Origin of the sequence: Clostridium cuniculi (assembly GCF_004353185.1) — a bacterium.
In the GTDB taxonomy this organism is placed as follows: Bacteria; Bacillota; Clostridia; order Clostridiales; family Clostridiaceae; genus Clostridium; species Clostridium cuniculi.
This window is the reverse complement of the sequence record NZ_SMUS01000013.1, coordinates 57,672-98,344: the sequence shown is the minus strand read 5'-3', so window position 1 is coordinate 98,344 and position 40,673 is coordinate 57,672. Positions and strand designations below refer to the sequence as shown.

Sequence of the window (40,673 nt, the reverse complement as noted above, 5' to 3'; positions counted from 1 at the left end):
ATATCATTTCTTTATAATCTTCTGTATATTTTTTACCTCTACCCATAGTAGAAACACTTCCTTTCTCTAACTAAATATTATTTTATCTAGTTCGATAAAATGTGTCCACTATTTTATACTAACACCATAACCACTTTTCATATCGTAACGGAAAGGGGGTGAGATTGATGAAACCATCTGACTTCCAGAAAACAGTTCAATGCCGTTTTGAAAGTTGTTTGAAGAAAGTTGTCCGACATGTTGTTAAGGACTATCAGAAGAAATTAAAGCGACGACAAAAGGGAGAAACGCTTTTTTGTGAACTTCCAGAAATCGTTGTAGAAAATCTGGCTGTCTGGGACGACTATGATACGGACTATACGATTTTCAATGTATGTGGTAGTGATATTCGTATTTGTGATGATGAACTGGCAGAAGCCTTGAAACATTTGTCTGAGCGTAATCGAGAAAATTTGTTGATGTATTATTTCTTGGAAATGAGCGATACCGAGATTGCAAAAAGACAAAATATTTCAAGAAGTGGTGTTTTTCAAAACCGACACAATTCACTAGAGCTTATGAAAAAAATACTAAAGGAGAAATGATAGCAAATGAAACACACAATGAAGAAGCCGTCCTACTACTTGCTTTCGCAGGCAATGGACGGGGACGAAAAAGCGATTGAAAAGATACTGGCATTTTATGACCCTTACATATCAAAGTGCTGTCTACGACCACTCTATGATGAATACGGCAATGTCTATATTGTTGTAGATATGGAATTAAAGGGACTTATCAGAGAAGCACTTATTAAAATGATTTTAGGGTTTGATATTGCCTTAGAAATCGAAGAAGAATAACAAGCAGTAACCGCAGAGCATGATTTGTTCAATCCCCTCTTTCCTGCTCTGCCCCTGCTTTTATATGAAAGCAACACGCTTTCGCCACAGCTCTTTGACAACTGAATAAAGCAGACAGATACGTTTGTGAGATAGCGAGCCACGGGAACTGTACGCCACGACCTTTTCAAAAGAAAGCGAGCGACCCACGCAGTGATCCGAGAGCGACTGTTGGAAAAGTCGTTTTGCCATGACCTATCCTCACAGAATAATGATACGTCCGCATGGTGCGGTTCTGCCCACAAGAATGGGAATAGTTGAGATACTAACGGAGCTTTCCAAAGCCGTCTGCCTGCTTATAATTGATAGTTTCAGCAACAAAATCTATCTACTCTTTTTATTTAGGTGTGTTATAATGACCTTATTAGACGAGTGTATTTTGTTGCTGTCACAAATGAAAGGGGTCTTAATAGTGATAAGTGATACACAAAATGCACAATCTCCTACAAAGGAAAAAAAGACTTATACAGTAGAGGAAATTGCTGAACAACTGGACATTAGCAAAAAGGTAGCTTATTCATTAGTAAAAAGCGGTCAATTCAGTTATGTTCGTGCTGGTAAAGCCATACGGGTATCAAAGGTTTCTTTCGATAAATGGTTAAATGAAATTTAACTATAAGGAGAGAAAATTATGGCTTCAATCAAACAAAGAAAATCAAGTTTTTCAGTTATTTATTGGTACTTAGATAGTGCAGGAGAAAGAAAACAAAAATGGGACACGCTGGAAACAAGAAAAGAAGCAAAACAGCGAAAAGCCTTTATAGAATACTATCAAGAGAAATTTGGATATGTGATAGTTCCATTAGAGGAACAATTTGCACATCAGATTGAAAATTCTAAAAAGGAGTTAGATGTTGTAGACAAAGATATTACATTGCGTGATTTCCTAGAAATTTTTGTTAATTTATATGGCACATCTAAATGGTCGCCGAGTACATTTAGTAGTAAGGTAGGCAGTATTGAAAATTATATCAATCCGATTATTGGAGATTGGAAACTGAATGAAATAACTACAAAAAGTCTATCAAAATACTACAATGATTTATTGAGCGTTCCAGAAGTACCACGGGCAAACAGAAAAGCAACTGGTCGTTGTGTTCAACCAGCGAACATCAAAAAAATACATGATATTATCCGCTGTGCCTTAAATCAAGCTATCCGCTGGGAGTATATTGATACAAACAAAAGAAACCCTGCGTCTTTGGCTACGTTACCAAAAATTCCAAAGACTAGGCGAAAAGTGTGGAGTGTTCAAACATTTCGAGAAGCGGTAAAAGCCACGGAAGATGATTTGCTTTCAATTTGTATGCACTTAGCTTTTTCCTGCTCTATGCGAATTGGAGAAATTACAGGACTTACATGGGAAGATGTTATTATTGATGAAGAGTCCATTGCTACAAATAATGCAAAGGTAATCATCAATAAAGAACTTTCAAGAGTAAATGCAGAAGCTATGCAGAAATTAAAGGAAAAGGATATTTTAAAGATTTTCCCAACGCAAAAACCGCATTGTACCACAAGGCTTGTCTTGAAAACGCCAAAAACAGAAACAAGTAATCGTGTTGTCTGGTTACCTAAAACAGTTGCGGAACTATTGGTGCAATATAAAAAAGACCAGCAGGAATTAAAGGAATTTTTAGGAAGTGCCTACAATGATTACAACCTTGTTATTGCGTTGGATAATGGCAATCCCGTGGAAAGCCGTATTGTTAGAGATAGGTTTCAAAAGCTCTGTGAAGAAAACGATTATGAAGTTGTGGTATTTCACAGCCTACGCCATTTAAGTACGGGTTATAAACTCAAAATGACAAACGGAGATGTTAAGTCCGTACAAGGCGATACTGGTCACGCAGAAGCAGAAATGGTTACAGATGTATATTCAGAAATCATTGACGAGGACAGACGTTTCAATGCACAAAAAATGGATAAAGAATTTTATTCTACGCTTAATGATGATACAGACAATCCAAAGCAAGATACCGACTTAACCGATAGTGATATGGCGTTATTGGAACTGATTAAATCTTTATCGCCAGAAATGAAAGAGCAATTTTTAAAGCAGGCACTTCAAAGATAGAATTTCAAAAGTGTTAGCAAATTCCAAAAAAACCAGCGATTTTTCTTCAAAAATAAAAAAGTGTTAGCAAGCCTATTTCCTTAAAAGTCTTAAAAAAATATCGAATAAAAAATGACAGATTGAAAACAATTCGTATTCAGCGTAAATAGAAAGCCATAAATAAAGAAACGCTGAAAACCTTGTAAAATAAGGCTTTCAGCGGAGTTTGTGGCGTCCCAGACAGGAGTCGAACCTGCGACGTTTCGCTTAGGAGGCGAACCCTCTATCCTGCTGAGGTACTGGGACATTCTTAAAAATCTATTCAATTTTATCTAGTTATCATATCAAAAGGCGTTTGTTCCACCTAGCCCTTAGGAGGGGACTATTCTATCCATTAAACTATGAGAGCACGCATATTAAGTTAGATTATAAAATAACTTATCTTTATTAAAATAAGTTATTTTATATATATTTTATTACAACATTTAGTATATGTCAATTTTTTCTACTTATCCCTGGGATTTTTAACGTTCTTTACTTTTGCTCCATTTTCATCAATTAAGAATGTTATTATCATATTATTATAAAAAGGTGGCCTCTTCCCAACTTTAAGTCCAATTACTATTTCATATTCTTCACTACAAGGTCCATAAGTATTTACAGCCTTTGCATCCATTACTTCCGCCTGCTTTATGCAATAAGGAGTATCCTTTCCAAACAAAGTATATACCTCACTACTTATATATGGTTCTAATATAGCTATTAATGCCCTTTCTATAGCACTATCTCTTTGCTTTTTTTTCTCTTTAACAGCTTTCATATATCCCGGAGACTGTACTGGTGGTAATGTTGGAAATGGATTAAACTTATAATTAGGAAATTCATTTTTGCATCTTTCAAAATTATATTTATAATCCTTTACCTTCCCCCATTCTTCTAATGTATCATACTCACTAAATTTTGAGTTAAATTTTACTCTAATAGGTGATTCATATAATTCTTTATTATTTTCAAGGAATAAATTATCTCCATATATTATCGCTACTAGCGCTAAGGTGAGCTCTTGCCTAAATATCTTATCTCTATTAATTGTATTACCAATATCATCACCATTATCAATCTCTAATGTAATAAGCAAATACACTTTATCATTCTCATCGTTCTTTTCCCAACTTCCTAAAACTTCATCTCTAACATTATAATTAATCTGATCTAAATCATATCTCTTCCCTATTGATAAAAATAACTTACCATCTTCATCAGAATGTGTTAATGTATATTTTCTTGGAAAGAAAAAGTCCTTTGTTCCTATTTCATCTTTATAACTTACATTTAATTTATTTGGTTGAAATTTAGTCACTATATATACCTCATAAAAAAATTCTCTCATCTTTAATTAATATATGACTTTGAACATATTTAGTTTATTAATATTTTCTACTTCAAATATCTTACTTTCAACGTATATTTTATAGTATACTTTATTTATATTTAAAATTTTGAGGAGTGACAAAATAATGATAAGAACTATAATTTGGTTTATATGGTTTGTATTAAGCTTGATAATTAGCACACCATTCATATTTAGAGTGAAATACTTAATTAAGAAAAATAGAATTGAGGAAAGTGAAGCTTTAATATATAAGTGTACTAATATATGGGCAAATTCACTACTAAAATTAGCTGGAGTCAAAGTTAATGTTCACGGAATAGAAAACATTCCCAAAGATAAAACAGTATTATTTGTAGGTAATCATCAAGGTAACTTTGATATCCCAATATATATTACTCAAGTTCCAAAGGTAATAGGATTTATTTCAAAAATAGAAGTTGAAAAAATACCACTAGTAAGAACTTGGATGAATTTTTTACACTGTGTTTTTATGGACAGAAGTAATCTTAGAAAATCAGGTGAAGCAATAATAAAAGGTGTTAAAAATCTAAAAAATGGACATTCAATTGTAATATTTCCTGAAGGAACTAGAAGTAAGGGTGGCCCAATAAAAGAATTTAAAGCTGGTAGTTTTAAGCTAGCTACTAAGTCAAAATGTCCTATAGTACCAGTAACTATGGATGGATCTTTTAAAATAATGGAACATGGTAATGGACCTTGGATTAAACCAGCTACTGTTAATCTTTATTTCCATCCAGCAATTGAAACTTCAAATTTAACTAAAGAGGAACAAGATATTTTACCTAAAACTGTTCAAAATATAATTGCTTCAAAAATTTCTTAGTATATTTTAAAAGGTGAGTTAAAAACTAACTCACCTTTTTTATCTTATAATCATATAGACATATATATTCCTTTGAAGGAGTCCTTTCATTACAAAAAAATAGAGTACATAGGTAGACCTAACTTCCCACATACTCCATGACACAATAACACAATATTTAAAATTTAAGTAATGACTATTTCCATTGCATATTTTGAACTATTTTTCGCTAATTGTCAATTATATTTTTCTGGTATTTTTAATTTTTTTTTAAAATCATCTCATGAAAACATTTCCATTTTGTCTTATTTTGAAAATAAACAAGTATTTCATATTTTACAATAAATACTTAGTGCATTAATTATATTTTTGCTATATACTTAATAAAGTCGATTAATTAGAATAATTATTTAAATAATTTGAAATAAATAAAAAATATATGAAAAAAAGAGGATACTATATGACGAAATTAACATTTAATGATTTAGGCTTAAAGGAGAGTTTAGTAAAAGCTATAGATGATTTAGGCTTTACTACTCCATCTCCAATTCAAGCTGAAGCAATTCCAGTTGCCCTTTCAGGTAACGATATTATAGGTCAAGCTCAAACTGGTACAGGAAAAACAGCAGCATTTGGTCTACCTATGATAAACAATTTAAAAATAAAAAATGCCATAGGCTCAATAATCTTAGCTCCAACAAGAGAATTAGCAATACAGGTTCACGATGAATTAGTAAAATTAACTAAGTACGAAAAATTAAACATCGTTGCTGTATATGGTGGAGCACCTATTCATCTTCAAGCTAGAGATTTAAAAAGAGCTAATATAGTAGTTGGTACTCCAGGTAGAGTTTTAGACCACATAAGAAGAGGAAATTTACCTTTATCATCAGTAGAATTCTTAGTGTTAGACGAAGCTGATGAAATGCTAAACATGGGGTTCATTGATGATATGGAAGAAATAATGAAGAGTATTCCTGATGAAAGACAAACTTTATTATTCTCTGCAACAATGCCACCTCAAATCAAGAAATTATCAAAAAAATATTTAAAAGAAGATGCACAACATATAGTTATTGCTAGAAAAGAAATGACTGGCTCTACAATAAAGCAAAACTTCTTTGAAGTTAATGGTACTCAAAGATTAGAAGCTCTTTGTAGATTAATAGATTTTGATAATCCATCAGCAGGTATTATCTTCTGCAGAACTAAAAAAGGCGTTGATGATTTAGTTGCTGCAATGCAAGCTAGAGGATACATGGTTGAAGGTATGCATGGAGATATGTCTCAAATTCAAAGAATGAAAACTCTTGCTAAGTTCAAGAACGGTTCATTAAAATTTTTAGTTGCTACAGATGTTGCTGCTAGAGGAATTGATGTTGATGGTGTAACTCACGTATTTAACTATGAGTTACCTCAAGATATTGAATCTTATGTTCACAGAATCGGTAGAACTGGTAGAGCAGGTAGAGAAGGTACTGCTTACAGTATAATTACTCCGAAAGAATTCGGATTCCTTAAACAAATAAAAAATGTAACTAAAGGTAATATTGAAAAAGGAAATGTACCTACAGTTCAAGAAATATATAACGCTAAATTTAAATTAATGGCTAATGAAGTTGCATCAATAATAGAAGCTGAAGATTATTCAAAATTTGTAGATGTTGCTACTCAATTAACTGAAAATCATGATTCTGTTAAAGTAATTGCTTCATTACTTCAAAGCCAATTTAAAAATCAATTATCTTTTGATTATTCAAGTGATAAACTTGAAGCTCCTAAATCAAGCAAAGAAAATGATGTTAGATTATTCTTCTCTGCAGGTAGAAGAGATGGCTTAACTATTAAGACATTAATAAACTATATAAAGAATAATGCTAAGGTTGGAGCATCTCAAATAAGAGATATTGATATAATGGAAAACTTCGCATTTGTTAATGTAGATAATGCAATTCACAAACAAGTTCTTGAAAAATGTACTGGTGGAAAGATTAACAAGAGAAGAGTTAACGTTGAAGTTTCAACTAACAACAAAAAAAGAAGAAGTAATAGCAGAAAAAAAGCTCAATAATAAAAAAAAGATAAGGAAGTAATTACTTCCTTATCTTTTTTTTAACACCTTCAATTAAATATTCTAAATGACTTACATCAAAATTTGCTCTCTTTATCATTTTTAATCGTTCTTCTGCTCTTTGTATAGTTTCTAAAGCCTCTGAAAAATCTTTTCCCTTAATAGCACTATTTGCATATTCTATTAAATAGTCTATCTTTAATGCCATTTCTGCTAAATCTTCTCTATCTTCATTAACTAAATCAATTAAAATATCATAAACCTTTGGTGATACCTTATTTCTAGAATCTCTTAATAAATTATTATTTTTACTTGTTATTTTAGCCATTACTTTACCTCCGAAAGTATCCTATTTATTAGTTCATTTTATTATATTATAACTTATATCTAATAAATATACTCAGAAAATATTGAAGAAAAGCTTTCTATACTCATTGGATATATTCTAACTCTTTTTAATTGATATAAACCATCACCTATGGAACTTATTCCGCCTTGAGTAGTAGTTGCAGCTTTAATACCTAATTCTTTTTGGATCTCAATAGTTTCATCATTATATTTTCCAACAGGATAACATAAATAATTTCCATCTGATCCTATATTATTTCTTAAGAAATCCTGCCCTCTCTTAATTGCATCATAAGCATCTTCTCTAGATAACTTATCTAACTCTAAATGATTAGCTGTATGATTTTCTATTGACATTCCAGCCGCCTGCATCTCTTTTAACATGTCTGAAGACATATAATATCCATTATCTACTCCATCAGTTATAACAAAAAACGTGGCCTTTAACCCATGGTTTTTTAATGATGGAAAAGCACTAGTATAGTTATCAGAATAACCATCATCAAAGGTTATTACTACAGGTCTTTTAGGTACTTTTCCTGTTTCCATAGCCTCTAATGCTTCATCTAAGCTCATTGCAGTAAATTCATTTGCTTCTAACCATGCCATTTGCTCTTCAAACATATTTGGAGGTACCAATAAATTATTATTAGGATCATCATCACTTATAGAATGATACATAAGGATGGGAATTCTAACTTCTTCTGGTGAAATATTTATGTATTCAACTTCTTTTTCTTCTACTTTACTTTCTTCTTCCTCATTTTCTTCTTGATTATCTTGCTCCACATTTTCATTATTATCATCAATTTGTTGTTCTTCATTTTTAGTTGCATCTATTGGCTTATTATTTTCTTCATTTTTTCCACAAGAAACTATTCCAAAAACCATTAGCAACATAAATGATATTATCAGTAAAAATTTTTTCATAATTCTCCTCCCTATAATTTTTATTTGCTGAAATAATTTTAACTTAAATGATTAATTTTGTAAATTAATTACTTTTACCTTATTTGAAATATCTATTTTTAAAACTTTCATAAAATATTTCTTTTTATAAATTTATAAACTACTTCTTAAAGTCTCTATTTTTATTTGTAATTCTTTTAATTTTTCTAAAAATAATAGTACAATATATAATCACTTATTTTTTTATTGTTTTTAAAATTAATCATTATTATAATTATTATTTTATTAAAATTTATTCTTTGATTTATTTTTTCTATTTCCCTAAAAATCTTTTTTTGAATTTTTTAAATATTTTTAATTTTAAAACAAAAGAATTATTTATTTAAAAATATTTCTTTTTACTTTTTATGGATTTTATTTTTATAAATATTTTATTTAAAACAGATGGAGCAAATATTTTTACAATTACTTACATGTATAAATTATACTTTTATTCCAATAAAAAGATTTAGTATTTTTTTGTAATTTAATCTGTTTTTCTTATATATTTTGTATATTTTTTTCATTTATTAATACTTTTTTATACCCTCCAAATTTTATTAGATATATAATTTAAAGGTAATAAAAAAAATATCTAGTTTTTATACTAGATATTTTTTAAGTATTTATATTTTATTTATTTTCTTGTAGCAATTTATTTAATTTATTTTGAACTAACCATAATTTTTTTTGTTTTCTATTAAATGCAACCATTTTATTTTTATTATTTTTGCTTTCATCAAGAAGTTTAATATATTTTTCATCTGCTATTTTTAATGCATCTTCAATTACTAAAAGTTCCTCTTTAGTAAACATAAATTATCGCCTCCAACTAATTAATTTTCACTAACTTATTATATCATAGATTACATTCAACTAATTTAAAAGTATTTCAAAGGTAGCAATAGTTAATAAAAATATTTTTATCTTCAAATAAAAGGAGCTATTAATCCCTACTAATAGCTCCTTTGTATTGAATTATTATATCTTCTTTACTACTGATGATTTTAACTTCATAGCTCCGAATCCATCAATTTTACAGTCTATATCATGACCATCTGTAACATCATATAATAAACGTATATTTTTAACTTTTGTTCCTTGTTTTAATGCTGATGAAGCACCTTTTACTTTAAGATCCTTAATTATTGTAACTGTATCTCCATCATTTAAAACATTTCCATTTGCATCTTTTATAATATTTGCTTCTTCTTCTGCTGCTTGGCTTGCTGCAGTCCATTCATGACCACATTCTGGGCATATTAAAAGGCTTCCATCTTCATAAGTATATTCTGAATTACATTTTGGACAATTTGGTAACATAAATTCATTTCCTCCATTCGTTTTTTAAGTACTCTTTTTTAATAAAGAGTACTTTTTACGTTCTTGCATCATTTATACTATCATAGTCTAATAATATTTACAAACTTAGCAATAATGGCTCTATCAGTAACTTGTCCTTACAAAAATATAATTTCATTTTAAATAATATACTACTTTATTATATTTATAATCTCATCAATCTTTTTTGCACCAAAATATATTTGCTCATCATTTACTATTATAGCTGGTACACTCATTACTTTAAATTTATCTTTTATTTCCTTAAAGTTTGAAATATCTATCATTTCTGCTTCTACCTTTTCATTCTCTATAGCTATTCTTTGAGATGAAACTACTACATCAGGGCATAAATGACAAGATAATGATACACACACTTTAATATTTATATCTTTGTCTATCTTCTTAATATTATTTAAAGTATCTTCTGATATCTGTTGTCCTGCACTCCCAAGATTATATATAGCCAATATAAATGAATTTAGTTCATGTCCTCCCGGAACTCCATGGAACTTAACACCACTATATTTTTTATTATTATCTAATAATGCTACTACTGGATACTTATCTGCATTTATCTTATTTTCAACTTCTATATTTTCACCTTTATTATATATTTCAGCACTAACTCTTTCATCTAAATCTGCAATATCTAAAATTAAATCTCTTAACTCTATTGATTTACTATTGCTTTCATCTACTATAGATACAAGTGTAACGTTCTTTTCTAATCTAGCTAATACTCCTTTTAATTGAGCTCTTAATCCATCATTTAAAAGCTTACTTCTTTTTGATACATTATCTAAATCAACATTCTTAAATTCTTTTTTCTCTACTTTTTTAGGCTCATATTCATCTTTAATTCCAAGTTTTTCTTTTAATTCAATAACATATCTCTCTGCTGATGTTGCTGCAATAGCACCATCTGAAACTGCAGTTACTATTTGTCTTAATGCTTTTGGTCTTAAATCCCCTGCAACATATACACCTTCAATATTAGTCTCCATATTTTCATTTGTTACTATATATCCAAACTTATCAAGCTCTAAAATTCCATTAAATAATTGACTTTGTGGCGCATATCCTACAAATACAAATATACCGAAAGAACCATCTTCCTCTTTAGCATGATACTCAAATGTTTCACCTGTTTTATTATTAATAAACTTAGCATAGTTTATCATTTCATTTCCATTTGCTTCTAATATTTCAGTATTAAATTTAACTTCAACCTTTGGATGTGCTAAAACTTTATCTGCTATCGATTTTGCACATGTAAACTCTGGTTCTCTAGCTATAACAGTAACCTTAGTTGCAAATTTAGTTAAGAACATTGCTTCTTCAGCTGCTGCAAATCCTGCTCCAATAACAAAGACTTCTAACCCTTCGAAGAATTGTCCATCACAAGTTGAACAATAAGCTACTCCTCTACCTGTAAACTCATCTTCACCTTTAAATCCTAACTTTCTTGGTGATGCTCCTGTAGCTATTACTACACTTCTACCTCTTATTTCTCCTCTATCAGTCTTTAAAGTCTTTACATCACCTTCTAAGCTAACTTCTAAAACTTCTGCAGACATAAAATTTACTCCAAAATCTTCTGCCTGTTGTCTCATTTCTTCCATTAACTTTGGTCCATTACTATTTCTAGCTCCTGGATAATTTGAAATATCATAAGTTTTGTTTACTTGTCCACCAAATTCCGCCTTCTCTATGATTAACGTATTTAATTTTGCTCTACCTGCATATATTCCAGTTGAAAGTCCTGCTGGACCTGCACCAATTACTAATAAATCATATATTTTTTCCATTTTCTCTACCTCCTATTACTTTTTTAAAATATTAATAAAGTTTTATACATATAAAATTTTATTAATACTTTAAAAATAAATTTTTATTCTGATAAGTGGTAAATAAACACACATAAAAATTACCACTTATCATCATATAACTCTTAGTTATCTATAAATATTAAAGGCTACATCTAAACTTTTCAGTTTAGATAAAGCCTTAATATCAAATATTATAGCTTACCAACTAAATCTAAGCTTGGCACTAATGTTTCTTCACCTGGTTGCCATTTAGCTGGGCAAACTTGATCCCCATGTTCAGCTACGAATTGAGCTGCTTGAACTTTTCTTAATAATTCTGCTGCAGTTCTTCCAATTCCTGGTTCGTTAACTTCGTAAGCCTTTATTTCACCTTCCGGACTTATTACGAATGATCCTCTTAAAGCTAAACCATCTTCTTCAACCATAACTTCAAAATCTCTAGCTAACTTACCTGTTGGATCACCTAACATTGGGAATTGAATTTTTGCAATTGTTTCTGAAGCATCTGCCCATGCTTTATGAACAAAGTGAGTATCTGTAGATACTGAATATACTTCACAACCTGCTTCTTTAAACTTAGCATAGTTATCTGCTAAATCTCCTAATTCTGTTGGGCAAACAAATGTAAAATCTGCTGGATAGAATACAAATACTGACCATTGTCCTTTGATTGATTCTAATGTTACTTCCTTAAATTCTCCATTGTGATAAGCTTGAACTGTAAAATCTGAAACTTTCTTATTGATTAATGACATATTAATCCCCTCCTGAAATTTATTTTCAATTGATATTTTTTATCAATTATCTCTTGTAATTAATAATAATTATTACCTAATAATTTGTCAATAGATATTTTTAAAAAATTTTTCCTTTTTTTAAATAAACTTATTTATTTTATAATATTTATAAATAATAAAAATAGCCTTAAACGTCATTTTTTAACGCTTAAGGCTATTATTTAATTTAATATTGTATTTTTTTACATATATTATTAAAGTACTATAAATAAAAAACTGTAAACCTGTGTTCTAAATGATTTCATCATTATCTTGAGAGAATTAAATGATTATATTCTCTTTTTTTATAATATAATCCTTATTGAACATTTTCTGTATATATGCTAAATTAATATTTAATTAGTAATAATTGTATACTATTATTTACCTTTTTGTAGAATATCGCCTATATTAATATAAATATTAATATTTATACTGAAGCAAGTCTAATTATGCCCCAAATAATCTGCTAAGCTAATATTATTCATATAATAATGTAATTCTACAAATAATATCTCTATGTAATTTCCTATATAAAATTAAAATTTCACATTACTAATTATAAATTAAAAATACTTTTATAACTTTTAGGAGGACTTTTAATGACAATTCAATTTAATATGATTCAATCTATCGGATTAGCTGTAATTTTCCTTTTAGTTGGAAAAGCAGTTAAAAACAATATTCCGTTATTTTCAAAATATGCTATCCCCTCTCCCGTAATTGGTGGACTTATATTTTCAATTGTACATATGATTCTTAGACAAAGTAATATTGCTGTATTTGAATTTGATACAACATTGCAAACATTTTTTCAAACAATGTTTTTCTGTACCGTTGGATTTAATGCAAGCTTAAAGATGCTTAAAGTCGGCGGTAAACAAATATTAATATTTTTACTTATAGCTACAGTCTTAGCTGCCCTTCAAAATGTATTAGCTGTTGGTCTTGCAGAATTTGTAGGAATTAATCCACTTCTAGCACTACTTACAGCCTCACCTGCGTTAACAGGTGGCCATGGAACATCGGCAGCTGTAGCACCTAGTATTGAAGCACTTGGATATCCTGAAGCCCTAACAGTAGCCCTAACAGCTGCAACATTTGGACTTATTGCTGGTTCTTTTCTTGGTAGTCCCATGGCTAATCGTTTGATTGTTAAAAATAATTTAATAAATAAGAAAAAATCTCAATTATCTAATGAAGATGATTTTGATTTATCTATTATAGATACTAAAAAAACTACGCTAGATACTAATAAAATCAGTATGGCTTTCTTTCAAATACTAATAGCCATGGCTCTTGGAACTTATCTAACTGATGCTTTAAACTCATTTGTTGGAAAATGGTTTGCTGGAGTAACTTTCCCAGCATATATAGGTTCAATGCTTGTGGCTGCTGTTATAAGAAATATTTCTGATAACTCAACTATTTTAAAATCCCCTTTAGAGGAAATTGAGGTAGTTGGAGAAGTATCATTAAATCTATTCCTTGGTATGGCACTTATAACATTAAAGCTTTGGCATTTAGTGGACTTAGCACTTCCAATGTTAATTTTACTTTTAGCTCAATGTGCACTAATGTATTTTTATGGTATGTTTGTATCATATAGATTAATGGGTAAAAATTATGACTCTGCCGTAATGGTAGCAGGTTTAACTGGATTTGCAATGGGATCTACATCAAATGCAATGGCTAATATGAATTCAGTTACTGAGAAATATTTATATTCTAAAACTGCATTCTTTATAGTTCCAATAGTAGGAGCATTATTTATAGATTTTATAAATATAGGAATTATATATGGATTTATTGCTTTTCTTTCTTAAAAATGTACAAAAATTAATATAAATCGTTATATAAAAATAATATGAGCCCTGTAATTTAAAGTATTACAGGGCTCATATTATTTTTATATAATTTTATAATAAACCATGAAAAAAGGTTGTAGTTTAAACTACAACCTATAACAATCTAAAATTATCTTCTATTTTGTTCTTTCTTAGCTCTTCTACAAGATACACATCTTGTTGGCTCATTATCGAATCCTTTTTCCTTATAGAATTCTTGTTCTCCTACTGAAAATATGAATTCACTTCCGCAATCTCTACATGTTATTGTCTTATCTGTCATAAATATTCCTCCTAAAATTAAAGATTCTAAATCGATATAATAATCTCTAATTTTCGAGAAACTATTTACCTAAATGAAACTTTTTTGTTAGCAACTTTGCTACTCTCTTATAATAACATAGTATTTTCTTAATTACAACCTTTTTTTGATTATTTTTTATAAATTCTTAAAATTAATCCAGTATTTTGAATTCAGTTTCATTTATAAATCTCAAAACTTAAAAGGATAGCTCCTATTTCAAAGAACTATCCAATAACATTTTATAATATATTAATACGCTTCTACAAATACTTCAAAGTATCCTTGAGGATGTGCACAAGCTGGGCAACTAATAGGTGCTTCTGCCCCCTCATATATGTATCCACAATTTAGACATTTCCATAATACAGGCTCTTCTTTTTTAAATACTGAACCTTCTTCAATATTTTTAGCTAATTTTGAATATCTAGCTTCATGTCTTTTTTCAACCTCAGATATTTTTTCAAAAGCAGTAGCAATAACTTCAAATCCCTCTTCTCTTGCTGTTTTAGCAAACTCAGGATATAACTCTGTCCACTCTTCATTTTCACCAGCTGCTGCAGCCTTTAAATTTAATAATGTATCTTCATGGAATGATACAGGATATGATGCTGTTATTTCAATAGCCTCATCTTTAAAATCTTCCTTTAAAAATTTATAAAACTTCTTAGCATGTTCTTTTTCTTGCTCAGCAGTTTCCATGAATATGTTTGAAATTTGAACATAACCTTGTTTTTTAGCTATACTTGAATAATATGTATATCTTGTTCTAGCTTGGCTTTCTCCAGCAAATGATTTCATTAAATTTTCTGCAGTTTTTGTTCCTTTTAAACTTTTCATAATTCCCTCCATCGCATAAAATTTCACTATCAAAGAAAATATTACAATATTTATACTTTTTTGTAAACATGTGATCGTATAATTTACCATTAATACAAATATATACTTTTAATTTTTTCTTTTTAATTTGTCTGTCAGAAAATTTTTAACTTTTTTATTTTAATTTTTATTAAATAATTCTATATTGCCAAATAAAAATATTCTATGATACATATTAGATACATTAATTAATATTAATCTTGTTCGTAAGATAATATTTCTCCAGTATTAGCATTTATTTCATAACTATATTCTCTATTATTATAGTAAAACTCTACTTCATATATTTGTATTCCGTTATCTACATCAACTCCAAATTTAATAAATGAAACTTGATCACTTGTTATCCCTGCATGTTTTAGGGCTATTTCTTTTGCTTGTTCTTCAGAAATATTAACTACACTATTTACATTATTTTGATTTTGATTATATTCTGCATCATAATCATATTTTATTATTTCTCCATTATTTGAATTTATCTCATAATCATATTCTTTATTATCACAGTAAAATTCTATATTATATTTTTCTACTCCATTATCTATATCACTTTCTGCTTCAACAAATGATACTTGATCACTTGTTAATCCTGCATGTTTTAATGCTATTTCCTTAGCTTCATCAATAGTTACTGTTTTATTATTTAATACTTTTGAATTGCTACATCCCATTAAGCTAATGCTAATTATTGTTGTAATTATTACTAACTTTAATTTTTTCATTTTATCCTCCAATCATTTTAAATAGACTCTTATTATTGTATATTTGTCTAATTCACTCTCTATATAAATTTTAGTATTATAATTATTTACTATTCTATTTGCAATAGATAGTCCAATTCCAAAGGAATTATTATTTACTCTAGATTTATCAATTTTATAAAACCTTTTCATAACATTATTGATTTCATTCTTTGGTATTCCAATTCCATTATCCCTGACTTCTAACTTTAATTTACCTAATTCATTTTTTAATATTATTTGAATTTCTATATTATCCTTATTATTATACTTTATTGAATTATCGATAAATATAATTAATAATTGCTTTAAGTCATTTGGGTCGATTTTAACTTTTATATTTTCTTCAATATTAATTATATATTTTACATTCGGGTTTAAAATTTTATAATGTTCTACCACTTCATAAACTACTATTATTGGATCAATTTCATCTAATTTATTAAAATCCACTTCTGTTTTTTCCGCTTTAGACAATAGTAGCATATCATTTACTAATTTCTTTAATCTTTCTACCTCTTTTAGACATATATCTAATGATTTTTCTAAACGTTGTTTATCATTTTTTCCCCACCTTTTTAACATACTTAAATGTCCATGAAGTGCTGTTAGTGGTGTTTTTAACTCATGTGATGCATCGGATACAAATCTACTCTGCTCATGAAATGCATCCTCTAATTCATCCATCATCGAATTAAAAACAATATTTACTTTATCTACTTCATCATTTAGTTCTGAAATTTCAGCCCTTTTATTAATTCCTTTTTCCTTTATTTCATTCATAGTTGTTATAAGTCTTCTAAGCCTATTTATAAAATTCTTAGAAACATACATAGCTCCTATTCCACTTAAAACTAGACCTAAAATTAATGTAAAAATTAAAATTGGTAATGAACTTTCAATAAATTCCTGAAACATATCATTTTCTCTAACTATTTGTATTATATATTGAGAATTCCCTATATTTATTGGACCTGTTATAACCATATATAGCTCAAAATCAAAAAACTTAGAGTTCATTATAGTTTCTTGATTTACATAATCCAATTTAATCTCATTCCATATTTCTGTTTTAGATTCGTAATATACTTTATCTAAAGAATAAATCCTTATACCTTCGTCATCATTATTAGTTAACTGCTGTAAATACTCATAAAATCCACTTTCTGATATATCTACATTTATATCCTTGGATAAACTAGTTATCTCTTTATACCTATCTTTTAATAAGTCTCTTTCATATTCATCTGTAAACACCCAAAATGTAATTAATTGACCAATTGTATATATAACTAAAATTAAGCTAATTATAAAAAATGAATTTTTCATAATTTCTAAAAATATAGGTAACTTTTTAGTTTTCATAACTAACTCCTCATGATATAACCAATTGATCTAACTGTCTGTATATACTCTTCCTTATCTTCATTATTTAACTTTGATCTTAAATATCTAATATATACATCTGTAACATTAGTTTCTGGTTCATACCCATATCCCCATATTTTTTCTAACAATTCTTCTCTAGTAACTACCCTATCTTTATTATCTATTAATATTGTTAATAGTTCATATTCTTTGTTAGTTAAATTTATCTCTGTTCCATTTTTTTTTACAATCCTTGAGCTTTTATTAATTACAATATCCTTAAACCTTACTATATAATTACTTAAACTATCTTGTCTTCTAAAAACTACTTCAATACGTGCAAGTAATTCTTCTATTGCAAAAGGTTTAGCTATGTAATCATCTGCTCCTATTTGCAAACCATTAACTTTATCAATTACACTATCTTTTGCACTAAGCATTATTACTGAAGTCTGCTTTTCCCTTTTTAATCTTCTACATATTTCAAATCCATTCATTGAAGGAAGCATAACATCCAGTATTACAAGATCGTATTCTTTTCTTAAAGCCTCTTCTAACCCCTTCCTACCATCCTCTTTAATACAAACATTATATCCCTCATATTCCAATTCTCCTTTTATAAAATCAGAAATATTAGGTTCATCCTCAACAATTAATATGCTTTTCACTTTGTCTACTCCTTTATAAGTTACTTCATATATGTAATTTTAATCATAATAATTATCTAAGTCCGTAATAGCACCTAAACTTGAATCAACAGTAACTTCCATAAGTATGTTATTTGAATCCTTTATTTTAAATTCATACTCAAAGCTGAAAGTGTCTAATTCTAATTTTTTATTAATACCTATTACTTCTCCTTCAACTGCTTGAAGTGCCACTTTCTTTGCTTCATCAACCGTATAATTAATATTAGATTTAGCTATACTATATACAGTTATAACACCTACAGCTCCTATTATTACTAATACAGCTATTAATATAGAAATTTTTCTTATTATTTTTTTCTTGCTTTTACTTATTATTTCTCTTATACTTTCTAAATATTTATTCATATTATTTCCCCTTTTTCTTAATCTGTAATATGAATTATATAATATAAAATAATATTTTTCATGAAGAAAGAATGAGAGTAAAATTAAAATTTTTTAATCTTTTATAAACTTCATATTATTTTATCTTTTAGTACTATTAACACTTTCTCTATTTTAGCTACCCTTCTTTTTTAATAATTCAAAATAATTTAGTTTATCCAATGGTTTTGAATAATAATATCCTTGAGCAATACTACAATTATTTTTAATTAAAAACTCAACTTGATTTTTATTTTCAACTCCCTCAGCCACAATTTTCATTCCTAATTCATTAGCCATATTAATTGTAGATTTAATAATTATATCCATTTTTAAATCACCTATATTATCAACAAATGATTTATCTAACTTTAATGTATCAAAATTAGAAGAATAAATAGAATTTAATGTTGAACTACCTACCCCATAATCATCTATATCTACTTCAAATCCTATTTTTTGAAGCTTCAATATAATTTTATTTATTAAATAATTATCTTTATTTAAGGCACTTTCTGTAATTTCAAAAGAAATATAAGAAGGATTTACTTCATATTTTTTCATTAACTCTCTTATTTTATCTACTATTCCTATATGCTCTACATGCATCCTTGATAAATTAATCGAAATTGGCTTTACAGGTAATCCTAAATTATCCATCTCTTTTATATCTTTAAACGTTGTTTCTATTACTGCTTCATCAAGTTGTAATATCTGTCCACTATTTTCGAAAACAGGTATAAATTTAGCTGGTGAAATAAGTTGTCCATCTTTTTCGCGCCATCTTATTAATGCTTCCGCTCCACAAATTTCATTTGTTTTCATATCATATTTAGGTTGATACCATACTTCAAACTCATTATTTTTTAATGAATCTATAAATTTAGATTCAAATTTTCTATTTTCTATAATTTTATTTTTATTATCTTCATTAAAAAAATTAACTTTTTTATTTACATTTCCTTTTATTTCATTCTTAGAAATTAAAGCATTGTTATATATTGAATGTAAATCTTCGAACTCTTGAAGAGAACAAACTCCAAAGGAAAGATTCATTGAAACAATTAATTTTTTCTCTATATCTTCTCTTATTCTATTTTGAAATTTACTAATTTTATTTATTATATCCTCTTGTGAGGCTCCTGAAATAATACAAGCAAATACATCCGCTTGATATTTAAATATTTCATCATTAGGTAATAACTCTTTAAAAATTAATGGAATATATTTTAATAGCTTATCTCCAGTATCACTTCCGTGCATTATATTAATATTCTTAAATTTATCAATATCCATTACAACAATATACTTATCTAATTTATCTTTTTGGCTCATATATTTAAAATATAATTTCATATATTCACTATTTTTTTCGTTAGTTAACTCATCTATAAATATAATTTTTGAAATTCTTTTTTGATACTTAATATATTCCATAAAAAAAATAAATAAGAATATTATCATACTTATATAAACAATTATATATCCACTTACCATAATCTTATTTATAGTTTCCATATTTTTATAAATCTCTTTTTTAGGAGCATATGATATTAGATGCCAGTCATTAATTCCTATCTTTTCACAGTATGCTAAATACTCCTCATCTTTATATTCGTAGCTAATGATATTTTTGCCCGATTTATCTATACATTCTTTTAATATATTTAGTATATTATTAGTATCAAACTCCTGTATAGCCTCTAATTTATTTTCATTCAAATTATTTACCTGAGAAACTAAATTCCCTAACGAATCAACTACTACACTTTTACCTTTTCCTTTAAAAGAAGTAATATTTATGAGCTTTGAGAAGTCACTTGCTTTATACGTTGCTGTCAGTATCATTTCTACTTTATCTTCTTTATATATAGGTACTGTAAATATATTTAGTATTTCTTTTCCATCTTCACTAATATAACCACTAGTAATTTGACTAATTCCATTTATTCCATTGATAAAATAATCATAATTACTTAAGTCTAATTTCTGATCTAGAGTAGTATAGCCTATTCCATTTTTATCAATAATACCCATATTATAAAATCCATTCACATCACTATGTGATTTAAGCTCTGTAATAATACTTTCAATGTTAAAGTTTTTATTACTTTCAATATTCTTAACTAACTCTCTAAGTAAATTTTCCTTAGATGAAATATTACTTTTTAAATTAATTATATTTTGAGATGAAACAGTTTCTAATGTAATTTTGGCTTCTTCTTTAATAACATTATTTATTTTATTCATATATATATATAATAAAAATAATCCAATAATTGAAACTGCAACACATAAAAATAAAATTGCTACTCTTAAGTTCTTTTTATGTATTTTATTAAAATTTTCAATATTTTTCATAAAATTTTATTCTTTCCTAATAAAATAATAAAGTTATAAAATAATAAAGTCATTTTCTCTTTTACTTAAAATAATTTTTTATTATTTTATAATACATTTAAACCCTCCTAAAAAACAAATTATTACAAAAACTCTTAAATTATACCTAATATATGCAAATTTTAGTATTTAGCTTTAATTTTGTCAACTTTTTAATAATTATAATTTAAATTATATAAAAATAAATAATAAAACATCAGTAAAAAGGCCACTTTAAACTGCCACATTACTGATGTTTTATTATTTTTCATACTATCATTTTTTTATGTTTTTAAACCATTCAATGGTTGCTTTCTCCATTTCTTTTGGAAGTATATTATTATATACTTGATTATATAGCCACCCTAATGTCTTATTATTTAAATACTTTTTCATTTCATTTTCCGCTTCTAACATTACTACTTTTATTAAACAAGGACACTTAGTGTGTGTCTCTGGTAAGTTATTCTTATCTATTAATATATTATTTTGTCTTATTTCTGCACATTGAAAGAATGGTTCACTTCCCTCTACAGCTTCTACAACATCCCAAAATGTTATCTTATCTGCACTACGAGCTAGGGCATATCCTCCCTTTACTCCTGGTACAGATTTTATTATTCCAGCTTTACTCAATCTTGCATATACCTTAGATAGATAGCTTTCTGATATTCCTTGAAATGTTGCTAAATCCCTGATTCCAACTGATTTACCTTCATCTAAATTAACCATATATAGTAAACAATGTAGTGCATATTCTACTCCTACTGAAAATTTCATTTAATTTTACTCTCCTTAAAAAATAATATATTTATCATACATTATTATTAAATTTCATTCAAGACAGCTTACTTATATTACATTAAATTGCAAATGGAATTTTATTGTTGACATAAAAAAAAATATATTATATCATTATTCCAGATAAATATTATCGACGATACATTGTATCTATAATTCAAGGAGGAATATAAAATGTTTACAGAAAAATTTTTAGAGGTCTTAAGTAATGAAGGGGTTGTTTCTATTGTAACTTGTGCAAATAATGAGGCTCATGTATCAAATACATGGAATAGCTATATAGTTATTGTGGAAGAAAATAAAATATTAATTCCAGCAGCTGCAATGATAAAAACAGAAAATAATATAAATATTAATCCTAATGTTAAATTAACACTTGGTAGCCATGAAGTAATGGGATATAAATATATGGGAACTGGATTTTTACTTGAAGGAACTGCTAGATTCTTAAAAGATGGAGATAACTTTAAAATGATGAGAAATAAGTTTCCTTTCTTAACAAGAGTATTGGAAGTCACAGTTAGCTCTTGTAAACAGACTTTATAAAAGAGGTCATATCTATGCCGAGAGTAATTGATAAATTTAAATGTATATCTTGTGGAAACTGTGAAAGAGTATGTAAAGTCGGATGTATATCACAATTAGAAAATAAAAAAAGAACAATAAATCCATCAGCTTGTGTTGATTGTGGAGCATGCCAACTTGCTTGTCCTAAAAAATGCATATCTCAAAACTAGCTAAAAGAATGTAAATAATTAAAAAGAATAGTATCTGTTATCTTATACTATTCCTTTTAACTGTTTATTCTTATCTGTATATAATTCATAAGTTATAAATATCAAAAAAGGTTGTAGTTTAAACTACAACCTATAACAATCTAAAATTATCTTCTATTTTGTTCTTTTTTAGCTCTTCTACAAGATACACATCTTGTTGGCTCATTTTCGAATCCTTTTTCTTTATAGAATTCTTGTTCTCCTACTGAAAATACGAATTCACTTCCGCAATCTCTACATGTTATTGTCTTATCTGTCATAAATATTCCTCCTAAAATTAAAGATTCTAAATTGATATAATAATCTCTAATTTTCGAGAAACTATTTATCTAAATGAAACTTTTTTGTTAGCAACTTTGCTACTCTTTTATAATAACATACTATTTACTTAATTGCAACCTTTTTTATTTATTTTTTATAAATAATTAAAATTAATACAATATTTTCTATTCATCCGCATTATCATTAATATTTATTCTATACCAAATTTATTTTCTGGATTAAAATCATCAGGATACTTTTCCGAAATAATAAGCTTTTTATCTTTATCTACACCTGCATAAAAAACATCTTCAATATTATTTATATTTTTCCTTTTAAGCTCAGACTGTAACCAACTTTTATCTATGCCTACTATTTCAAGATTCTTATCTATTATTTTTCCATCAATTATAATATCATTTATTAAAGAAGAACTCTTTACCTTTAAATCCATATCATATGGAGTTATTGGCTTTTTATTAGATTTTATTAGAACTGATAATTGACCATTACTCTCCATAATTGCAAATTGTACATCCTCTAAATTAAAAACATCTTTCTCTCTTAATTTCATCATAAGCTCATTTATTGTAAGTCTAAGTCTTTTCATATTTTTATCAATAATACGTCCATTTTCTATTAATATTAAAGTCTTAGCATTTATTATTCTTCTAGCCATATAACTTTTTAAATTTAAATAACTAGTTGCTATAGTTAATAATGTAAAAATTATTAATGCTATAATTCCAGAAAAAACTACATGGTCTTTATCAATTATAATTTTAGCAATCATTGATCCTACAGAAACAGCCATTATAAAATCAAAAAAATTCATTTGTGAAATAATTTTAATTCCAATTAACTTACTAAGAATCAGTGCTAAAATATATATTAAAATACATTTGATTATTGTGCTAAATAATATAGTACTGTACATATAAATTTGATCTCCTTATCTAAAATATAGTTATATTTTAAGTAAGTAGATTAATTTTATTCAATTAATATTATTATCCTGTAAATCTTTTATAAATCTAAGAATTATATCTTGCTCTTGTGATGTGTAATTACTCACTATATTGCAAAGAGAATCATAATTTTTTTTATGAAGTTGATTGTGTATCTTATCAACTTTTTCTCCCAACTCAGTTAGTTTATAAAAAATTTTCTTTTCATTGTTTTCATCTTTATAAGTTGTAATAAGATTCTTTTCTATGAGACGATTAGCTATTTTAGAAATTCCCCCTCTAGTCATTTTAAGTTTTTTAGCAATTGTAATTCCATTTGCTTCTTCTATACTAGCAATACATGATATTACATGACATTCTGTAATGGAAATATGATTAATATTAATAATTTCATTTTCTTTTAATAATTGCGCAATCTTTTCCTCATTGTGAGAATATTTTTTTTCTTCAAATTGTACGATTAAAGTTTCAATTTCACTTACTATTGTCTCAATTTTTTTATTCAAAAGTGTAACCTCCAATTAGATGTATTCTAGGAAACATATTTATTTTAATGATTTTAATAAAATTTGTAAATGGCATTAATAAATTTAATCATCAATAATGTTGACTCGGAAACATGTTGGTGATATTATAAACATGTTTCCAAAGAAACATGTTTGATGGTTATCTAAATTCGTGCTCTATACAATCTATATAGACTTTGAATAGCTAATAATATGAATAAGTATTTGAAGTAATGATTTGTATAAAAAACATTATTAATTTAGAGAGGAGATAATTTATTATGAAAACTTTTTATTTTACTGGAACCGGAAATTCATTATATATTGCAAAAAAAGTTGGTGGAGATCTTTATTCTATTCCTCAAGTATTAAAAGGAAATCAGTATGTTTTTGAAGATGAAAAGATAGGCATTATTTTTCCTACCTATGGACTTTCTGTGCCTAATATAGTAAAAGAGTTTATAGAAAAAATAACATTAATAAGTCCATATATCTTTATAATTATGACTTGTGGTAATAATAATGGTAATGCTACAAAATGGGTTAAATCTTTTGCAAAAAAACACAATATTAATATTAGCTATTCTAATAGCATAAAAATGATAGGAAATCACATACCAATTGCAAATATTGATAAAGAAAAATCTTTAGATAAGAATATAGAAGAAAATATAAATCATTTAATAGATGACATAAATAATAATAGAAAGTATATAAACAATGGTATTATAATAGGAGGACTATTAAGGAATATATTAAAAACTGTAAATCTATTTCATCCAATAGATAGCCCTTCTAATTTCTCAGTAAATAAGAATTGTATTAAATGTAGTACTTGTATAAAAGTATGCCCAAGAGCAAATGTATCTTTTAATGAATCAAAAGAAATTATATTTAGTAATCATTGTGAATCTTGCCTTTCTTGTGTAAATAATTGTCCAGTAAAAGCTATCCAAGTAAAAGGTGATAAGAATCCTCAGGCTAGATTTAGAAATGAACATGTTTCATTAAAAGAAATTATTAATTCTAATAATCAATAAAGGAGAGTATACTTTGTATTATATTAGTATTAGATTTGCTTGGATTAGTATAGCGTTGCTTATTTTTACAGCTTTGAAATACATAACTAGAAGAAGCGGAAAATATTCAATAAACTCTTTTTTTAGAAAATATCATATTGTGGCTGGAATATTAATGATTATTACCGGTTTTCTACATGGTATTTTTGCAGGAAATGACATAACAACTACTTTTAAAGATGTACAAATTGCATCTAAGTTTTTTACATTAAATTTAGGAACAATATGCTTCATTATTTTGTTGCTTTTATGTATTACTTATTTATTGCGAAGAAGGCTTAAAAAAATATGGATTATTTTTCATAGAAAATTAACCATTCTTCTTATATTATTAACAATACTTCATATATATAATAACTTGTAGAATACAAACTAAAAATATCTTAACTTATAAAAACTATCCTAGCCAAATAGTTTTACCGGTTATGACTAAAACCTCATTTACTTATGATACGATTCTCTGTATCAATAGCAAGTGAGGTTTTTACATTATATAAGGTATTTAAAGGAATAAGTCTAATTAACTTTAAAAATAATAAATAGAATCGTGCAAATTATTTAAATAAATAGGCAATCGAAGTTTTTCTATTTGTGCAAAAATATTATCATACACTCATAAAAAATGATTTTAACAGGAAACTGTATGATACATCATGATTGTTACAATATAAAATTTTAGGAGGTATGATATATGTCAATGATGAGAGCAATTCAAGTATCAGCAAAAGGAGAGCCTATGAAGCTAGTTGAAATTCCTGTGCCACAACCAGGAGAAGGTCAGGTACTTCTTCGTGTAGAAGCATGCGGAATATGCCACGGTGATTCAAAAGTTATTGAGGGTGCTACTTCATCCTATCCTCGTATTCCAGGACACGAAGTAGTAGGCATAGTAGAAAAATTGGGAGTTAATTCTACAAAATGGAAAGTTGGTCAACGAGTAGGTATCGGATGGCATGGAGGACATGGTCATACAACAGCTCTTACAACAGACGGAGGATATGCAGAATATATGGTTGCTTATGAGGATGGTTTAATTCTAATTCCAGACGAAATCTCAGCCGAAGAAGCAGCTCCATTGCTATGTGCAGGAGAAACTACATTTAGTGCATTAAGGAATAGTAAAGCACGTCCTGGTGACATTGTAGCAATCTCTGGTATTGGTGGACTTGGTCACCTTGCAATACAGTACGCAAAGAAAGCCGGTTATGAAACGGTTGCTATTTCTCGTGGCACAGATAAAGAGAGTCTTTCAAGACAACTTGGAGCACATCATTATATTGATTCAGATAAGGAAGATATAGCTGAAGTTTTAAAATCATTAGGTGGTGCAAAAGTAATTATAGCTACAGCACCAAATGCAAAAGTAATTTCTTCTCTGATAGGTGGGTTGAGGACGGATGGTGAACTCATTATTGCAGCAGTCTCAGATGAACAATTACAATGGTCTGCTATGGACTTTTTAAAAGGTCCATATACTGTAAAAGGTACATTTACTGATATAAACGAAATGGAGGCAGCTATCCGATACAGCATACTAACAGATGTACGTCCAATGATTGAAGTCTTTCCTTTAGAACAAGCTCCTGAAGCCTATGAAAAAATGATGTCTTCAAAAACACATTTCCGTGCTGTATTGAGTATGTCAAAATAAAGGATAACACCTAATTGATATGTATAGAAATATATCTTGATTTATTAGTAAAAGTATCATGAATACTTTTACTAATAAACATAATTACCGGAGGAAAAATATGAGTAATTTAAAAGGATTTTGCACCTGCAAAAATTTGAAATGTCCCTTACACCCTACAAACCATAATAAAGGATGTACACCTTGTATTAGCCAAAATCTTCGATTGAAAGAAATTCCAAATTGTTTTTTTAATTTAGTAGATGGTGCTGAATTCAGAAAAGGTGATTCTTTTGATGATTTTTCCAAATTAATACTAATAAGTAAGGAAGAGGTTCAATGAACACTACACTAAGAAATCTTTATTCAACTGTTGAGCAACTTGCAATAACGGAAGGTCAAAATAAGACCACAATTCCGTATCTTACAATTTATCGTTATATCCAGAAAGATATTGACATTCCAAGCATACCTAATCCGTTTATATCCCTTGTTATAAACGGTACTATGCGCCTTTATTTTGCAACAGGGATATCAGATTATACTTCTGGGCAATATTTAATTTCTGCAATAGATACCCCTATATCTGGGCAACCTTTACTTGCCTCGCCGGATTCACCCTTTCTTGCGTTGTTAATCGAGTTTTCCATAGATGATGTTATCTCTGTCTTATTAGACATGGAAGGGGATTTTCCTGGGAAATTATTTGAAACAGAATATCATAATAATATTAAACATAATGATAATAATAAACTTTTAGAAGTTATATTCCGATTATTGAGTATGAATGAACAAATGGACAAGTTGTCATTCATGGGTAAACACCTAAAACGTGAGATTATCTTTAATGTAATTTCAGGACCATATGGAAAACAATTTCTTCAAAACATTGTTAATCTTCAGCAAGCAGGAGATATTTACTATATTAACAATTGGATTAAACATCATTATAAAGATCCTTTTACAGTAGAGGAATTAGCAGAACAAAGCAACATGAGCTTATCTAGCTTTCACCAAAAATTCAAAAGTGCTGTAGGAATGGGTCCTCTTCAATGTAAAAAAAAGCTTCGACTTATAGAAGCAAGGAAGCTTATGCTAGACAAATCTATGAGCGTAACTGATGCCGCACTAGAGGTTGGATATGAAAGTGTATCTCAATTTATCCGAGACTACCGATGGATGTTTGGTCGTTCCCCTCAAAAAGATGTACAAGAGCTTCTTAGTCTATTTCAATCAAAATTTCTATAGATTAAAAACTTTTTAATTATTCATATTTTCATCTATCTATTTTATATTAAAGAAATAGTAAAAAAACACAATCCTTATTTAAATCGGATTGTGTTTTACATATATACCATACTATTCATCTAAAAGAATTCTTTCCTATATCTATTAATACACATACTAGTCTTGATAAATTATCAATATATTTTATATTTATAACTTATTTAAATACTTATCTATAAACTCTTCTTCTTCTAAAGGTTTAGAGAAATAATATCCTTGAATTTCATCACATTCTTCTTTTAAGAAATTATACTGATCTTCAGTCTCTACCCCTTCTGCTACTATTTTATAATTAAATATTTTAGCAATTTTAGCAATGTATTTTACCATAGCTTTTCCACTAATTGTCTCATCAATAATAAAACTTCTATCTATCTTTAAAAAATCTGCCTTTATATCTTTTAACATAGATAATGAAGAATAACCAACTCCAAAGTCGTCTATTAGCACTTTAAATCCAGCATCTTTAATTAGATCTACTATATTACTTCTTACATTATCATATGAATATGTATCACCCTCTGTAATTTCTAATTGCACATATTCTTTTTCTAACCCTACTTCTCTAATTATTTTTAAATATTCATATAAAAAATTCTGATCTTTTATTTTTTCTCTTGATAAATTTAAAGAAATAGGTACTATATCGTATCCTTTTTTAAGCCATTCAGCTTGTTTTTCGCAAACCTCCCTAAATACATAACTATCTATAAATGTAATAAATCCTGTTTTCTCTGCTACTGGGATAAATTCATTTGGAAACACTGTAGAATTATCTAATTTTATCCATCTTATTAATGCTTCAGCTCCAACTACTTTCTTGGTTTTTGCATCAAACTTAGGTTGATATACTAATCTAAATTCTTTATTTTTAATAGCGTTATTCATATCATCTAATATATTCTTATTATCAATCATTTCATAGAAATTGCTTTCTTTGAAATATGAATAAAATTCATTTATTTTATTTTTTGATTTCTTTTTAGCTATAATTGCATTTATTTCTAAACTCTCTACAGGAATATCTTTGTTATTCATATAGCATATACCAACTGAAGGTATTAATATATGATTTTGTGATAGTTTTATATGTCGTATAGATTCACATATGCTATTCACAATATATTCTAAATCTTCATGGTCTTTATATTCGTAATAAGCTAAAAATTCATCTGCTTCTTTACGGCAATAGCAACCATTGCTTCCTATATGAAACTCTAAAATTTTATATATATTTTTTAATACTTGATCACCACATTCTTTACCTAAAACAGTATTAACTATTTTAAAATTATCTAAATCTATAGACATATATATAGCTTTTAATTCTTTCTTTATATATATCTTTTTTAATTCCTCATTAAATTTTTTATAAGAGTTCCCATTTGTAATAGGGTCTAAATTTAGTATTTTATCATTTTTTCTTCTTTTAACACTCTCAACAAATTTAAAGAATCCAGCTATTAAAATAATATCAATTATTATTACTATTGATGCCCAAAAATTCAAACTTTCTATTTCATCTACATCACTATCTATAACATATTCTGGAATTATAGTGCACAGGTACAAATCTTCAAAACCAATAGGTGTATAAGCCATCCATCTCCTTTCACCTGGCCCCTCATACTTAATAACTCCACTTTTTTTATTAAACATATCTAACTTAAATTTATTAACTTGATCTGAATTTTTTTCAGAGAATTCTAATATTATATCAAAAATATTGTCTAACCTAATTTGGGTCATATCTTTATTTGAATAAAAAATACCATTACCATTACTATCAACAATATAGGAGTATCCTGACTCTGTATAAACTGGTATAAGTAAGTCTGTATTTTGCGATTTATCTTTATGTAAATAAACGGTAGTTATACTATCTTCATCATAATCATCTAATGAATTTTTTATTACTAAATAATCTTCTCCATTAATTGAATATTTGAAAATCCTTTTTTCTTCTAGCAAAATAGAATAAATTGTCTTTTCATCAATTGTCATTCTTTCATCATTATCATTTACAAAGATTGCATTTCCATTTCCTATTACTCCCATAATTTCTATAAAATTTTCTTTTCTAAAACGTTTTATAAGTTCAACAATCTTTACATCATCAATTTTATTATTTTCTATGGATCCAGATTCTAATACATTTTCAATAAAAATATCCATTTTATTATCTAGTACAGTTTCAATTCTAACTTTACCTAACTCACTATCTTGTGAATTTGCTTTTAATAATTGTTCTTCTCCATTTTCATTCATAGCATTAGTAGAAAATTTATTTAAAGTACAAATTGAAATTAAAAATACAAAAATACAAAAAATAATACTAACTAATAATGTTCTCTTATCTAATATCATTATATTCATTCCCCCATTGTTAATTATTTATTTTTATATTTTTTAATATCTATAATTATTTAATATTAGTTATTCTGGATAATTCTACATAATTATACATTGATTTATTTTGAATTTCAATTTTAATTATTTTAAAAATTATATTTAAATCTTATAATTTATATAAATTTATTGACTATAAGAAAATTCTTCTTTTATTACTACTACGATTTCACAATTGCCTGAAAATAAAAACAGAAAAAAATCCACATTATTAAATTTTGGTGATTTATTTTCCTTATAAATCTTCTTTTTTATCACTCTTCCTTACATATAAAAAACTTCTATATGCATCATATTACATATAGAAGTTTCTTGTAAGTCAATATGTATTATTCTTAATTATAATGTATATTTATATCTTCAATTAATCTATAAACTCATTTTTATTGTTTTATAATTAACTATATATCCCTTATTTTTATTATAGTATTTTAAATTTATAAATTATTTAAATACTTATCTATAAACTCATCTTCTTCTAAAGGTTTAGAGAAATAATACCCTTGAATTTCATCACACTCTTCTTTTAAAAAATTATACTGCTCCTCAGTCTCTACACCTTCTGCTACTATTTTGTAATTAAATATTTTAGCAATTTTAATAATATGTTTTAACATAGATTTTCCGCTATTACTATCATCAGTTACAAAAGATCTATCTAATTTTAGAACGTCTGCATCTATATCTTTTAACATAGTTAAAGAAGAATATCCAACTCCAAAATCATCTATTAGCACTTTAAATCCAGCCTCTTTAATTTTATCTACTATATTACTTCTTACATTGTCATATGATAGTGTATGCCCTTCTGTAATTTCTAATTGAACATATTCTTTTTCTAAGTCTACTTCTCCAATTATTTTTAAATATTCATATAAAAAGTTTTGATCTTTCAGCTTTTCTCTTGATATATTTAAAGATATAGGTATTATATTATATCCTTTTTTTAACCATTCAGCTTGCTTTTCGCAAACTTCTCTAAATACATAACTATCTATAAATGTAATAAATCCTGTTTTTTCTGCAACAGGTATAAATTCATTTGGAAATACAGTAGTTTTATCTGGTTTTGTCCATCTTATTAAAGCTTCAGCTCCAACCACATTTTGGGTTTTTGCATCAAACTTAGGTTGATAAACTAATCTAAATTCCTTATTTTTAATAGCTTTATTCATATCATCTAAGATACTTTTATTGTCAATTAATTCATTAAAATTGTTTTCTTCAAAATATGAATAAAACTCATTTATTTTATTTTTAGACTTCTTTCTAGCAATATTAGCATTCAACTCTAAAATTTCTATTGAAACATCCTTACCATTCATATAATATATCCCAACTGAAGGTATTAATATATGATTTTGCGGTAGTTTTATATGTCGTATGGATTCACATATAATATTTACTATATGTTCTACATCTTCATAATCTTTATATTTATAATAAGCTAAAAATTCATCTGCTTCTTTACGACAATAACAGCCATTATCTCCTATATGAAACTTTAAAATTTCATATATTTTTTTTAATACTTCATCACCATATTCTTTACCTAAAACAGTATTAACTATTTTAAAATTATCCAAATCTATAGACATATATATAGCTTTTGTTTCTTTCTTATTATATATTTTTTTCAATTCCTCATTAAATTTTTTATAAGAGTTTCCATTTGTAACAGAATCTAAATTTAATATTTTATCGTCTTTTTTTCTTTGGACAATCTCTATAAATTTAAAAAATCCAAATATTAAAACAATGTCAATTATTATTACTATTGTAGCTATTGAGTTTAAATTTCCTATTTCATCTACATCAGCCCCTATAATAGCTTCTGGAATTATAGTACATAAGTATAAACCTTCATATCCAATGGGGGAATAAGCCATCCATCTTATTTCTCCAGGCCCTTTATATTTAATAATACCACTTTTTTTATTAATCATATCTATTTTCATTTTATCAACAATATCTATATTATCTTCTGAATAAGATAATATTATATCTAAAATATTATCTAATCTAACTGATGTGCTCTCTTCAGTAGAATAAAAAATACCATTACCATTACTCTCAATAACATATGAACATCCTAATTCTGTATAAACAGGTACAATTAAGTCTGTATTTTTTGAGTTGTCTTTTTCTAAATAAATAGCTGTTATATTATGTCCGTTACCATCATCTAATGAAGTTTTTATTGCCAAATAATTTTCTCCCTCAATTGAGTGTTCGGCAAATTTTCCCTGAGATATAATATCATGAATTCCATTTTGATCAACTGTTATTATCTCATCATTTTTACTTATAAAAACTTCTTCATTACCTAATACAACTCCCATAATTTCTATAAAATTTTCTTTTCTAAAATTCTTTATAAGTGGAATAATCTTTTCATTATTAATCTTATCGCCCTCTATAGCTCCAGATGATAAAACATTCTGAAGAAAGATATCCATTTTATTATCTAAAACAGTTTCCAATTTAACTTTACCTAACTCAGCACTTTGTTTATTTGCTTTTAATAATTGTTTTTCGCTGTTTTTATTCATAGCATTATTTATAAATTTGTTTAAAGTAAAAAATGAAATTAAAAATATAAAAATACAAAAAATAATACTAAACAGTAAATTTTTCTTATCTAATATCATAATACTTATTCCTCCATTATTTATTATTTATTTTTATATTTTTTAATACTTAAATTTATTAACTAATCTACTAATAATTTTTTATATGAAAAAACTTCACTTTTATTGATTTTCAATACTATCCATTATTGATTTATATTCTATATTATGATTACTTTTTCTTATATCTAATTTATTATAAGTTGTTGTATCCAATTGCACGTATATCCTAACTCTTTTGATAATTGCTTTATATTTCTTCCGTTATAATTTTCTATAATATATTCTTTAATATATTTTTTAGAATATATCCTCATTGGAAAAGTTACTTGCTGTCCTCTAAAACTTTCATATATTTTTAAGGTATCCTCTTCTCCCAATAAGTCTACCAATTCTTTGTAAATACCACTATATTTATCACTATTACTTTTCATATATGTTTCCTCCTTTATATCCACTTTAAATAATAACTTGATAAACATTTTTTGTAATCTTTATTAAAAAAGTGATTTTTTATTGTAAAATAACTTTTTTAATAATAATTTAAATATTTTATAATGTTTATTAATAATATAAATATTTAATAATAATATAAATATTAATTAATAAAAAAATACTCTTACATATGTATTAAATATAAGTAAGAGTATTAATAATCCATAACTCTATTTACAATTTTAGTAAAAATCTCATTTATTTATGGTACGGTTCTCCGTATCAGTATTAAGTGAGGTTTTTATCATAAAAGGACAAGAAACTTAATTTCTTGTCCTTTATTTATATTGATACAATCTGCTCTTTACTATACGGTATTCCTTCTTTATCTTTCCACGTTGTTGTAACCTTAAATTTATCTGGCGTTCCGGAATGTACAAATACAACTTCTTCAAAACTTTTACCTGATTCCAGAAATTCGTAGGGTACTTTACTTCTCCATATAACGCCTTTACATTCTTCTGGAATTACAAAATCCACACTATAAGCAGTAGCTTTTCCCGAATTCCATATTTTCATTTTATAATTTCTTTTAGAAACCTTAACAACTCTTGCTTCAATATTTGCCTTTGTTGCTTCCTCTCGTTCCCTTTCCTTTTCTTCTAATTCATATTTTTTAAGCTTTTCCTCTATCCCATTTAACTTCTCTTGAATCTTTCCTGCTTTTCTAGAATCTATAAATGAAATTATAGATAATATAAGTGCTATTGTAGGAAATCCGTATTGAACTAAATCAATAAAAAACGCCTTAAAATTCATCCATAGTTCTATTATCTCCATACAATCTCCTATTTAAATAACTTTTTAAAGTCCTTAACTACTTCCTTCATTATTTCATCTTTAAAATCTTCAATATTAGAATTTATTACATCTGTATTTTCTTCAAGAAGTTGTTCTTTAGTTGTTACTCTTCCACAATCAGAACATTTAACTTTTATATCATCATCAGCCTCGTCAATATCTATAATATTTTCATCAATCGCCGAGAATTGGTCATTTCCACAAACACTACATATTAAACTAATTTTCATTTCCATATCTTTCATAAAACCTCACTCCTAATGCTATTTTTATAATATTTACATTGATAAAAATAGGTTGAGATATCTATCCCAACCTATCTATACTATTATCCTCTAGGTGGAAAATTATCATTACCATAAGAATCTTTTTCTCTTATTCTTCCGTTTCTTCCATGAATAATGAGTTCTGATTTTTGATTCCTAGCAATCTCTCTAGCAATATTAATAGCTTCTTTTTGTGTTTTAGTAGTAACAGTAGCTCTACTATTTCCAGCTCCTTTAACTTGCCAATTTCCATTTCCATTAGGTGTAACATGTTGATTTTTTTTCATATATATTTTCACTCCTTCTATATAATTATAGAAGAATGACTTGCTCAAACATTCATCTATGAGTCCTTAATTTATTCTACTGGTATTTTAAAAGCTTTTAAACCATAAGTTTTAGCATATATCCTTTGTCCATTTTTAGTTATCCAAGGGCGATATATATATTTCTTTTCTTCCTTGTCTTTACTATTATTCATGCTAAAACACCCCCTTATTGCAAGAATTTTACCTATCATATGTACAATAAGTAAGTTATTCTTGAAAAAAAGCGATTTAACTGTTAAAATATTATTTGCAAGAAATCTAAACAGTGAGCAAGTTTTGTTCGCTATTTTTCAAGAAATGAAGCTGTCTAAGCGCCAACTTAGATATTGCTTCATTTTTTTATATTAAACGGATTTTCCGTCTAATCATCATTTTCATTTTCTTTTTCTCCTAGTAGAGCTGCTTTGGTTAGGTCAAAAATCATTACTTGTTCATTTTCATACCAATCACCTAAGATACGGTAACCCTCTTCTTTTATGTTCCAATTCATAAGTCTTGATAGTGTATAAATAAAGTCTTTATTATTAATTCTTACATTTATACTCTTTATATTCTTAAAAAATTGTATTGAACCTTCTTCATTTGCATCACATATTTGTACTGCAATCATCTTTTTTTCTTCATTCATTAACAAAACTACATTTTTAGGTTTACCCATTTTTATAACAGCGTTTTTTGAAAATGTTATTCCATTATCTGTTATTGATACATATGGCAATCCAGAAGTAAGATTAACTTTTTTAAATCCTTCCAACATATTCATCTCTCCTCATAATTATTATATTTTTCCAATTTACTTTTGTCAACATCTTGTCATTTATTTTTTATTATTTTATCACTTTAACTTTATATACCTGTTGCAATTCTATTAATCCCAAAATAAATATTTTTATCGTGTAACATTTTTGTTTCATTTTAATCATATTTTAAATCACCGTTTTAAGCTATTTCCCAAGAAATTATTAATCCTTTTTATTTATTATACCATATTTAATACTTCTTTGTATCTTTTTAAGTTACACTGTGTAATAAAGTAATCATTGTTGAATTGTATTTTAGTTTGTGTTAGTATCATGTTTTCTTAATTAATTCAACTATTATTTTATATGGCAATATCTAAATTTAATGTATTTATTCCAACATTTCTAAACATAAATGAAGAAGGAGTCCCCTTTATAGATACTCCTTCTTCCTTACTTATATAGTCAACCAAGCTATCATTTATTTTTAGTTTTATTGAATCTATTTCCCTTGCTTCATTTATAGTTATTTCTGATATTATCATATGAAGTAATTTCTTCTGTTGCTCTCTAGTTGCACTTTCTGTTAGTACTTTTCCGAAATTCTCTAGTATGCTCTTTATGAATTCATATGGTATTTCTTCACTTACATCGTCTGAAAGTGTAACTAGCAATAGTTCTTTTTCCTCTTGAAGACTTTTAGCTCTCTTGTTCAGCTCGTCTTTTCTTTCTTTGAACTCTTCCTTAGATATTAGGTCTTCTTCATATCCCTCGAAAAGCTTAGTTTTCTTTTTATCTATCTTTTCAAGCTCTTTATCTATTCTTTCTAGATCCTTCTTAGCTGGATTTATCTTTTTGTGTCTTTCTTTATTGATATTATTTACTATAGTTTCAACCATTTTCTCATTGGAAAGTAGTTCTGAAAGCTTATTGAATACATACTCATTAGCTTTATCAACCCTTATTGAATTACTATTACATACTGCTGTACCTTTGTTTTTCCAATTTCCACAAGCATAGTATTGTATTCTTCTCTTTGTTCCATCTTTTAGTGTATTTGTAGTTCTCATTATTACCATTCCTGCTCCACATTTAGGACACTTTAGTATTCCCGTTAGTGGATATTCTCCATCATATATTCTTGAAGGCTTTCCTTGCTTACTTTCTAATATAGCTTGTACTTTATCCCATAGTTTTTCATTTATTATTGCTTCATGTATTCCATCCGTTATTATAGGATTGGGATTTATGTTTCTTCTTCTCTTTTCTGACCAATTCTGTCTTACATTATATCTAACTTTTCCTATATATACTGGATTAGTTAGAATATCTTTTATTGAAGCTACAGAAAAATTATTTCCCCTCTTAGTTTTGCATCCTAATCTATTTAGCTTACTTGTTATTGCTTTATATCCCTTTCCTTATGAATATTCATTGAATATTAATTTTACTATTTCAGCTTCATTTGCATTTATAGTTAGTTTATTTTTTCTTCTTTTAGCTCCTTCTTGATTTTCCATAGGTACTAAATCATAGCCTAAAACTCTTCCTCCACACCCTTCTCCAGCCCTTACTTTGGCACACATTCCCATTTTTACATTTTGTGCCAATGTACCTCTCTCAAACTCTCCTATTAAAGCCATCATTTGGAATTGCATTTTTCCTGCTGGTGTATCTGTTTCAAATGGTTCTGAATATGATTTAAAAGTTATATTATTTTGCTCTAGTAGATCAACTATTTTTAATACATCCGATAACTTTCTACTGATACGATTTATCTTCCATGATATAACCATATCAAACTTTTTATCTTGTGCGTCACTTAACAACTCTTTTAACTGAGGCCTATTTTTTATATTTTTACCACTTATACCTCTATCAGAATAACATTTATAGATACTATAATTATTCTTTTTACACCATTCTTCTAAGAGTCGCTCTTGTTCATCAATACTATATCCTTCTTCTGCTTGTTCAATAGTACTAACCCTACAATATAATGCTACCAACCTTCTCTTTTCTGGAATCCGTGCTTCATTAAGAAATTTTTTTAATCCCATTAATCATTCCTCCATTATTTAGTTTTTATAATTTTCCTCAAATCAAAGTTATAATATATATTTGCTGAATACTTTATTTACAAAAACACAATCATACTATAACTTTGATTATTAGAACTTTTATATATACATTGAAACTCTATTTATCCACTCCTCTGATTCACAAAAGCTTACTATAGTAGTTCCTTTATTTATACATGTTCTTACCAAATCACCTACTCTAGTTATATCTATATCTTCTACACTCCATATTACTAATGCTTCTATCTTTCCCTTTTCTACTGCTTCTATAGTTTGATTTAGTTTATCTGTTTTATTTACTTCATCTATATATACATTGTCTTTATGTTGATTACATTCAAGTTCAAATTGTAACCACTTCAATCTACCCAATCCCCCTTTGTTCAAATCTTCATTAGTCTCCTCTTTTCTCAAATATATACCTATCTTTTTTCCTCTAACTTTTTCTAACATTTTGACGCTGTTTCCTTTCCAAAACTCTTGGCATAGCAAAAAACCACCGAAACCCCGTGATTTTTTTACTATGCATCTATTTGAAATTTCTTTTAGAAAAATTCCCCTTCTACAAATCTACTATTAGCATTTGTTACTCCGGTGTTTGAATTCCTTCTCTTTGTTTTTTGTTATATATAGAAGTATCATTTCCGATACTTCATTTATTAGCTTGTCTACTTCTTTATTACTCATCACTTTTCCTCCTCATTATTATCTAAGCTTAATAATTGCAACATTAACCCCTTGAATACTTTGATATTGAATATTTTCGAAAGTGATTGATGTTCTGTTGCTAAAGTCTAAATCATATAAGTCAGTTATTTCAAAAACTAACTCAGAACAATACACAATTCCTGTACCTTTAGACACCTTTATATTGAAGTAGTTTTTATTGTTAGGTAGATCTTTACCTATAGCAATTTCATTATCTGAAAATGCAAACTGTATCTTATCTTCAATTTTTAGATAGTCCATTATCTTTTTGTTTATAGACACTCTTTTACCTGTTTTAGCATTAACAACTGATAGTCCTCCACCTCTTGTAGATTTATTAGCAACTGCTCTACTGATTGATGGAATGAATGCATCCAATATACTTTCCTTGATTTCTTCCAAATTATCATTTGTTTTTTCCACTTCTTCATGTAGTTCAACTACACTTTCGTTACTTTCCATTACCATTTCGTTTAGTTCTTGATTGTTTTTGATTGTTTCCATTTTTCTTCCTCCAATTTGACACATATATTTTCTATTACAGATTTGTTTGATCTTTGAAACACTAATTTATTTTCCTTTGAAGATATCTACATCTTCATCACCTCCTTTCGAGTCAAAAAAATTATTTTTTGACTATTTTTTTACGGGGTTTCGGGACGGCACATTTAGATTGTTACTTGCTCAAACTCTTCCTCCTCCTCTCTTAGTTGCTCTTTTGGTAGTTTTATTACATATACATCTTCTATATATCCAAGTGAGTTTTTTCTGCTTCTTGTGAATCTATCTGATTCGCAGTTCAAGTATCCATTTTGCTTTAGCTCCTTTAGAACTACATTTTTATCTTCATAGCCTCCTTGCTTTATCATTTCTTCAAATGATATCTTATTCATTTGAACTTCAATACAATCTTTCTTAGGTATCAACTTTCCTAATGTATCCATTGGAACATTATCACTTGTTTCAAACTTCCTTTTGAATTTCGAGATGTACTGTTTTATATAGTCTATAGCTGATTGTGAAAAGTTCCTTTTTGATATAGAGCTTTGCTCTATTTCTATTAACATATTGATTATTCCATCAATATCTAACTTAATACCCATCATTTCCTGATAGTAATATGCTGTAGTTAGCAATACTGCATAGTTATTACATCTTCTTTTAGTCATGGAATCTACTACAATTTTTTCATCTATCTTTTGGTAGATTTCATCTTTCACTTTTTTAACTCTCTCCTCAATATCATCTTTATCTATTTGCATGATATATTCTGCAAACTCAAACCCTATATGACCATAGTTTTTTAATATAGTTTGATTGATTTTTTCAGAATTTTCTGCATCTTTAGTCCATGAAAAATTCGCTGCTTCGATTACTCTAACATGTATTCCTGCATTCTTATTATAATTATCTACTAGAGATTTTTCTCCATTAGATAGGATTGTTGTTAACCATGTTTCTTTTTCCTTTAGTTCTGAAAACCTATTTAGTCTATCTTTGTCTGTTCCGTTAGCCATTGCATATATGAATTTAGTGAAATTATTTGAACTAGACATAGATATTTCATCTAATGCAAATGGAACTCCTTTGATACCACCTAACTTATTCAACAAAGCATTATTAGTAGCATTATATGTGTTATATAGACTTTGTTTTTTCGCATCTGGTTTCGCATAGAATCTATGTATCCCTAATACTCCTAAAAATACTGCTAGTAGTCCTGCAACTATCTTATTATTATTGGAACTGCTTCCACTACTTTTATTTACACTACTTTTTATTTGATTAGTGAAGTTATTTACTGCTCCCTTTAGTCTTACTCCACAATTTAGGCAAACTTCTGCTTCTCTATT

General features: G+C 27.3%; 43 protein-coding genes, 1 tRNA gene and 1 pseudogene (1 of these 45 only partly in view). 14 read left to right on the top strand and 31 right to left on the bottom strand.

The features are described 5' to 3' along the window. The first annotated feature begins 167 nt into the window (after nt 1–167). The 4 genes from EJJ37_RS08835 to EJJ37_RS08805 all read left to right on the top strand — a co-directional run bounded on the left by EJJ37_RS08835 (nt 168) and on the right by EJJ37_RS08805 (nt 2,955). Complete coding sequence (locus EJJ37_RS08835; protein WP_003423075.1) at nt 168–584, top strand: RNA polymerase sigma factor; 417 nt, start codon at nt 168–170, stop codon at nt 582–584. 6 nt (nt 585–590) lie between these two features. Then, a complete protein-coding gene (locus tag EJJ37_RS08830; protein ID WP_002323370.1) occupies nt 591–839 on the top strand; it encodes a helix-turn-helix domain-containing protein in 249 nt (82 codons plus the stop codon). A 433-nt stretch (nt 840–1,272) separates the two neighbouring features. Continuing rightward, the gene (locus EJJ37_RS20855; RefSeq protein ID WP_065365649.1) at nt 1,273–1,491 is read left to right on the top strand and encodes a helix-turn-helix domain-containing protein; all 219 of its coding nucleotides are present in this window, start codon (nt 1,273–1,275) and stop codon (nt 1,489–1,491) included. 18 nt (nt 1,492–1,509) lie between these two features. Beyond that, on the top strand, nt 1,510–2,955 hold the full coding sequence (locus EJJ37_RS08805) for a site-specific integrase (RefSeq protein WP_003423078.1): 1,446 nt from the start codon (nt 1,510–1,512) through the stop codon (nt 2,953–2,955). Between the two features lie 208 nt (nt 2,956–3,163). On the opposite strand, the gene EJJ37_RS08800 is transcribed toward EJJ37_RS08805, so the two are convergent. Continuing rightward, nucleotides 3,164–3,240: transfer RNA gene (locus EJJ37_RS08800), tRNA-Arg, on the bottom strand. A 199-nt stretch (nt 3,241–3,439) separates the two neighbouring features. After that, a complete protein-coding gene (locus EJJ37_RS08795) occupies nt 3,440–4,294 on the bottom strand; it encodes a staygreen family protein (RefSeq protein WP_166484715.1) in 855 nt (284 codons plus the stop codon). A 157-nt stretch (nt 4,295–4,451) separates the two neighbouring features. Between EJJ37_RS08795 and EJJ37_RS08790 the strand changes: the two genes are divergently transcribed. Beyond that, nucleotides 4,452–5,171 (top strand): lysophospholipid acyltransferase family protein, encoded by a 720-nt coding sequence (locus tag EJJ37_RS08790; protein WP_133015214.1) that lies wholly within the window; start codon nt 4,452–4,454, stop codon nt 5,169–5,171. 439 nt (nt 5,172–5,610) lie between these two features. Next, nucleotides 5,611–7,221, top strand: a complete 1,611-nt coding sequence (locus EJJ37_RS08785; RefSeq protein ID WP_133015213.1) for a DEAD/DEAH box helicase — start codon at nt 5,611–5,613, stop codon at nt 7,219–7,221. 22 nt (nt 7,222–7,243) lie between these two features. On the opposite strand, the gene EJJ37_RS08780 is transcribed toward EJJ37_RS08785, so the two are convergent. From EJJ37_RS08780 to ahpC, 6 genes are all read right to left on the bottom strand, one after another. Then, a complete protein-coding gene (locus EJJ37_RS08780; RefSeq protein ID WP_133015212.1) occupies nt 7,244–7,549 on the bottom strand; it encodes a hypothetical protein in 306 nt (101 codons plus the stop codon). Nucleotides 7,550–7,608: 59 nt separating this feature from the next. After that, complete coding sequence (locus EJJ37_RS08775) at nt 7,609–8,499, bottom strand: polysaccharide deacetylase family protein (protein WP_133015211.1); 891 nt, start codon at nt 8,497–8,499, stop codon at nt 7,609–7,611. Nucleotides 8,500–9,150: 651 nt separating this feature from the next. Next, nucleotides 9,151–9,333: a hypothetical protein gene (locus tag EJJ37_RS08770; RefSeq protein ID WP_133015210.1), complete on the bottom strand. Its 183-nt coding sequence runs from the start codon at nt 9,331–9,333 to the stop codon at nt 9,151–9,153. 165 nt (nt 9,334–9,498) lie between these two features. Further along, complete coding sequence (locus EJJ37_RS08765) at nt 9,499–9,840, bottom strand: zinc ribbon domain-containing protein YjdM (RefSeq protein WP_133015209.1); 342 nt, start codon at nt 9,838–9,840, stop codon at nt 9,499–9,501. Between the two features lie 170 nt (nt 9,841–10,010). Next, entirely contained in the window at nt 10,011–11,669 is a 1,659-nt protein-coding gene (locus EJJ37_RS08760; RefSeq protein WP_133015208.1) for an FAD-dependent oxidoreductase, read from the bottom strand. Between the two features lie 212 nt (nt 11,670–11,881). After that, nucleotides 11,882–12,445 carry an alkyl hydroperoxide reductase subunit C gene (gene ahpC, locus EJJ37_RS08755; protein ID WP_133015207.1) on the bottom strand — a complete coding sequence of 188 codons (564 nt, stop codon included), beginning with the start codon at nt 12,443–12,445 and terminating at the stop codon, nt 11,882–11,884. A gap of 623 nt (nt 12,446–13,068) precedes the next feature. Between ahpC and gltS the strand changes: the two genes are divergently transcribed. Then, nucleotides 13,069–14,292 (top strand): sodium/glutamate symporter, encoded by a 1,224-nt coding sequence (gene gltS / locus EJJ37_RS08750; RefSeq protein WP_133015206.1) that lies wholly within the window; start codon nt 13,069–13,071, stop codon nt 14,290–14,292. Between the two features lie 151 nt (nt 14,293–14,443). Here the strand turns inward: gltS and EJJ37_RS08745 are convergent, their stop codons facing one another. From EJJ37_RS08745 to EJJ37_RS08710, 8 genes are all read right to left on the bottom strand, one after another. After that, nucleotides 14,444–14,596: a zinc-ribbon domain-containing protein gene (locus tag EJJ37_RS08745; protein WP_016207147.1), complete on the bottom strand. Its 153-nt coding sequence runs from the start codon at nt 14,594–14,596 to the stop codon at nt 14,444–14,446. 270 nt (nt 14,597–14,866) lie between these two features. Further along, nucleotides 14,867–15,454: a rubrerythrin gene (rbr, locus tag EJJ37_RS08740; RefSeq protein ID WP_133015205.1), complete on the bottom strand. Its 588-nt coding sequence runs from the start codon at nt 15,452–15,454 to the stop codon at nt 14,867–14,869. A 233-nt stretch (nt 15,455–15,687) separates the two neighbouring features. Continuing rightward, nucleotides 15,688–16,215 (bottom strand): PepSY domain-containing protein, encoded by a 528-nt coding sequence (locus EJJ37_RS08735; protein WP_133015204.1) that lies wholly within the window; start codon nt 16,213–16,215, stop codon nt 15,688–15,690. A gap of 12 nt (nt 16,216–16,227) precedes the next feature. Continuing rightward, nucleotides 16,228–17,598, bottom strand: a complete 1,371-nt coding sequence (locus EJJ37_RS08730) for a sensor histidine kinase (protein WP_133015203.1) — start codon at nt 17,596–17,598, stop codon at nt 16,228–16,230. Nucleotides 17,599–17,600: 2 nt separating this feature from the next. Next, nucleotides 17,601–18,269 carry a response regulator transcription factor gene (locus EJJ37_RS08725; protein ID WP_133015202.1) on the bottom strand — a complete coding sequence of 223 codons (669 nt, stop codon included), beginning with the start codon at nt 18,267–18,269 and terminating at the stop codon, nt 17,601–17,603. Nucleotides 18,270–18,308: 39 nt separating this feature from the next. Continuing rightward, on the bottom strand, nt 18,309–18,656 hold the full coding sequence (locus tag EJJ37_RS08720) for a PepSY domain-containing protein (RefSeq protein WP_133015201.1): 348 nt from the start codon (nt 18,654–18,656) through the stop codon (nt 18,309–18,311). Nucleotides 18,657–18,809: 153 nt separating this feature from the next. After that, nucleotides 18,810–21,035 carry a GGDEF domain-containing protein gene (locus EJJ37_RS08715; protein ID WP_133015200.1) on the bottom strand — a complete coding sequence of 742 codons (2,226 nt, stop codon included), beginning with the start codon at nt 21,033–21,035 and terminating at the stop codon, nt 18,810–18,812. Nucleotides 21,036–21,329: 294 nt separating this feature from the next. After that, a complete protein-coding gene (locus EJJ37_RS08710) occupies nt 21,330–21,833 on the bottom strand; it encodes an RrF2 family transcriptional regulator (protein ID WP_133015199.1) in 504 nt (167 codons plus the stop codon). Between the two features lie 195 nt (nt 21,834–22,028). Between EJJ37_RS08710 and EJJ37_RS08705 the strand changes: the two genes are divergently transcribed. Together EJJ37_RS08705 and EJJ37_RS08700 are read left to right on the top strand one after the other, a co-directional pair. Continuing rightward, complete coding sequence (locus tag EJJ37_RS08705; RefSeq protein ID WP_133015198.1) at nt 22,029–22,400, top strand: pyridoxamine 5'-phosphate oxidase family protein; 372 nt, start codon at nt 22,029–22,031, stop codon at nt 22,398–22,400. A gap of 14 nt (nt 22,401–22,414) precedes the next feature. Further along, entirely contained in the window at nt 22,415–22,591 is a 177-nt protein-coding gene (locus EJJ37_RS08700; protein ID WP_133015197.1) for a 4Fe-4S binding protein, read from the top strand. Nucleotides 22,592–22,737: 146 nt separating this feature from the next. On the opposite strand, the gene EJJ37_RS08695 is transcribed toward EJJ37_RS08700, so the two are convergent. The 3 genes from EJJ37_RS08695 to EJJ37_RS08685 all read right to left on the bottom strand — a co-directional run bounded on the left by EJJ37_RS08695 (nt 22,738) and on the right by EJJ37_RS08685 (nt 24,365). Next, entirely contained in the window at nt 22,738–22,890 is a 153-nt protein-coding gene (locus tag EJJ37_RS08695) for a zinc-ribbon domain-containing protein (protein WP_133015196.1), read from the bottom strand. Between the two features lie 212 nt (nt 22,891–23,102). Then, nucleotides 23,103–23,828: a DUF421 domain-containing protein gene (locus EJJ37_RS08690; RefSeq protein ID WP_133015195.1), complete on the bottom strand. Its 726-nt coding sequence runs from the start codon at nt 23,826–23,828 to the stop codon at nt 23,103–23,105. Nucleotides 23,829–23,888: 60 nt separating this feature from the next. Continuing rightward, the gene (locus tag EJJ37_RS08685; protein WP_166484714.1) at nt 23,889–24,365 is read right to left on the bottom strand and encodes a MarR family winged helix-turn-helix transcriptional regulator; all 477 of its coding nucleotides are present in this window, start codon (nt 24,363–24,365) and stop codon (nt 23,889–23,891) included. 281 nt (nt 24,366–24,646) lie between these two features. On the opposite strand from EJJ37_RS08685, the gene EJJ37_RS08680 reads away from it, so the two are divergent. From EJJ37_RS08680 to EJJ37_RS08660, 5 genes are all read left to right on the top strand, one after another. After that, nucleotides 24,647–25,405 (top strand): EFR1 family ferrodoxin, encoded by a 759-nt coding sequence (locus tag EJJ37_RS08680; protein WP_133015193.1) that lies wholly within the window; start codon nt 24,647–24,649, stop codon nt 25,403–25,405. A 13-nt stretch (nt 25,406–25,418) separates the two neighbouring features. Then, complete coding sequence (locus EJJ37_RS08675) at nt 25,419–25,808, top strand: hypothetical protein (RefSeq protein WP_133015192.1); 390 nt, start codon at nt 25,419–25,421, stop codon at nt 25,806–25,808. A gap of 327 nt (nt 25,809–26,135) precedes the next feature. Further along, nucleotides 26,136–27,095: an alcohol dehydrogenase catalytic domain-containing protein gene (locus tag EJJ37_RS08670; protein WP_133015191.1), complete on the top strand. Its 960-nt coding sequence runs from the start codon at nt 26,136–26,138 to the stop codon at nt 27,093–27,095. Nucleotides 27,096–27,195: 100 nt separating this feature from the next. Continuing rightward, entirely contained in the window at nt 27,196–27,417 is a 222-nt protein-coding gene (locus EJJ37_RS08665; protein ID WP_133015190.1) for a DUF6485 family protein, read from the top strand. Next, the gene (locus EJJ37_RS08660; RefSeq protein ID WP_133015189.1) at nt 27,414–28,322 is read left to right on the top strand and encodes an AraC family transcriptional regulator; all 909 of its coding nucleotides are present in this window, start codon (nt 27,414–27,416) and stop codon (nt 28,320–28,322) included. The genes EJJ37_RS08665 and EJJ37_RS08660 overlap by 4 nt, the downstream gene beginning before the upstream one ends. A 189-nt stretch (nt 28,323–28,511) precedes the next feature. Here the strand turns inward: EJJ37_RS08660 and EJJ37_RS08655 are convergent, their stop codons facing one another. From EJJ37_RS08655 to EJJ37_RS20205, 12 genes and pseudogenes are all read right to left on the bottom strand, one after another. After that, nucleotides 28,512–30,728: an EAL domain-containing protein gene (locus EJJ37_RS08655; RefSeq protein ID WP_166484713.1), complete on the bottom strand. Its 2,217-nt coding sequence runs from the start codon at nt 30,726–30,728 to the stop codon at nt 28,512–28,514. 479 nt (nt 30,729–31,207) lie between these two features. Next, nucleotides 31,208–33,421 carry a bifunctional diguanylate cyclase/phosphodiesterase gene (locus EJJ37_RS08650; protein WP_133015187.1) on the bottom strand — a complete coding sequence of 738 codons (2,214 nt, stop codon included), beginning with the start codon at nt 33,419–33,421 and terminating at the stop codon, nt 31,208–31,210. Nucleotides 33,422–33,588: 167 nt separating this feature from the next. Beyond that, a complete protein-coding gene (locus EJJ37_RS08645; protein WP_133015186.1) occupies nt 33,589–33,834 on the bottom strand; it encodes a Mor transcription activator family protein in 246 nt (81 codons plus the stop codon). Between the two features lie 343 nt (nt 33,835–34,177). Beyond that, nucleotides 34,178–34,675, bottom strand: a complete 498-nt coding sequence (locus tag EJJ37_RS08640) for a hypothetical protein (protein WP_133015185.1) — start codon at nt 34,673–34,675, stop codon at nt 34,178–34,180. A gap of 8 nt (nt 34,676–34,683) precedes the next feature. Further along, entirely contained in the window at nt 34,684–34,941 is a 258-nt protein-coding gene (locus EJJ37_RS08635; RefSeq protein ID WP_133015184.1) for an ECs_2282 family putative zinc-binding protein, read from the bottom strand. Between the two features lie 83 nt (nt 34,942–35,024). After that, entirely contained in the window at nt 35,025–35,249 is a 225-nt protein-coding gene (locus EJJ37_RS08630) for a DUF2188 domain-containing protein (protein ID WP_133015183.1), read from the bottom strand. Between the two features lie 71 nt (nt 35,250–35,320). Next, on the bottom strand, nt 35,321–35,443 hold the full coding sequence (locus EJJ37_RS21025; protein ID WP_275547943.1) for a hypothetical protein: 123 nt from the start codon (nt 35,441–35,443) through the stop codon (nt 35,321–35,323). A 209-nt stretch (nt 35,444–35,652) separates the two neighbouring features. Further along, nucleotides 35,653–36,048: a hypothetical protein gene (locus EJJ37_RS08625; RefSeq protein ID WP_133015182.1), complete on the bottom strand. Its 396-nt coding sequence runs from the start codon at nt 36,046–36,048 to the stop codon at nt 35,653–35,655. 345 nt (nt 36,049–36,393) lie between these two features. After that, nucleotides 36,394–38,091 (bottom strand): annotated as a pseudogene (locus tag EJJ37_RS21220) (recombinase family protein). A 120-nt stretch (nt 38,092–38,211) separates the two neighbouring features. Next, nucleotides 38,212–38,565 carry a hypothetical protein gene (locus EJJ37_RS08615; RefSeq protein WP_049039682.1) on the bottom strand — a complete coding sequence of 118 codons (354 nt, stop codon included), beginning with the start codon at nt 38,563–38,565 and terminating at the stop codon, nt 38,212–38,214. A gap of 252 nt (nt 38,566–38,817) precedes the next feature. Beyond that, nucleotides 38,818–39,324 carry a hypothetical protein gene (locus EJJ37_RS08610; RefSeq protein ID WP_049039683.1) on the bottom strand — a complete coding sequence of 169 codons (507 nt, stop codon included), beginning with the start codon at nt 39,322–39,324 and terminating at the stop codon, nt 38,818–38,820. Between the two features lie 164 nt (nt 39,325–39,488). Beyond that, on the bottom strand, nt 39,489–40,673 hold the 3' portion of the coding sequence (locus EJJ37_RS20205) for an NINE protein (RefSeq protein ID WP_243124853.1). Its footprint extends 120 nt past the window's final position; only the last 1,185 of its 1,305 coding nucleotides appear in the window; its start codon lies off the right edge, out of view; it ends in the stop codon at nt 39,489–39,491.

Coding starts and splice junctions, on each gene's coding strand:
- EJJ37_RS08645 (WP_133015186.1), bottom strand. CDS start 33,834: ATGAAAAGTAATAGTGATAAATATAGTGGTATTTACAAAGAATTGGTA.
- EJJ37_RS08625 (WP_133015182.1), bottom strand. CDS start 36,048: ATGTTGGAAGGATTTAAAAAAGTTAATCTTACTTCTGGATTGCCATAT.
- EJJ37_RS08650 (WP_133015187.1), bottom strand. CDS start 33,421: ATGATATTAGATAAGAAAAATTTACTGTTTAGTATTATTTTTTGTATT.
- EJJ37_RS08700 (WP_133015197.1), top strand. CDS start 22,415: ATGCCGAGAGTAATTGATAAATTTAAATGTATATCTTGTGGAAACTGT.
- EJJ37_RS08830 (WP_002323370.1), top strand. CDS start 591: ATGAAACACACAATGAAGAAGCCGTCCTACTACTTGCTTTCGCAGGCA.
- EJJ37_RS08640 (WP_133015185.1), bottom strand. CDS start 34,675: ATGGAGATAATAGAACTATGGATGAATTTTAAGGCGTTTTTTATTGAT.
- EJJ37_RS08745 (WP_016207147.1), bottom strand. CDS start 14,596: ATGACAGATAAGACAATAACATGTAGAGATTGCGGAAGTGAATTCATA.
- EJJ37_RS20855 (WP_065365649.1), top strand. CDS start 1,273: ATGAAAGGGGTCTTAATAGTGATAAGTGATACACAAAATGCACAATCT.
- ahpC (WP_133015207.1), bottom strand. CDS start 12,445: ATGTCATTAATCAATAAGAAAGTTTCAGATTTTACAGTTCAAGCTTAT.
- EJJ37_RS08705 (WP_133015198.1), top strand. CDS start 22,029: ATGTTTACAGAAAAATTTTTAGAGGTCTTAAGTAATGAAGGGGTTGTT.
- EJJ37_RS08695 (WP_133015196.1), bottom strand. CDS start 22,890: ATGACAGATAAGACAATAACATGTAGAGATTGCGGAAGTGAATTCGTA.
- EJJ37_RS08720 (WP_133015201.1), bottom strand. CDS start 18,656: ATGAATAAATATTTAGAAAGTATAAGAGAAATAATAAGTAAAAGCAAG.
- EJJ37_RS08660 (WP_133015189.1), top strand. CDS start 27,414: ATGAACACTACACTAAGAAATCTTTATTCAACTGTTGAGCAACTTGCA.
- gltS (WP_133015206.1), top strand. CDS start 13,069: ATGACAATTCAATTTAATATGATTCAATCTATCGGATTAGCTGTAATT.
- EJJ37_RS08790 (WP_133015214.1), top strand. CDS start 4,452: ATGATAAGAACTATAATTTGGTTTATATGGTTTGTATTAAGCTTGATA.
- EJJ37_RS08785 (WP_133015213.1), top strand. CDS start 5,611: ATGACGAAATTAACATTTAATGATTTAGGCTTAAAGGAGAGTTTAGTA.
- EJJ37_RS08635 (WP_133015184.1), bottom strand. CDS start 34,941: ATGAAAGATATGGAAATGAAAATTAGTTTAATATGTAGTGTTTGTGGA.
- EJJ37_RS08710 (WP_133015199.1), bottom strand. CDS start 21,833: ATGAAATTTTCAGTAGGAGTAGAATATGCACTACATTGTTTACTATAT.
- EJJ37_RS08655 (WP_166484713.1), bottom strand. CDS start 30,728: ATGATATTAGATAAGAGAACATTATTAGTTAGTATTATTTTTTGTATT.
- EJJ37_RS08730 (WP_133015203.1), bottom strand. CDS start 17,598: ATGAAAACTAAAAAGTTACCTATATTTTTAGAAATTATGAAAAATTCA.
- EJJ37_RS08760 (WP_133015208.1), bottom strand. CDS start 11,669: ATGGAAAAAATATATGATTTATTAGTAATTGGTGCAGGTCCAGCAGGA.
- EJJ37_RS08715 (WP_133015200.1), bottom strand. CDS start 21,035: ATGAAAAATATTGAAAATTTTAATAAAATACATAAAAAGAACTTAAGA.
- EJJ37_RS08780 (WP_133015212.1), bottom strand. CDS start 7,549: ATGGCTAAAATAACAAGTAAAAATAATAATTTATTAAGAGATTCTAGA.
- EJJ37_RS08765 (WP_133015209.1), bottom strand. CDS start 9,840: ATGTTACCAAATTGTCCAAAATGTAATTCAGAATATACTTATGAAGAT.
- EJJ37_RS08665 (WP_133015190.1), top strand. CDS start 27,196: ATGAGTAATTTAAAAGGATTTTGCACCTGCAAAAATTTGAAATGTCCC.
- EJJ37_RS08735 (WP_133015204.1), bottom strand. CDS start 16,215: ATGAAAAAATTAAAGTTAGTAATAATTACAACAATAATTAGCATTAGC.
- EJJ37_RS08805 (WP_003423078.1), top strand. CDS start 1,510: ATGGCTTCAATCAAACAAAGAAAATCAAGTTTTTCAGTTATTTATTGG.
- EJJ37_RS08670 (WP_133015191.1), top strand. CDS start 26,136: ATGTCAATGATGAGAGCAATTCAAGTATCAGCAAAAGGAGAGCCTATG.
- EJJ37_RS21025 (WP_275547943.1), bottom strand. CDS start 35,443: ATGAATAATAGTAAAGACAAGGAAGAAAAGAAATATATATATCGCCCT.
- rbr (WP_133015205.1), bottom strand. CDS start 15,454: ATGAAAAGTTTAAAAGGAACAAAAACTGCAGAAAATTTAATGAAATCA.
- EJJ37_RS08615 (WP_049039682.1), bottom strand. CDS start 38,565: ATGTTAGAAAAAGTTAGAGGAAAAAAGATAGGTATATATTTGAGAAAA.
- EJJ37_RS08680 (WP_133015193.1), top strand. CDS start 24,647: ATGAAAACTTTTTATTTTACTGGAACCGGAAATTCATTATATATTGCA.
- EJJ37_RS08690 (WP_133015195.1), bottom strand. CDS start 23,828: ATGTACAGTACTATATTATTTAGCACAATAATCAAATGTATTTTAATA.
- EJJ37_RS08835 (WP_003423075.1), top strand. CDS start 168: ATGAAACCATCTGACTTCCAGAAAACAGTTCAATGCCGTTTTGAAAGT.
- EJJ37_RS08630 (WP_133015183.1), bottom strand. CDS start 35,249: ATGAAAAAAAATCAACATGTTACACCTAATGGAAATGGAAATTGGCAA.
- EJJ37_RS08610 (WP_049039683.1), bottom strand. CDS start 39,324: ATGGAAACAATCAAAAACAATCAAGAACTAAACGAAATGGTAATGGAA.
- EJJ37_RS08775 (WP_133015211.1), bottom strand. CDS start 8,499: ATGAAAAAATTTTTACTGATAATATCATTTATGTTGCTAATGGTTTTT.
- EJJ37_RS08770 (WP_133015210.1), bottom strand. CDS start 9,333: ATGTTTACTAAAGAGGAACTTTTAGTAATTGAAGATGCATTAAAAATA.